The 57,671-nt window shown below is 57.0% G+C and carries 45 protein-coding genes (1 of these 45 running past the window's edge); 30 read left to right on the plus strand and 15 right to left on the minus strand.

The window, feature by feature from the left end; all coding sequences use genetic code 11:
- The first annotated feature begins 133 nt into the window (after positions 1-133).
- Both V6942_RS15710 and V6942_RS15715 read left to right on the plus strand, forming a co-directional pair.
- Positions 134-1,051, plus strand: coding sequence for a hypothetical protein (locus tag V6942_RS15710; RefSeq protein WP_333501452.1), 918 nt, complete (start codon positions 134-136; stop codon positions 1,049-1,051).
- Entirely contained in the window at positions 1,048-1,452 is a 405-nt protein-coding gene (locus V6942_RS15715; RefSeq protein ID WP_333501453.1) for a hypothetical protein, read from the plus strand. The genes V6942_RS15710 and V6942_RS15715 overlap by 4 nt, the downstream gene beginning before the upstream one ends.
- Here the strand turns inward: V6942_RS15715 and V6942_RS15720 are convergent.
- Positions 1,449-1,796, minus strand: coding sequence for a tail fiber assembly protein (locus V6942_RS15720; protein ID WP_333501454.1), 348 nt, complete (start codon positions 1,794-1,796; stop codon positions 1,449-1,451). The genes V6942_RS15715 and V6942_RS15720 overlap by 4 nt on opposite strands.
- A complete protein-coding gene (locus V6942_RS15725) occupies positions 1,793-2,200 on the minus strand; it encodes a hypothetical protein (protein WP_333501455.1) in 408 nt (135 codons plus the stop codon). The genes V6942_RS15720 and V6942_RS15725 overlap by 4 nt, the downstream gene beginning before the upstream one ends.
- Before the next feature lie 61 nt (positions 2,201-2,261).
- Here V6942_RS15725 and V6942_RS15730 point away from each other — a divergent pair, with 61 nt between their 5' ends.
- Positions 2,262-2,831: a recombinase family protein gene (locus tag V6942_RS15730; RefSeq protein ID WP_333501456.1), complete on the plus strand. Its 570-nt coding sequence runs from the start codon at positions 2,262-2,264 to the stop codon at positions 2,829-2,831.
- A gap of 71 nt (positions 2,832-2,902) precedes the next feature.
- On the opposite strand, the gene V6942_RS15735 is transcribed toward V6942_RS15730, so the two are convergent.
- Entirely contained in the window at positions 2,903-3,841 is a 939-nt protein-coding gene (locus V6942_RS15735; protein WP_333501457.1) for a zinc-binding dehydrogenase, read from the minus strand.
- Between the two features lie 132 nt (positions 3,842-3,973).
- On the opposite strand from V6942_RS15735, the gene V6942_RS15740 reads away from it, so the two are divergent.
- From V6942_RS15740 to V6942_RS15765, 6 genes are all read left to right on the plus strand, one after another.
- Positions 3,974-4,276, plus strand: a complete 303-nt coding sequence (locus V6942_RS15740; RefSeq protein WP_333501458.1) for a LysR family transcriptional regulator — start codon at positions 3,974-3,976, stop codon at positions 4,274-4,276.
- A complete protein-coding gene (locus V6942_RS15745; protein ID WP_333501459.1) occupies positions 4,273-4,845 on the plus strand; it encodes a substrate binding domain-containing protein in 573 nt (190 codons plus the stop codon). The genes V6942_RS15740 and V6942_RS15745 overlap by 4 nt, the downstream gene beginning before the upstream one ends.
- A gap of 158 nt (positions 4,846-5,003) precedes the next feature.
- Complete coding sequence (locus V6942_RS15750; protein WP_333501460.1) at positions 5,004-6,002, plus strand: ABC transporter substrate-binding protein; 999 nt, start codon at positions 5,004-5,006, stop codon at positions 6,000-6,002.
- The gene (locus V6942_RS15755; RefSeq protein WP_106924324.1) at positions 6,002-7,039 is read left to right on the plus strand and encodes a FecCD family ABC transporter permease; all 1,038 of its coding nucleotides are present in this window, start codon (positions 6,002-6,004) and stop codon (positions 7,037-7,039) included. Before V6942_RS15750 ends, V6942_RS15755 begins: the two co-directional genes overlap by 1 nt.
- Positions 7,039-7,800 carry an ABC transporter ATP-binding protein gene (locus V6942_RS15760; RefSeq protein ID WP_106924325.1) on the plus strand — a complete coding sequence of 254 codons (762 nt, stop codon included), beginning with the start codon at positions 7,039-7,041 and terminating at the stop codon, positions 7,798-7,800. Before V6942_RS15755 ends, V6942_RS15760 begins: the two co-directional genes overlap by 1 nt.
- Positions 7,801-7,815: 15 nt before the next feature.
- A complete protein-coding gene (locus V6942_RS15765) occupies positions 7,816-9,048 on the plus strand; it encodes an MFS transporter (protein WP_333501461.1) in 1,233 nt (410 codons plus the stop codon).
- Between the two features lie 52 nt (positions 9,049-9,100).
- Here V6942_RS15765 and V6942_RS15770 read toward each other — a convergent pair whose 3' ends face one another.
- A complete protein-coding gene (locus tag V6942_RS15770; protein WP_106924327.1) occupies positions 9,101-9,850 on the minus strand; it encodes an SDR family NAD(P)-dependent oxidoreductase in 750 nt (249 codons plus the stop codon).
- A gap of 174 nt (positions 9,851-10,024) precedes the next feature.
- Between V6942_RS15770 and V6942_RS15775 the strand changes: the two genes are divergently transcribed.
- The 6 genes from V6942_RS15775 (at position 10,025) to V6942_RS15800 (ending at position 22,709) form a co-directional block, all read left to right on the plus strand.
- Positions 10,025-10,930, plus strand: a complete 906-nt coding sequence (locus tag V6942_RS15775; RefSeq protein ID WP_182930278.1) for a LysR family transcriptional regulator — start codon at positions 10,025-10,027, stop codon at positions 10,928-10,930.
- A gap of 111 nt (positions 10,931-11,041) precedes the next feature.
- The gene (locus V6942_RS15780) at positions 11,042-11,890 is read left to right on the plus strand and encodes a fumarylacetoacetate hydrolase family protein (protein WP_333501462.1); all 849 of its coding nucleotides are present in this window, start codon (positions 11,042-11,044) and stop codon (positions 11,888-11,890) included.
- A gap of 637 nt (positions 11,891-12,527) precedes the next feature.
- Positions 12,528-17,960, plus strand: a complete 5,433-nt coding sequence (locus tag V6942_RS15785; RefSeq protein WP_182967436.1) for a peroxidase family protein — start codon at positions 12,528-12,530, stop codon at positions 17,958-17,960.
- A 54-nt stretch (positions 17,961-18,014) separates the two neighbouring features.
- Complete coding sequence (locus V6942_RS15790) at positions 18,015-19,787, plus strand: type I secretion system permease/ATPase (RefSeq protein WP_106924331.1); 1,773 nt, start codon at positions 18,015-18,017, stop codon at positions 19,785-19,787.
- On the plus strand, positions 19,784-21,118 hold the full coding sequence (locus tag V6942_RS15795; protein ID WP_106924332.1) for an HlyD family type I secretion periplasmic adaptor subunit: 1,335 nt from the start codon (positions 19,784-19,786) through the stop codon (positions 21,116-21,118). Before V6942_RS15790 ends, V6942_RS15795 begins: the two co-directional genes overlap by 4 nt.
- Positions 21,119-21,266: 148 nt before the next feature.
- A complete protein-coding gene (locus V6942_RS15800) occupies positions 21,267-22,709 on the plus strand; it encodes an alpha/beta hydrolase (RefSeq protein ID WP_420107851.1) in 1,443 nt (480 codons plus the stop codon).
- A 20-nt stretch (positions 22,710-22,729) separates the two neighbouring features.
- Here V6942_RS15800 and V6942_RS15805 read toward each other — a convergent pair whose 3' ends face one another.
- Positions 22,730-23,722, minus strand: a complete 993-nt coding sequence (locus V6942_RS15805; protein WP_106924334.1) for a chemotaxis protein — start codon at positions 23,720-23,722, stop codon at positions 22,730-22,732.
- Between the two features lie 63 nt (positions 23,723-23,785).
- Positions 23,786-24,706, minus strand: a complete 921-nt coding sequence (gene rbn, locus V6942_RS15810; RefSeq protein ID WP_106924335.1) for a ribonuclease BN — start codon at positions 24,704-24,706, stop codon at positions 23,786-23,788.
- Positions 24,707-24,750: 44 nt separating this feature from the next.
- Here rbn and V6942_RS15815 point away from each other — a divergent pair, with 44 nt between their 5' ends.
- The 9 genes from V6942_RS15815 (at position 24,751) to V6942_RS15855 (ending at position 34,435) form a co-directional block, all read left to right on the plus strand.
- The gene (locus V6942_RS15815; RefSeq protein WP_182930280.1) at positions 24,751-25,212 is read left to right on the plus strand and encodes a GNAT family N-acetyltransferase; all 462 of its coding nucleotides are present in this window, start codon (positions 24,751-24,753) and stop codon (positions 25,210-25,212) included.
- A gap of 147 nt (positions 25,213-25,359) precedes the next feature.
- Positions 25,360-26,652, plus strand: coding sequence for an isochorismate synthase MenF (gene menF, locus V6942_RS15820; protein ID WP_106924337.1), 1,293 nt, complete (start codon positions 25,360-25,362; stop codon positions 26,650-26,652).
- Between the two features lie 79 nt (positions 26,653-26,731).
- Positions 26,732-28,402 carry a 2-succinyl-5-enolpyruvyl-6-hydroxy-3-cyclohexene-1-carboxylic-acid synthase gene (menD, locus tag V6942_RS15825; protein WP_333501464.1) on the plus strand — a complete coding sequence of 557 codons (1,671 nt, stop codon included), beginning with the start codon at positions 26,732-26,734 and terminating at the stop codon, positions 28,400-28,402.
- On the plus strand, positions 28,399-29,166 hold the full coding sequence (menH, locus tag V6942_RS15830) for a 2-succinyl-6-hydroxy-2,4-cyclohexadiene-1-carboxylate synthase (RefSeq protein WP_333501465.1): 768 nt from the start codon (positions 28,399-28,401) through the stop codon (positions 29,164-29,166). Before menD ends, menH begins: the two co-directional genes overlap by 4 nt.
- Positions 29,167-29,174: 8 nt before the next feature.
- Positions 29,175-30,032, plus strand: coding sequence for a 1,4-dihydroxy-2-naphthoyl-CoA synthase (gene menB / locus V6942_RS15835; RefSeq protein WP_106924340.1), 858 nt, complete (start codon positions 29,175-29,177; stop codon positions 30,030-30,032).
- Positions 30,032-30,997: an o-succinylbenzoate synthase gene (gene menC / locus V6942_RS15840; protein WP_106924341.1), complete on the plus strand. Its 966-nt coding sequence runs from the start codon at positions 30,032-30,034 to the stop codon at positions 30,995-30,997. The genes menB and menC overlap by 1 nt, the downstream gene beginning before the upstream one ends.
- Complete coding sequence (menE, locus tag V6942_RS15845) at positions 30,994-32,355, plus strand: o-succinylbenzoate--CoA ligase (protein ID WP_182967446.1); 1,362 nt, start codon at positions 30,994-30,996, stop codon at positions 32,353-32,355. Before menC ends, menE begins: the two co-directional genes overlap by 4 nt.
- Before the next feature lie 174 nt (positions 32,356-32,529).
- Positions 32,530-33,072, plus strand: coding sequence for a YfaZ family outer membrane protein (locus tag V6942_RS15850; RefSeq protein ID WP_333501466.1), 543 nt, complete (start codon positions 32,530-32,532; stop codon positions 33,070-33,072).
- A gap of 166 nt (positions 33,073-33,238) precedes the next feature.
- A complete protein-coding gene (locus tag V6942_RS15855) occupies positions 33,239-34,435 on the plus strand; it encodes a nicotinamide mononucleotide deamidase-related protein YfaY (RefSeq protein ID WP_106924344.1) in 1,197 nt (398 codons plus the stop codon).
- A 64-nt stretch (positions 34,436-34,499) separates the two neighbouring features.
- On the opposite strand, the gene glpC is transcribed toward V6942_RS15855, so the two are convergent.
- The 7 genes from glpC to ubiG all read right to left on the minus strand — a co-directional run bounded on the left by glpC (position 34,500) and on the right by ubiG (position 43,809).
- Positions 34,500-35,696, minus strand: coding sequence for an anaerobic glycerol-3-phosphate dehydrogenase subunit GlpC (gene glpC, locus V6942_RS15860; RefSeq protein WP_182930283.1), 1,197 nt, complete (start codon positions 35,694-35,696; stop codon positions 34,500-34,502).
- Positions 35,693-36,952 (minus strand): glycerol-3-phosphate dehydrogenase subunit GlpB, encoded by a 1,260-nt coding sequence (gene glpB, locus V6942_RS15865; protein ID WP_333501467.1) that lies wholly within the window; start codon positions 36,950-36,952, stop codon positions 35,693-35,695. Before glpB ends, glpC begins: the two co-directional genes overlap by 4 nt.
- The gene (glpA, locus tag V6942_RS15870) at positions 36,942-38,570 is read right to left on the minus strand and encodes an anaerobic glycerol-3-phosphate dehydrogenase subunit A (RefSeq protein WP_333501468.1); all 1,629 of its coding nucleotides are present in this window, start codon (positions 38,568-38,570) and stop codon (positions 36,942-36,944) included. The genes glpB and glpA overlap by 11 nt, the downstream gene beginning before the upstream one ends.
- 218 nt (positions 38,571-38,788) lie before the next feature.
- Positions 38,789-39,043, minus strand: coding sequence for a class I ribonucleotide reductase maintenance protein YfaE (gene yfaE / locus V6942_RS15875; RefSeq protein ID WP_106924348.1), 255 nt, complete (start codon positions 39,041-39,043; stop codon positions 38,789-38,791).
- Position 39,044: 1 nt separating this feature from the next.
- Complete coding sequence (gene nrdB, locus V6942_RS15880) at positions 39,045-40,175, minus strand: class Ia ribonucleoside-diphosphate reductase subunit beta (protein WP_106924349.1); 1,131 nt, start codon at positions 40,173-40,175, stop codon at positions 39,045-39,047.
- A 149-nt stretch (positions 40,176-40,324) separates the two neighbouring features.
- A complete protein-coding gene (gene nrdA, locus V6942_RS15885; protein WP_106924350.1) occupies positions 40,325-42,610 on the minus strand; it encodes a class 1a ribonucleoside-diphosphate reductase subunit alpha in 2,286 nt (761 codons plus the stop codon).
- A gap of 470 nt (positions 42,611-43,080) precedes the next feature.
- Positions 43,081-43,809 (minus strand): bifunctional 2-polyprenyl-6-hydroxyphenol methylase/3-demethylubiquinol 3-O-methyltransferase UbiG, encoded by a 729-nt coding sequence (ubiG, locus tag V6942_RS15890; RefSeq protein ID WP_106924351.1) that lies wholly within the window; start codon positions 43,807-43,809, stop codon positions 43,081-43,083.
- A 161-nt stretch (positions 43,810-43,970) separates the two neighbouring features.
- On the opposite strand from ubiG, the gene gyrA reads away from it, so the two are divergent.
- The gene (gyrA, locus tag V6942_RS15895; RefSeq protein WP_182934423.1) at positions 43,971-46,607 is read left to right on the plus strand and encodes a DNA topoisomerase (ATP-hydrolyzing) subunit A; all 2,637 of its coding nucleotides are present in this window, start codon (positions 43,971-43,973) and stop codon (positions 46,605-46,607) included.
- A gap of 125 nt (positions 46,608-46,732) precedes the next feature.
- On the plus strand, positions 46,733-49,579 hold the full coding sequence (rcsC, locus tag V6942_RS15900; protein WP_106924353.1) for a two-component system sensor histidine kinase RcsC: 2,847 nt from the start codon (positions 46,733-46,735) through the stop codon (positions 49,577-49,579).
- Between the two features lie 101 nt (positions 49,580-49,680).
- Here rcsC and rcsB read toward each other — a convergent pair whose 3' ends face one another.
- Positions 49,681-50,331, minus strand: a complete 651-nt coding sequence (gene rcsB / locus V6942_RS15905; protein ID WP_064544005.1) for a response regulator transcription factor RcsB — start codon at positions 50,329-50,331, stop codon at positions 49,681-49,683.
- 15 nt (positions 50,332-50,346) lie between these two features.
- On the minus strand, positions 50,347-53,022 hold the full coding sequence (rcsD, locus tag V6942_RS15910; protein ID WP_106924354.1) for a phosphotransferase RcsD: 2,676 nt from the start codon (positions 53,020-53,022) through the stop codon (positions 50,347-50,349).
- A gap of 835 nt (positions 53,023-53,857) precedes the next feature.
- On the opposite strand from rcsD, the gene V6942_RS15915 reads away from it, so the two are divergent.
- The 4 genes from V6942_RS15915 to alkB form a co-directional block, all read left to right on the plus strand.
- A complete protein-coding gene (locus tag V6942_RS15915) occupies positions 53,858-55,027 on the plus strand; it encodes a porin OmpC (protein WP_106924357.1) in 1,170 nt (389 codons plus the stop codon).
- A gap of 102 nt (positions 55,028-55,129) precedes the next feature.
- Entirely contained in the window at positions 55,130-56,182 is a 1,053-nt protein-coding gene (gene apbE, locus V6942_RS15920; protein WP_182930287.1) for an FAD:protein FMN transferase ApbE, read from the plus strand.
- A gap of 73 nt (positions 56,183-56,255) precedes the next feature.
- Positions 56,256-57,323 carry a bifunctional DNA-binding transcriptional regulator/O6-methylguanine-DNA methyltransferase Ada gene (gene ada / locus V6942_RS15925; RefSeq protein ID WP_106924359.1) on the plus strand — a complete coding sequence of 356 codons (1,068 nt, stop codon included), beginning with the start codon at positions 56,256-56,258 and terminating at the stop codon, positions 57,321-57,323.
- Positions 57,317-57,671, plus strand: the 5' portion of a protein-coding gene (gene alkB, locus V6942_RS15930) for a DNA oxidative demethylase AlkB (RefSeq protein ID WP_106924360.1). The gene runs 287 nt beyond the window's last position; the window shows 355 of its 642 coding nt (coding positions 1-355); the start codon lies at positions 57,317-57,319; the stop codon falls past the right edge of the window. Before ada ends, alkB begins: the two co-directional genes overlap by 7 nt.

Genomic DNA, 57,671 nt, shown 5'->3' on the forward strand with positions numbered 1-57,671 from the left:
CGCTCCGGATGAATATGATGATCTCATATCAGGAACTTGTTCGCACCTTCCCTAGTGCTCTTGAATGCGTTCTTTCTAAATATCGGCTCGGCGGTACGGGCTATGAATATATTTATTCCTGAGGAGTTCAACGATGTATTTTGTTGATAATAATTCAGCCGTTCCGGTTATGCCGGCCGTGAAGCCGGTTGTTAGTTCCACACCACTTTTTTTTACCGAGGGTGGCAATGGTGTCCCTCCAACCTGGCCCGGCCCTGACTGGTTCAACATTATCCAGTCGGAGTTTCTTAATGTGCTTAAAGAGGCTGGGATAGACCCCGATAAAGCGAATCATGCCCAACTCCTTGCGGCGATGAAAAAGTTGTTCCTGACTCGTAGCAATCCATTTGCTGACATTAAAGCTGATGGTGCAGCTGCGGTAGCGACAGCTCTCTCAAATCTTGGTTTGGTAGGAGGGCTGGGAACTAGCACTGTAGGTCGTCTTATTGGGACAAAAGCTTTCACAACGGCAGGGGTAACGAACTGGACCTTCCCAGATGATGCAAAATTCTTTGAGGTCGTGGTTACCGGGGCGGGTGGTTCAGGTCTTGGTGGTCCCGACTCTTCTAAATGCGGGCCAGGCGGTGGCGCAGGAGGAACAGCAATAAAGCTGGTTGACCGATCAACTATCACCGGCTCAACAATCGCCGTAACGGTAGGGGCTGGCGTCGCCAACTCAAACGGCCAGACATCATCCTTTGGTTCGATAGTCTCTGCTACTGGTGGTGAGAAAGGCTCGTCATCCAATGCGGGCGGCATTGGTGGTGATGGTGTTGGTGGGGACGTCAATATCAAAGGTGGCTTCGGTAATAATGGTCCCGCATTAACTGCTGCGCCTGGTGATGGTCATGGCGGTGACTCATATTGGGGTGGCGGCAACCGCGGTGTAAATAACACATCAAACACCGTATCTTGCGCTCCGGGCGGTGGTGGTGGTGGTAGCCTGGCGACGAGTGGTGCTCAGACAATGCCTGGTGCCGATGGGATCGTATACGTGAGGATTTACGCATGAAATATGCACGAATTGAAAGTGGTATCGTTGCTGAGCTCGTTGATGTTCCAGGGGGCGTTGATATTAGCGAGTTGTATCATCATGATCTTCGATTTGTTGATGTATCAGGCGCAGACCCTCAGCCTGATGACGGATGGACATATGCGGATGGGGTATTTGCTGCGCCTGTGTATGTGCCAACTCCGGAAGATAATCTGATTACAGCTCAAGTTGGCTATGACCGTGCGACTGCTGTTATCACCGAACTGAACGAGCAGATCGAAGATGCAGACTATGCGGGAACGACGGAAGAAGATGTGAAGGCGGAACTGGCCGCGTGGACCAATTATCGGAAAGCACTTCGCGCATATATCAAAGCAGGTGACGGCAGCCAGACGCTGCCGCCATCACTAACGATTTAAACAGGAAGCGCTGGCCATTCAATATTGGGGGCTTTTGAAGTATCAATGCGCATCAGTCGCACTCGATACAGACTCCATTCATCCAAGGCGGCAGACTCTTCGTTTGTCGCAATTCCTTTGCTAACCGCGTACTGTCGCCACTCTATTTCAGCATCTGCCGTAGCTTTTAACGCTGCTTTCTGCTGCTCAGCCTGCGCAATCAGTTGCTCAGGTGTTGGCGGCGGATTGAGCAGCGCGTCAACTTGCTCTACGGTCAACGGTGTTTTATCCCCAATAAGCTCATCCTGGCTACCATCATCTTCGTACGCGTAAATGGTACCGGCTTCGTCTTTGAAGTATTTCATCGTAATTCACTCCAGTTTGACAATGAGTAACCGCCATCTACACGGTATGTAGCTCCGGCAGGGACAATTGTCACCAGAACGCCGCGCATAATGAAGTTGGTCGGCCATGACGATCCCGCCGCTATAGACACCGAAACATTGTTAACGCTAAGTATTGATGATGGAGATGTCGCGTTTACTGTGACAGACACAAACACCATGATGGGCTTTCCGGTGCTATTTGTGTAAGTGACAGAAAGCGCCCTGTTGCCAGTAACGTCCTGCCATGTCTGACCAACGCCAATCATCAAACCAAAACGTGAATCATCACCAGCGGCTACCGTTCCTGCGGCAGTTCCGACATCACATTTTGCAGCTCCTTTCAAACCAACCTTTAGTGGGACACCTGCGAATTTCTTCGTCAAAAGAGAAAACCTGGTAACCTGGTTCTACTGACGAATTGTGAGATGAACAGGAGACCGCTTTATGATTATTGGGTATGCACGAGTATCAAGTAACCATCAGGACACCGAGCTTCAGATGCAGGCGCTCAGAGCTGCTGGCTGTAAGTTAATTTTTGAAGAGAAGGCCTCTGGCCGTAAGACGAATCGACCAATATTGAAGAAAGTAGTTGAGATGCTAGAGCCTGGCGATGAGCTGGTCATCTGGAAACTGGATCGTATTGGACGCAATGTGCTCCATGCTCTGTTGACGTTTCAGAGTCTGGCTGAGCGCAATGTTAACATCCGTTCTATTACGGATGGCGTTGACTTGAGCACCGCCAGTGGGCGGTATAACTTCCGCAATATTCTCTCAGCTGCGCAATATGAGTCCGATCTCAATAGTGAACGAACTCTGGCGGGACTTGCCGTTGCTCGGTCTAGAGGGCGTGTGGGTGGCCGTAGGCCTAAGTTTACGGATGACGATTGGAATAGATGCGAGTCAGCTCTGAAGTCTGGTAAAACTCACAAGGAAGTTTCTGTGCAATATGGAATAGGTATATCCACTCTTTACAAAAAATTCCCCAGTAGTATGTCTGTCTCTCCCAGTTTGTGACCAATTTCATGTAGCCGCTTTACCAGCGGCAACATGACTAACATCCATAATCGCTTCAATGTCACTTAAAGTTAGAACGTCTGCGGCGATCCAATTTTAGCTGTCAAAGTTTCGCAATTTATGCGCCGCGCTACATTGGCAATATCGCCTGCAATCCGCGCCAGAGGGGAGGCGGTAAGGGGCAGGGCTGGCGTACCAAAGAGCTGGCTCGGGAAGAAGTTTACGCTGACCGCCGGTGGCAAATCGCTCATCAAATTAAACTGGTTGAGTATCGGCGCGCCACCCAGCAGGCCGATGGTGGTCAGATGCCCGAAGGGGCGCAGCGCGCTGGCGGTGTCAGGTAACGTCGACGCGCCAACAATTTCCAGCGCGGCGTCAATCCCCTGGCCGTAGCGTGATTTCAGCTGAGCGCCGATGTTGCCGTCATCAATCACCACTTCGCTCGCCCCGGCCTGCCGTAAAGCGGCGGTATGTTCTGTGCGACGCGTCGTCGCAATCACCGTCAGCCCCGCGTGCTGCGCATAGCTGGTTGCGGCCAGGCCCACCGTGGAGGTTGCACCACGAATAAGCAGCGTCTGCCCAGCCTGGATGTGAAGGCTGTGATCCAGCGCGCCCCATGCGGTTAAAAACGCCTGCGGTAAGGCTGCCAGCTCCGCCCAGCTTAGCGGCGCATCGTCGAGGTCAATAACGTTGCTGCGCAGTACCGTCACTTCTTCGGCATAGCTGCCGTGACGATCGAACTGCATTCCGCCCATCAGCGTGGCGACGCGCTGGCCCGGATGGAAAACGCCGGCCGGGTCTTCAATTACCTCACCAACGGCTTCGATGCCGGGTACGCGAGGGGCATCAATCGGCCCCATTTTCCCGGTGCGCAGGTAGGCTTCCGCTTTGTTGAGGCCAAAAGCGCGTACCCGGATGCGAACCTCATTGGCCTGCGGCTTTACGCTGTCAATGTCGCGTAGCGTTAATACTTCTGGCCCGCCGGTACGTTCAATAACATATGCTTTCATGATGTGCTCCAGTTCGGTGAGTCGGTGAGTCGGAACGGTTATTAACCGTCTGCACAAACAATAGCCTTTCATTAACGATTGCAATATGGCGTTATATGAGAACAAATCTTCCATTAATGAGAGGTTGCGAATATGGATTTGAACGCCGTGGAGATGTTTGTGTACGTGGTGCGCGCAGGCAGCCTGAGTAAAGCGGCACAGCAGTCGGGGATCCCGCTGCCCACCTTAAGCCGGCGGGTACGCGCGCTGGAGGATTCACTTAATCTCCAGCTTATCGAGCGCTCCGTACGCGGCGTTAAGCTCACGGTGGCGGGGATGCATTTTTATCAGCAGGCCAGCGCCGGGGTCGATATCCTCAAGGGCGCACAGCTGGCAAGCCAGCATGATGAGCGGCAGATTAGCGGCTATTTACGCTTATCAATCCCCCGGCAATGACAGTCTGGTGGGAGCTGCTGGCGCAGTTCCAGCAGCGCTATCCGGGGATTCGGCTATTTGTGCAAACCACCGAACGCCGTGTCGATCTCGTTGCCGACGGCATTGATGTGGCGCTAAGGGTCGGGGCGATTGAACACGAAACGATGGTCGCCAAACGGGTTATTTCCTGGCGGCATCAGCTGGTCGCGGCACCTTCGTTAGTTGAGCGATACGGGCGGCCGCAGTCACCCGCTGATTTGAGCCGCTATCCCTGCGCGGTGTGGAATGCCAGCGCCTGGCGGCCAAGCGTCTGGTCCCTCGGTGGTGAAACCGTTCATCCTGCGGCGATACTGATGACCAATGACTACGCGCATCTCTACCAGCGCGTGTTGAGCGGGGATGTTATCAGCGAACTGCCGCCGTTTATGGTGAATGAGGATATCGCGCAGGGGCGGTTGGTCGGCCTTCTTGAGGACTATCCCTTACCCGAGCAGCACATTCATCTGGTTTATCCCCCCCAGCATTATCCGGCTCCGGCCATACGCGCCTATCTCGATTTTTGCAGCCGCTTTACGGCGAATCTGAGCTAACTCGCGCGCTCGTCTGGCGGGCGTTTCGTCCGCCACCATATCTCATTGACACGTTATATCGGTCATTGTATAAAACTCGGCCTCAGTAATGAGTTTCATTTACATTAAAAGATCGCCTGCAATATTTCCCACAATAATTTTAATGAAGGATAGCGTTAATGAAAAAGACCCTCTGCGCGTTAGGCATGGTGCTGGCGTCAATCAGTTCTGCTCTGGCCACGACCTATCCTTTGACCATCGAAAACTGCGGGTATAAAGAGACGTTTACCCAGGCGCCACAGCGCGTGGTGGCGCTGGGGCAAAATACCGTGGAAATTCTGCTGCTGCTGGGGCTGCAAAAAAATGTCGTCGCCAGCGCATTCTGGCCAACCCGGGTACTGCCATCGCTGGCGGAGCAGAATGAAAAAATTAAGCTGCTGACGGTGGAAATTCCGACGCTGGAATCCGTCCTGGCGCAAAATCCGGACTTTGTTGCCGCGCAGCTGCCGCTGTTATTGGGCCCGGAAAGCAAGGTCGCTAAACGCGAAGATTTTGCGACCGTGGGCGTAAACAGCTATTTGTCCCCCGGAATGTGTGCGACTAAAAAGGCCGCCGGCGACATGTACGGTAGCCGTCAGAAACTGTGGGATATGACCTATCTCTATAAAGAGATTGAAGATTTTTCCACGATATTTAATGTCCAGGAGAAGGGTGCTGCGGTTGTTGCCGATTTCAAAAAACGTGAAAACGACCTGCGCGCAGAGTTCGGCAAGCATAAAAAAGATCTCTCCTTCGTCTTCTGGTTCTCTAGCGCATCGCCTTCTGCCGATGCCTACGTCGGTGGTAAAAATAGCGCCTCCGGCTTTATTGCTAACGTGCTGGGCGGGCATAACGCCATTACCTCTGAAACCGAATGGCCGACGGTGAGCTGGGAAAGCATTATCGCGGCAAATCCGGATGTGATCGTGGTTTCCAGCCTTGACCGCAACCGCTGGGCGCTGGATAACGCGGAGGAGAAAATTAAATTCCTCAAAAGTGACCCGGCCGTCAGCCAGCTGGACGCGGTGAAAAAAGGCCATATCGTGGTGATGGACGGCCAGGCGATGAACCCGACCATCAGAACCCTCTACGGCGCTGAACAGGTGGGTGAACAGCTGAGAAAGCTGGGGCTGAATTAATGACCGCAACCGTGCTGCAATCGCGCCAGGGGTTGTTTTTGACCTCCTCGTGCCTGCTTTCTTTGTGCCTGCTTTTGCTGGTCATTGCCGTTGGCGTTAGCGTCGGCGAGCTGTCGATCCCGCTGGAAAGCGTTTTTTACGCGATTGGCAATAAGCTCGGGCTGACCGATGTCCCGCTCAACCGCATCTATGAAAGCGTGATTTGGGACTTCCGTCTCAGCCGTGCGCTGGTGGCGGCCTGCTGTGGCGCTGGGCTGGCGATTTGCGGCGCGGTGCTGCAAAGCTTGCTGAAGAATGCGCTGGCGGAGCCTTACGTACTGGGCGTTTCCGCCGGCGCGTCAACGGGGGCGGTGTCGGTCGTGGTACTGGGCGTCGGGACCGGTGCGGTTTCCCTGTCGGCTGGTGCCTTTGCCGGTGCGTTTGCCGCCTTTGCCTTCGTGGCCTTTTTAACCAACGGCGCGCGCGGCGGTAACGAACGGACTATTCTGGCCGGCGTTGCGGCCTCTCAACTGTTTAATGCCATCACCGCCTACACCATCAGCACGTCGGCCAGCGCGCAGCAGGCCCGCGATGTCATGTTCTGGCTGCTGGGCAGTTTTAGCGGCGTGCGCTGGCCGGAGTTTCAACTGGTGCTGGTCGTGGTGCTGGTCGGGCTGGCCGTCTGCCTTTACTACTCCCGCGCGCTGGATGCTTTTACCTTTGGTGATGATGCCGCCGCCTCGCTGGGGATTGCCGTGCCCTGGGTGCGGCTGATCCTGTTTACCACCACCGCGCTGATTACCGCGACGATCGTCAGTATGGCCGGTTCGATAGGCTTTGTCGGGCTGGTGGTGCCACACGTGATGCGCTTCTTTTTTGGCCCGCTGCACCGCACGCTGCTGATTGCCTGCGCGCTGGCCGGGGCGATTCTGATGGTGCTGGCGGATATCGCCTCGCGCCTGCTGATTGCGCCACAAAGCCTGCCGGTGGGCGTAGTCACGGCGCTGGTCGGCGTGCCTTTCTTTGCCGTGATTATCTACCGTTCAAGGACTAAGTGATGAGCATCTCTGCGGACAATATCACCTGGAAGGTGGGTAAAAAGGTTATCGTGAATGGGGTGTCGTTAAGCGCCGTTCGCGGCGAAACCGTTGGCCTGCTTGGCCCTAACGGCTGCGGTAAATCCTCGTTGCTGCGCATCCTTGCGGGCCTGCGTCGCCCGGATGCGGGTAGCGTGACGCTGGACGGGAAAGATATGGCGCGGATCGGCAAAAAGCAGCTTGCTCGCCGGGTAGCCTTTGTTGAACAACACGGCATGACCGATGCCAATATGCGCGTGCGCGACGTGGTCAAGCTGGGGCGAATTCCGCACCATTCTCCGTTTTCGAACTGGAGTACCCACGACGACGAAACCGTCACCGCAGCGCTGCAGCGGGTTGATATGCTGGAAAAAAGCGATCAGGGTTGGCTGAGCCTGTCCGGGGGGGAGCGCCAGCGGGTGCATATTGCCCGCGCGCTGGCGCAGACGCCGACGGAAATCCTGCTGGATGAACCGACTAACCACCTCGATATTCATCACCAGATGCAGCTAATGCAGTTGATTAGCGAGCTGCCGGTCACCAGCATTGTCGCCATCCACGATCTCAATCACGCCGCCATGTTCTGTGACTCACTGATCGTGATGCAGAAAGGGCAAATTGTGGCGACCGGTACGCCGCAGGATATTCTCACTGAAACGCTGCTGTGGGACGTTTTCCGGGTGAAAACGAAAATTGAGATCTCCCGGTTCCATGGCAAAAAACACATTCACTTTATCGTTTAACGCCGGGCGATTGTGATGCGGTCATTTTCCCTGCGCCCTGCGGTTAAGCTCTGGCCGCCCGTGTTACTGGGCAGCCAGTTCATTTTCAATATTGGCTTTTACGCGGTCGTCCCGTTTCTGGCGATATTCCTTCGCGACGATATGCTGCTCTCCGGCGGCCTTATCGGGCTGATTCTGGGGCTGCGTACGTTCTCGCAGCAGGGCATGTTTATTGTCGGCGGTGCGCTCTCCGATCGCTTCGGCGCGCGCGCGGTCATCCTCTGCGGCTGCGTGATTCGCGTGGTGGGCTATCTGCTGTTGGCCTTTGGCGAATCGCTGTGGCCCATTATTGTGGGGGCATGTCTCACCGGCGTCGGCGGCGCGCTGTTCTCACCGTCGATTGAAGCGCTGCTGGCCAGGGCGGGGACCCAGAGCGAGGCGAGCGGCAAACGCAGCCGCGCCGAGTGGTTCGCGCTGTTCGCCGTATGCGGTGAACTGGGTGCGGTGCTGGGGCCCGCAGCGGGCGCGCTGCTGACGGGGCTGGGATTCCGCCAGGTGGCGCTGATGGGGGCCGGGGTCTTTGTCGTCGCGCTGGTGGTGCTCTTTTTTTGTCTGCCGTTGGCGCAGCAGGAAAGGCGGCCGCTCAACGTGCTGCCGTGGTGGACCACGTTTCGTCAGCCGCGTTTTGTCGCCTTTATTATTGCCTACAGTTCGTGGCTGCTGAGCTATAACCAGCTCTACCTGGCGCTGCCGGTAGAGATTCAACGCGCGGGCGGCAGTGAGAAAGATCTCGGGCCGCTGTTTATGCTCGCCTCGGTGCTGATTATTGCCTTTCAGCTGCCGCTGGCGCGTTTCGCGCGCAGGGTTGGGGCGGTTCGCATTCTGCCGGTGGGGTTTTTACTGTTGTCTGCCGCCTTTGCCAGCGTGGCGATGTTTGCCGCCAGCATGCCGCCGGAAGGGTGGCTGCGTTTTGTGCCCGCCATCTGTCTGGTCACGCTGCTGACGTTGGGGCAAATGCTGCTGGTGCCGGCGGCCAAGGATTTGATCCCGTGTTTTGCCGACGATTCGACGCTGGGCGCACACTATGGCGCGCTCGCGACGGCCGGTGGCGTGGCGGTGCTGGTGGGGAATTTAGCCTTTGGTCACCTGCTGGATGCGGCGCTGGTCCCGTCGGTGCAGGCGATTTATCCGTGGCTGCTGCTGGCGCTGTTTCCGCTCTGCAGCGCGCTGGCCATGGTGCTGATTTGCCGCCCGCTGCCCAATCGCTGAAGGCCCGGCGTTAAGGACGGGCCTGCAGTCAAAATGGCGACGAGAAAGGGGCTTAGATTTGCGCTAATCCGCCGTCGACGTAAATTTCCGCCGCGTTAATAAAGCTCGCGTCATCCGAAGCGAGGAAGACGACGGTTTTGGCGACTTCCTCCGGCTCGCCCAGACGGCCAAGCGGCACCTCGGCGGCCAGCGCATCGAACAGCCCCTGGCGATGTTCATCGGGCACCAGCCCGCCGAGCCCTGGGGTGCGAATGGGCCCTGGGCTGACCACATTGATACGCACGCCGCGATCCTTCAGATCCATTGCCCAGGAGCGCACCAGGCTGCGCACTGCGGCTTTACTGGCGCTGTAGACGCTGAAATTGGCGGTACCTTTTACCGCTGCCGTCGAACCGGTCAGAATCACCGACGCGCCGTTGCTTAACAGCGGCAAGGCTTTCTGCACGGTAAACAGCACGCCGCGCACGTTAGTGCCAAAAATACGATCAAAATGCTCTTCGGTGATGGCACCCAGCGGCATCATGTCGCCGCCGCCGGCGTTGGCGAACAGAATGTCCAGACGACCTGATTCGCTGGCAATGGTGGAAAAGACGGTATCCAGGTCGCTCAGCGCCGATGCATCGGCGCGAATGCCGGTTGCTGCGGTGCCAATTTCAGCGACCGCCGCGTCCAGCTCTTCCCGACGGCGGCCGGTGATATAAACGCGTGCGCCCTGTTCCGCCAGCGCTTTCGCCGCTGCCAGACCAATCCCGGTACTGCCGCCGGTGACTAACGCTATCTTTCCAGAAAGTTTTTTACTCATGACGCATTTCCTTAACTAAAGTATAAATATGCCAATTGAGTCATCGACTTACAGCGATAACCAGGCTGCTCACTACGGGGGCTACTCTACCGCCATCGCCGGGGGGAGAAAAATGTGCGAAAGTGAAAAACACTGTTTACGTGAGTGAATAATCGCTGGTGATAAAGGGGCATAATGGATCGATTTTTAGCGCTTAAAGTGTTTACCCGGGTCGTTGAAGCCAACAGTTTTACGCGTGCCGCGGATTCGCTGAACATGCCCAATGCCACCATCAGCAAAACGATCCAGCAGCTGGAATCGCATCTTGGCGCGCGCCTGCTACAACGCACTACGCGGCGCATAACCGTTACGCCGGAAGGGCAGGAATACTACGAGAAAGCGTTGAGCGTGCTGCGGGATCTGGATGAGATTGACGCGTCGTTTAAGACCGCGCCGGCAACCATCAAGGGCCATCTGCGCATCGCGATTGGCGGCTCGACCGCGCGCGATGTTCTCGTTCCGTTGCTGGCCGATTTTATGTCGCGCTACCCGGATATTCGTCTCGATCTGGCGGTGGCTGACCGTCCGGCGGACCTGATCGGCGGTAATCTTGATTGCGCTATCCGCGGCGGGCCGATGGACGACTCGACGCTTATCGCCCGAAAAATCGGCGCGTCGCCGTTAATCACCTGCGCCACGCCGGGCTATCTCAAGCGCTACGGTGTACCGGCCTCTCCCGATGAGCTCAAGAACGGGCATCGTCTCGTCAGCTATCTGTCGCCCGCCAGCGGCAGAGCGTTTCCATTCCGCTTTCTACGTAACGGTGTTGTCACCGAGATTAAAACGGAGCATCACCTCGGGATTAACGAGAGCAATGCGCATATTGCCGCCGCCGAAGCCGGGTTAGGCATTGTGCAGACCTTTACATACTCTTTGCGACACGCGCTGGCCAGCGGAACGCTGGTGGAGATACTCAGCCCATGGCGTCCGGCGCCGTATCCGTTCCACGTCGTCTATGCGCATAACCGGCATCTGCCTTCGCGCCTGCGGGTGTTTATTGAATGGCTTAGCGATGTTTTTCCTGCGGCGTTGAAGGGATAGCAAAGGTATAATAATTAAATATAATGGTTATCAGCAAAGATAATGAGCAAATGAATATCAAGATATTATAATGAGGACAGTTTAAAACAGGCGAAATGAGCAGAGGTAAATATGAAACTTTGTCGTTATGGTGAAGTGGGTAAAGAAAAGCCGGGGCTGATAGATAACAACGGAAATATCCGCGATCTGTCTTTTTTGATGGGTGATATTGACCACCAAACGCTTGATCGAAAATGTCTTGATGCTATTCGCCAACTGGATCCGGAAAATCTGGAATTAATCGATAAATCAGTACGAATTGGCGCGCCAATTGCCACACCTTCGAAATTTATCGCTATAGGATTAAATTACCGGGATCATGCTCAAGAAGCCGGTATGCCCATTCCGCAGGAGCCGGTAGTATTCTTTAAATCACCAGGTTCAATCTGTGGGCCACATGACGATATATTAATTCCTCCCCATTCCAGTCAACTCGACTGGGAGGCTGAATTGGGTATTATTATTGGTAAACAAGCAAAATTTATCCCTCAGGAGCAAGCGTTTGATTATATAGCGGGTTACTGTGTGGTAAATGATATTTCCGAGCGTACTTTCCAGTTTCAGTCTTCACAGTGGGATAAGGGTAAGAGCTTTGATACCTTCGGCCCATTAGGCCCTTACCTGGTCACCGCGGATGAAATCACCGACCCGCAAAATCTGCGTATCTGGCTTGAGGTCAACGGTCAGATCCGCCAGGACAGTCATACTCGGCAGATGATTTTCCCTGTTGCAGAAATTGTCGCGTATTTAAGCCGTTATATGACGCTGAATCCCGGAGATATTATTGCGACGGGGACACCTCCGGGGGTTGCGATGGGGATGAAACCGGCGCCAGTGTGGCTAAAAGAGGGAGACGTGCTGTCTACTCACATAGAAGGCATTGGCGAGCTGAAGCAGCGCTTAGTCAAATACCCTGGATAATGTTGCCGGCGGTTCAGACGGTGTGGGGAGGAAAAGGCTAGCCGTTGGAGCGCAGACTGCTGACGGCCGTTTTTACCTTCTCCGCATCGGTTTTATGACTGAGGAAGAAAGTTGTGTGTCGGTTTACCCGCACCAGATATTTTCGTCATCTACAACCTATTGTTATCAATACGCTCAATATTAAAGCCAGCGCTTACGCCTTGTTTAAATTGCTGTTTTTACAGTGGCAAATTTAAATGAAAATCAATCTAAAGTATTATTGAAAGCGACTTTCAGCATGCCATAGTTTTATCATGACAAAATCGTTACATTCACTAACATATTTAAATAATCATTAAGATTTTCTAACGATTGTCATCGCCCCCATTTTATTTTTTTAGCATCCCCCTATGCATTCTCGGCGTAGCGGTATTCGGCTGTCATTTTATTATTTCCTCCAGCATCGTGATTAACCTTTATCGCCAGCGCGGCCCCGCGTCTGTCATTCGGGGACGTGCGTGTCATCAACAACGTTGCCCGGAGGATATCTATGCAACCGCCATTCGATAGCTAATTCAGTAAGATGGAATGTAATTGCCCGAACGTTCGTTAATAAAAAACGAATGTTAATCGCGATTCAATTTTGAGGTAATGACGTATGGCCGCACAATATGATTTTACGGTTACGCTACATGACCTGGCGTTTATTCTCAAGCAGATCAAACTCTCCGAATCGGCTAACAATGCGGATGGCAGTATCGACGGCGATAAGCTCACCGCGCTTGTCGGCGATCCGCTGCTCCCGTATGGAATACGCACCGTTGATGGGTCATGGAATAATCTGTTACCCGGTCAGGAGCTGTTTGGCTCTGCCGACCAGACGATGCCAAGACTCGTTCCGCTGGATCTGGAGGCTATCCGCAACGATCCCACCTTAGCGCAATACCTGCTGGCATCGGGCCCGAACGCCGTGGTGAACGATGCTGACCCGCGTATGATTAGCAATATTATCTCCGATCAGAGTACGAACAACCCTGCTGCGGTCGAAGCGGCCGCGGGTCTTGCGGATGCTCCCGGCGGCGGCGGGAGCGTGAACGGCAGTTTGTCGATTCCGAATCTCTCGCCGGACATTGGTTTATCTCCGGCCTTTAACGGCTGGATGACCTTCTTTGGGCAGTTCTTTGACCACGGTCTGGATCTGATTCCGAAAGCCGGAAATGGGATCGTGTTTATCCCGTTGATGCCCGATGACCCGCTCTATAGCACGGCCCCGGGCGCGGCAAATTTCATGATCCTCACCCGGGCGAAAGTCGACGCAACGCTGAATACGGTCAATACCACCACGCCGTGGATCGACCAAAACCAGACCTATACCTCTCATCCATCGCATCAGATATTCCTGCGGGAATACACTTTTATTGACGGTAAGCCGGAGCCTACGGGCCAACTGCTGGACGGTGCTCATGGGATTGCGACCTGGGGCGAAGTGAAGGCGCATGCGCTGCAGTACCTCGGTATCCAGCTGACGGATGCGGATATTTCCAACGTGCCGCTGCTGGCAACCGACCGTTACGGAAACCTGATATTGAGCGATGGCGGAAAAGTCCAGATTGTTACCCTGCATGGTCTGGTTGAAGCCAACGGAGGACTGTTGCCTGCGGACACGTTGCGCACCGGCCATGCCTTCCTTGACGATATTGCGCACACTGCGGTGCCTAAATTTGTCACGGTTGATGGCGTTAAGATACTGGCGCCGGATGCGGATAATGTCATTAATGGCACGACGGAAGCGGGAACCTACGATAACGAACTGCTCGATCGTCACTTCATTACCGGCGATGGGCGTGGCAATGAAAACATTGGCTTAACTGCGGTGCACTCGGTTTTCCATGATGAACATAACCGCCTGGTTGAGCAGTACAAAACCACGCTGCTGGCGTCAGGTGATGTAGGGCTGGTTAACCAATGGCTGATGCCAGGACATGAAATCACCGCCATTCCGGCGGATACCAGCACGCTGGTCTGGAACGGGGAATATTTGTTCCAGGCGGGACGATTCACCACCGAGATGCAGTATCAGCACCTCGTCTTTGAAGAGTTTGCGCGTGCCGTACAGCCTGCGGTTGACCCCTTCGTCTTCTCGAACACGGCCGATATTAACCCGGCTATTTTTGCTGAGTTTGCCCACGTCGTTTACCGCTTTGGTCACTCGATGCTGACGGAGACCGTCGACAGAACGGGCATCGATATGCAAAGTGACAATCTGGGGCTTATTCAGGCGTTTCTTAATCCACTGGCGTTCGATAACAATGGTTCCATGGATAATAATGCGGCCATCGGGGCCATTGTCCGTGGTATGACCCGCCAGGTGGGAAACGAAATTGATGAGTTTCTCACCGGCGCGCTGCGTAATAATCTGGTTGGTTTGCCGCTCGATCTCGGCGCACTCAATATTGCTCGCGGCCGCGACACTTTTATGCCGACGCTCAACCAGGCCCGCGATCAGTTTTATACGCTCACCGGTAATAGCGAATTAAAACCGTATACCAGCTGGGCAGATTTTGCGGCGCATTTAAAAAATACGGCCTCGATCCTCAACTTTATGGCCGCCTATGGTCAGCATGAGTTGATTCTTAACGCCACCACCATCGAGGCAAAACGCGCGGCCGTTGAGTTTCTGCTGTTCGGCCCTGATGCCGACGCTAGCCGTGCTGACGCCTTTGACTTCTTTAACAGTACCGGCGTATGGGCCAACAAAGAGAGCGGGCTGAACAAGGTCGATTTCTGGATCGGCGGCCTGGCGGAACGCAAAATGGAATTCGGCGGCATGTTGGGCTCTACGTTCAACTTTGTCTTTGAAACCCAAATGGAAATGCTACAGGACGGCGACCGTTTCTATTACCTGAGTCGAACTCAGGGGCTAAACATGCTTAACCAACTGGAGGCCAACTCGTTCGCCGCCCTGGTCATGCGTAACAGCGATCTGGGTGATGAAGGTTCCTCTCACGTCCATGCAAAACTGTTTATGACCCCCGATCACACGCTGGAAGTGAACAAGGCGGTGCAGGTCGGCGCGGACCCTCTCTGGGGAGATCGCTTAAAAGACCTTCTGACGCCATTAGTCGTCCGTAAAGCGGCCGGTGCGGATGTTGACGGTGACGGCAAAGCGGATGGTGCCTACCTCAAATACTCCGGCGATGGCCATGTGGTGCTGGGCGGATCTGCGGGCAACGACACCCTGATAGGCGGTAAAGGTATCGACAGCCTGTGGGGAGACGCAGGGAATGACCGGCTGGATGGCGGCGATGAGGCGGATACCGTCCACGGCGGCGATGGGGATGACATTATTACCGACACCGGTACCCCGGTTGGCGGCGCGGACTTCCTTCACGGCGATGCGGGCAACGACGTTATCTTCAGCGGTAACGGCAACGACCTGAGCTTCGGCGGCAGCGGTAAGGATTTTATCGTGGTGGGCGAAGATGCGCAGGAGGTGTTCGGCGGCCTGGATGATGACTTTATCCTCGGTGGCTCCGGCGGCGATATGCTGATGGGCAACGAAGGCGATGACTGGATCGAAGGCGGGGATGGCTTCGATACCCTGGCCGGTGAAAATTCCGAGCTGTTCTTTAACAGCACCATCGTGGGCCATGATGTGCTGAATGGCCAGGGGAATGATACCGACTACGACGGCGAGGCCGGCGACGATATCATGGTCCAGGGCGCAGGGATCCAGCGTAACAACGGGATGGCGGGCTTCGACTGGGCGATTCATAAAGGTGACCCGAACGCGGCGAATTCCGACCTGGGTATTCCGATCTTCGTCAATCAGCAGGAGTTTATTCTGCGCGATCGCTTCGACCTGGTCGAAGGGTTATCAGGCTGGAAATTTAACGATCTGTTAATTGGTACCGATGCGCCCATCGGCACGGCGCCGGTACAGGGGACGCCGCTGTCCAACAACCTTACCCTCGACGGCGTTGCGCGGATAAACGGTCTGGACAAAGTGGTCGGCAGCAATCTCATCAACAATGCGGTCAATGGCGTGGTGCTTAACCCGGATAATGGCGCCGATATTCTGCTCGGCGGCGGCGGCAGTGACCGCATTATGGGGAAAGCGGGGGATGACATTATCGATGGTGATGCCTGGTTGAATGTGCGCATTGAGGTCAGAGATAAACTGGGGGCGGTGATTAAAAGCGTCGACAGTATGAATGACATCAAGGCTGAACTGCTTAACGGCACATTGAACCCCGGTCAGCTCCATACTGTGCGTGAAATCCTCAACGACGGTAATAAAGGGGAAATTGACCTTGCGCTCTACCGCGACGTTAACGGCAACTACCTGTTTACCCGTAATCCGGATGGCAGCCTGACGGTCAATCATGCCACGGTATCGGCTAATTTACCTGACGGTGACGGCGTCGACCGCCTGCTTAATATCGAGAAGCTGGAGTTCGGTGATGGCACACAGCTGTGGGTGACGGCGCAAAAAGCCACGGGCAACGTCGATATTAACAACAAGGCACCTGCGGCAGGCGATCTGCTGCGCGTGAGTGCTTCCGATGTGCAGGATGGTAACGGTCTGGTGAGTAATTTACCGATCGTTTATACCTGGCAGGCGCTGATCGGCGGGCAGTGGCGAGACCAGGCGACGGGGACCGAATTCCGGGTGGGCAATAATTTGTCAGGCGCCCAGCTGCGGGTGGTTGCCAGCTTTACCGACCGGATGGGCGATGCCGAAACGCTGATCTCGGCGGCCACCAGCGCCGTTGGGCCACGCGATCTTCCGACCCGTGGTCTGCCGGTGATAAGCGATCTGACTCCAACCAGGAACATGACGCTGACGGCCGATGTTTCGGGGATCACCGATGGCGATGGCCTGACCAACGGCAACAACTTCCGCTACCAATGGCAAATGAGCACGCTGTTCGGCTTTATCAATATTGTGGGGGCTACGGCCGCCACCTATACCCCAACGTTACTGACGGTGGACCGTAATCTGCGGGTTGTGGTGACCGTGACCGATGACGAAGGAAACCCTTCCGTTGTACTGACCTCTGCGTCGACCCAGACTGTCGGCAATATGCTGGTGGGCGGTAACGGCGCAACGACGCTCGTCGGTACCAACGGCAGTGATTATCTCGACGGAGGCAACGGTAACGATACCCTGTCCGGCCTGGCTGGTGATGATATTTTGCTCGGCGGAGCCGGCAATGACACCCTCAACGGCGGCGCGGGTGCCGACCAGATGACCGGCGGTACCGGTAACGATAGCTACACCGTTGATAACCTGGGGGATGTGGTGGTTGAGGGCGTGAATGGCGGAACGGACACCGTCTCGGTTTCTCTCAACAGCTACGTGATGGCCGATAACGTTGAAAACCTGATCTTTACCGGCTCGGGGAACTTTAACGGCGTCGGGAACGCGTTGGCAAACACCATGACCGGCGGCAGCGGCAACGACACGCTGAACGGGATGGACGGTGACGATACCCTGTCGGGTCTGGCGGGTAACGATACGCTGCTGGGCGGCAATGGCAACGATAGTCTGAACGGTGGCGTGGGTGCTGATACCCTGACGGGTGGGGCCGGTAATGATATTTATATTGTTGATAATGTAGGGGATAGGGTGATAGAGGCGGTGAATGGCGGCAATGATACCGTCAGAACCAGCCTGAATACCTACACGCTGAGCGACAATGTTGAAGTGCTGGCATTCACCGGGACCGGCGGCTTTACCGGTACGGGTAACGCACTGAACAACATCATTACGGGCGGCAACGGCGTTGACCGTCTGAACGGCGGCAGCGGCAATGATACCCTCTCCGGGGGCGGGGGGAATGACTTCTTTATTTTCGGCCTTAACTTTGGCCAGGACATCATTACCGACTTCGACAGCAACCCGAACCAGGGGCAGGATCTGATCAGCCTGCAGGGTCGGGGGCTGACGGCGGCGAACTTTGCCAGCAACGTCAGTATTGCGGCGAGCGGAACGTCAACGGTCCTGAGCTTCACTAACGGAGACAAAATCACGTTGTTGAATACTGCGGTTAATTCGATCCAGCTGAATGATTTCCAGCTGGGTTAATTCATCAACGCCGTAATAACAGCACAACCTTATTGGTTTAATAAGGAGTAAACTATGCCGCGCCAGTATAAGTCCACAGAATTGAAAAATGCTCTGAAAGGAACCCGACCTGCATTTATTGTGCTGCTGTTTTTTGGCAGTGTCATCAATATGCTTATGCTGGCGCCGGCAATTTATATGCTACAAGTGTACGATCGTGTTCTGGCCAGCCAGAACACCACAACATTATTCATGCTAACGTTGTTAATCATTGGGTTATACTGCGTCATTGGGATGATCGAATTCGCGCGTTCCAGCGTCATGACCCGGCTCGGTAACCGCCTGGATGTAAAGCTGAATCAGTTGGTCTTTAACGCCACGTTTAAGCGTAAAATTGCGACCGGTGATAACAATCCGGCGCAGGCGCTAAACGATCTGGCTCAAATTCGCCAGGTGCTGGCAGGCAATAGCTTATTTGCCTTACTGGATATCCCCTGGACACCTTTTTATTTACTGGTCGCTTTTCTGGTTCACCCCATATTAGGTTATCTGTCGCTTGCGGGGATTATTATTTTATTTTTCCTGACGTTATTAACCGAATTGTCGACGAAAAATCCGATTCAACAGGCGAATATGCTCAGCGTGAATAACAGCAGCAGGCTTAATAAGCAGTTACAAAATGCCGATGCTATTGAAGCCATGGGAATGCTGGCTTCCCTGAAGCAGCATTGGCTAGAAGGCCACAGTAAGGTGATGATTTTACAAACCTACATTGCCGATAGATCGGCGGTATACAGCAGCCTGAGCCGTTTTGTCCGCGTACTTTTGCAATCTATATCGTTGGGCGTTGGCGCGTTGTTGGTGATCGCCGGGGAGATCACCCCGGGGCTGATGATTGCCGCATCGATCATCCTGGGGCGTGTGCTGAGCCCGGTGGAACAGGTTATCAGCAGTTGGAAGCAGTTTGTGCAGTTCCGCAGCGCCTGGAAGCAGTTAACCGCATTATTGCGCGATTATCCGGCCCCGCCAGAGAAAATGAACCTTCCCACCCCGAAAGGCACGATTAGCGTTGAAGGGGTCTTCGCCGCGCCTCCAGGGCAAAAAATCGCCACGCTGCGCAACATTTCTTTCCAACTCGAACAAGGTGAGGTGCTGGGGATTATCGGGCCTTCCGCTTCCGGAAAGAGTTCGCTGGCTAAGCTCATGGTTGGCGTATGGCAGCCGCTGAGTGGAAAAGTACGGATTGACGGGGCGGACATTTGCCAGTGGGACAAAATATTGCTTGGCCCCTCTATCGGCTACCTGCCGCAGGATGTTGAATTGTTCGAAGGGACGATTGCCGAAAATATCGCCCGCTTTAGCCATACCGACAGCCCGCCGATCGTTGCCGCAGCCATGCTCGCTGGCGTCCATGACATGATTTTACGCCTGCCTCAGGGCTACGACACCCCTCTGGGCGCTAATGGTTACCAGCTGTCCGGCGGTCAGCGCCAGCGTATCGGTCTGGCGCGAGCGGTGTTTAATAATCCGGCTTTTATTGTTCTTGATGAACCCAATGCCAACCTTGATGATGCCGGTGAGATGGCGTTAATCAAGGCGATTATCGCGCTGCGCGAGCACGGGCAAACGGTCGCGCTGATCTCTCATCGCCCAACTCTGCTTGGCGTTGTGAACAAAGTGCTGCTAATTAACGAGGGGACGATGCAGGCATTCGGTCCGCGTGAGCAGGTATTCGCCAATTTACGTCAGGCCAATATTCTGAAATCCGTCTCCGCTACCGAAGCCGCGACGGCAGACAATCCCGTTGTGCAGACCCTCAATGACGCCCCTCGCGAGGCCTTATCATGAAAAGTAAACCGAAAGCGTCTGCCATGCCGGAAACCGACACTATCGATACCAATATCTGGCCGCCGCTCATTAAAGGTCTGGTCGTTATCGTGATTGCGGTAGGCGGTTTTTTATTATGGGCCGTCAAAGCGCCTTTAGATGCCGGGGTGGTGGCTGATGGTACCGTCACGGTGTCGAATAATCGCAAAACTATCCAGCATCTCAGCGGAGGGCGGGTAACGGATATCTACATGAAAGAAGGCGATGTGGTGAAAAAAAATCAGGTCCTGATGCGCCTGGATACGTTGCAGCTGGACATGCGCTACAGCGCCTTAAGCGCGCAGTATATTTCGGCGAAAACCAGCGAGGATCGTTTACTGGCGGAAAGGACGGGGGCGGATCACATCACGTTCAGTCCGTCGCTGCTCAAGCATTTTGCTGGCAATAAACGCCTGCTGGAAAGTCAGCAGCTGCAGGCGAAGCTCTTTTTAACTCGCCGGAAAAATGTGCAGGATGAGATATCAATGATTGAGGAGACGCTGGATGGCCTGGCCGGGCAGACGGAGAACCTCAATAAAATAAAAGGCTATCGCGAACGTCAGTTCACGCTAATCAATAAAGAATTGGGCGCCGTTCGGGCGCTCAGTGAGAAAAATTACTACCCCAAAGCACAGCTCATGGTACTGGAACGTGAGGCCGCAGAAATATCCAGTACCGTATCAGAGGATATTCTCAATATCGCCAAGTTAAAGTCGCAGCAAAATGAGATGAGAATCAAGGCCTATCAGGTGCAACATCAGTATTTGCGGGAAGTGGAGTCGGAATTAATGCTTAAGCAAAAAGAGGTTGCGATGCTGGAAGATGAGCTGCAGTCAACCCGGCATGAACGGGATAACACGGTGATTCGTTCTCCTATTGACGGTATTGTGCTGGATGTGAAGGTCAGCACCGTTGGCGGGGTGATTCAGCCGGGGGAACGTTTAATGGACATTGTCGCCGCCGGTCAGCCGTTGCAAATTGATGCCAAAATCCCGGTGCATGCGATTGATAAACTGGCGCCGGGGCTCACTGTCGATGTGCTATTCCCCGCGCTAAACCATGCGTTGCTGCCTTCTGTACCGGCTCGGGTATTGACGGTTTCCGCCGATCGCCTGACCGACAAAGTAACGCAACAACCTTATTACCTGGCTGAAGTTCAGGTGTTACCTGAGGGGGTGCGTTTGCTGCGTGACCATAAAATTAAGGCCGGGATGCCGGCCAGCGTCACCATCAAAACGGGCGAAAGGACATTCCTGAGCTATCTGTTTAAACCGCTAATGGCCCGGCTTGAGATGGCGTTTAAAGAGATCTGAGCGCGGTTGCTGTCTGGCATTCCTCAGAAGGTTGGCGAATTTTTCAGGCCGACCTTCTTGGTTTGTAATACCCTATTACCCACTGACTCAAGCTGGCCTCTGTTGGCCAGCCAGAATACTCGATACCCTAAGGAGCTGCGTCAACGTCATGCTGGTGAAATGGACTAAGCGCATGGTTTTATTTGTTGTTTTTGTGCTGCTCGGCGTGCTGGGGACGCGGATTTACGACATTCAAAGCAAACCGCCTCTCCAGCTGTGGCATACCTTTGTGCCGCACGACATGCAGGCTCCGGCCATCGATAATACAACCTGGGACGGCTACATCCGCGCGGAAAATCGGCTTTTCGCTGACGTTCGCGCCAACGTAACCGACAAATTGCCCGCCAGCCAGCAGGCGTCGTTTAACCGCTATTTTGCGCAAAGCCCGCTTTATCCCGGTCATTTTTCCATGGACTGGAACCGTTCTGTCGTTCTGAAGCCGCAGGGGCAGCCAAAAGGTGCGGTGGTCTTGCTGCATGGGCTAACCGATACGCCCTACAGCATGCGGCATATTGCGATGCACTATCAGCAACTGGGCTACGTGGCCGTGGCCATTCGTCTGCCCGCGCACGGCACGGTACCCGGGGCGTTAACGGATGTGGCGTGGCAGGACTGGCTGGCCGCTACGCGGCTGGCGGTAAGAGAAGCGAAGGCGCTGAGCGGTAAGGATCGCCCGCTGCATCTGGTGGGTTACTCCAACGGCGGGGCGCTGGCGATGAAATATGCGCTGGATGCGTTGGATGACCCGACGCTGGACAGGCCGCAGCAGGTGGTCCTGATTTCGCCGATGATCGGCATTACGTCGTTCGCCCGTTTTGCCGGCGTTGCCGGTTGGCCGGCGGTCTTCCCGGCGTTTGCAAAAGCGGCGTGGCTCGGCATTGTCCCGGAGTATAACCCGTTCAAATATAATTCGTTCCCGGTCAACGCCGCACGTCAGTCGTATGCGCTCACTCAGGCGTTGCAAAAGCAAATAGCGGCAGGGGCGCGACAGCATAAGCTGAGCGCGCTGCCGCCGATTTTGACCTTCCAGTCGGTGATGGATTCGACGGTCAGCAGTGACGCGGTGCTGACCGGCTTATACGAGCGGCTTACTGCCAACGGCAGCGAGCTGGTGCTGTTTGACCTTAACCAGGCCGCCACCGTGACGCCGCTGCTGCGCGCGTCATCCAGTGCGGCGCTTTCACGGCTGCTGCCCGCGCCGCCGCGTCAATACGGCGTGACCGTTGTGGCGAACGTTGAGCCTACCACCACCCAAACCGAGGCCCGCACCACCGAGGCCGGGCAGATGAATGCGCGCGTGGCGCCGCTGGGCATTGATTATCCGCGCGATGTTTACTCGCTTTCGCATATTGCGCTGCCGTTCCCGGTGACGGATTCCCTGTACGGTCGCGAGCCTCAGCCGCGCAATCAGTACGGTATTAGCCTGGGGACCGTGGCCGCGCGCGGCGAACGCGGGGCGATGGTGGTTGAACTGGATGCCCTGATGCGCATGTCGTCCAACCCCTTCTTCCCGTACATGATAAGCCGTATCGATCGGACCATTGCCCGTTAAGCGGCCTGCGGCACGGGGGATTACACCGCGTGCAGCGCGCCGTCGGTTTTACCGCCCGGTGCCTTTAGCACCTGCTCAATCACCGAGGCCAGCTCGTTAATCTCAAATTTTGCAACGTAGCCGTCGGCGTTCACCTTGCGGATATGGTCCTCATTGGCATTCCCCGACAGCGACGAGTGGATCACCACCGGAATATTGCGCAGACGCGGGTCGGTTTTAATCTTGCGGGTCAGGGTAAAGCCGTCCATTTCCGGCATTTCAAGGTCGGTCAGCACGAGGGCGATTTTGTCGCTTACCGGCACACCTTCTTGCGCCGCCTGCTGGGCGATATGCTCAATTTTCTCCCACGCTTCTTTACCGGTGACGTGCAGCTGCGCCGGGATATCCATGGCCTTCAGCCCTTTTTCGAGCATCGCGCGCGCCACTTTGGAATCTTCAGCCACAATGGCGGTTGCGCCCGGCTTAATATTGAATTTGCGCGGATTGAGCTCTTTCGCGTGCAGATCGTGATTTGACGGGGTGATGTCGTAAAGAATCTGCTCCACGTCGATAACCATCGCGAGGTTGTTGCTCTCCTGGTGATCGTCCAGGCAGGCGATGCTGGTAATGTACTTGCCGTTTACCGCTTTTTCGGCGGTGTGAATCTGCGTCCAGTCGAGGCGGGTGATATTCTCTACCGACTCGACGGCGAAGGCCTGCACGCTGCGGGCATATTCGGTGATCAGCAAGATATTCAGCCCGTTGCTGGGGGTGCAGCCGGCGACGGCGGCGAGATCGATAACCGGGATAATCTGATCGCGAATGTTCACCATCCCCATCAGCGGCGGCTTGATGCCTGCGGGGCGGGTGAAGCTCGGCATCGGGACGATTTCGCGCAGCTTAAACACGTTGATACCGTACAGCTCCGAGGCGTCGCTCTGTGAGGCTTTGCCCAGGCGGAACAGCAGCAGCTCAAAACGGTTGGACAGGGTCAGATTAGCCCTGTCGTCGATCTCTTTCTGGAAATTATCCATGGTGCCCTCAGCGTATAAAGCGTGAACTCAATAACGCAGTTATCGGCACCGTGAGACAAAACGTTATGCCAGCGTGAAGGTGGCGAAATCGTCGGCCAGCTCGCAGTCCGGGAAAATATGTCGGCACTCGGCCAGCAGGCGGCGGCAGCCTTCGGCATCGTATCGCGAGCTGACGTGAGTGACGATCAGCCGTTTGGCGTTAGCCGCTCGCGCCAGCTGTGCGGTTTGTTCACTCGACGAATGGCCGCGACTATTGGCTTTTTCCGCCATCGCGGCCTCCAGCGTGGCTTCATGAACCATCAGATCGACGTCACGGGCCAGTGCCAGCGCCGCATCGCAGGGGGCGGTATCGCCAAAAATAGCGATTTTCTTGCCGGGTGTTGCCGGCGCAAGATAATGGGCGCCGTCGATAATCCGGCCGTCTGCCAGCGTGACGCGTTCGCCCGCTTTAAGCTTCTGGAACAGCGGGCCGGAGGGCACGCCGTCGGCAATCAGCCGCCTGGCGTCCAGCGCGCCGGGCTTGTCGTGCTCTTCCACGCGAAAGCCGTAGCACTCGACCGGATGATTGAGCGGGTAGGCGGTCACTTTGCGCAGACCATCGTCCAGAATCTCACCGGCGCTGATTTCCACCACGTCCAACGGGAAATCGGTCCATGAGCCGCTTAGCCGCAGCGTAGCGTCGACAAACTCAGCGAGCCCTTTCGGGCCATATAGCGTCAGCGGCTGGGCGCTACCGGCCATCGAGCGGCTGCAAATCAGCCCTGGCAGGCCGAAAAGATGATCGCCGTGCAGGTGGCTGATAAAAATCCGCTCAATTTTTCCCGGGTTGAACGCCGTATGCAGCAACTGGTGCTGGGTTCCTTCGCCGCAGTCGAAAAGCCACAGTCCCGGCTGCGTGGGGTGTTGCAGATTCAGCAGCATTGCTGTTACGTTGCGAGTACGCGTTGGCACACCCGCGGAAGTGCCTAAAAAAGTCAATTGCATAGCGCCGCGCCCCTGGCGGTAAAAAAAGGTCTAAGGAGCCTACCATGATTTGCTGGCAAGATTTGCACCATTCTGAATTAACCGTCCCGGCGCTGTATGCGCTGCTAAAGCTGCGTTGTGAAGTGTTTGTGGTGGAGCAAACCTGCCCGTATCTTGATGTCGACGGCGACGATCTGGTCGGCGAGAACCGCCATCTGCTGGGCTGGAAGGACGACAGGCTGGTGGCCTACGCGCGCATTCTGGTGAGTGAAGAAACGCTCGAACCGGTGACTGTCGGCCGGGTGATCGTCAGTGCTGACGTTCGCGGCGAGCGGCTGGGGCATCAGCTGATGGCCCGCGCCGTCGACACTTGCCTGCAACGCTGGCCGCAGCGCGCGCTGTATCTCGGTGCCCAGGCACACCTGCGTGACTTTTACGCTCAGTTTGGTTTTGTCGCCGTCACCGATGTGTATGACGAAGACGGCATTCCGCACGTCGGTATGGCGCGTGAGGTGACCCGCGCATAGCCGCCAATTCCCGCTATAGTAAAAGGCAAAGTCCGTTGCTTTTCAGTGCGATATTGCCTTGATACCCGCCCGCTCCCTAATCGTGGGTACTGCAATTTATGGGTAGTACCCCTTATACTATGTGGTTTTTATGATAGGGAGGTTTGCGTGCTGTCAATCTTAGCGGCGCTACAAAGCCTGTCAGCGCGTCTGGCAGACGATTTTCCCGCGTTGCCCGGCACGCGAATCCTTGAAGTCGCTTTCCCCCTGAACGATGCCTTCGATCCGCTCGCCTGGCTCAATGGTCAGGCGGTCTGGCCGCAGTTTTACTGGCAGCAGCGCAGCGGCAAAGAAGAGATCGCCGCGCTGGGCGCGGTACGCGTCTTCTCCTCGCTGACTCAGGCCAATGATTTTCTGGCGATGCAGGCGCGTGACGATGTGCGCGTTTGCGGCATTAACGCCTTCACGCCGACCGAGGGCTCGCTGTTTTTACCCCGCCTGGAGTGGCGGCGCGAAGCGGGACGGGCGGTGCTGCGACTGAATGTGTGCAGCGACGTCTCGCTGGCGCAGGATGCGGCGCTGGCGCGGGCGTGCCTGGCATTGCTCACGGACCACCACGCGAGCGCGGCCTTAACCCTGCGTCAGGAGAGCGAAACCCATCGCCCGGGTAAAGAGGGCTGGTGCCGGCTGATTTCGCAGGCGACCGAGGCGATTCGTCACGGCGAGTTTACCAAAGTGGTACTGGCCCGGGCCACGGATCTCACCTTCACCCATGCGCCGGACGCGGGGGCGCTGATGGCGGCAAGTCGCCGGGTCAATTTCTCTTGCTATCATTTCTTTATGGCGTTTGATGCGCGGCGGGCGTTTCTCGGCTCGTCGCCGGAGCGCCTGTTCCGTCGGCGCGGCGTTGATCTGCTGACCGAGGCGCTGGCCGGTACCGTGGCGGCGCACGACGACCCGACGGTGGCGCAGCGGCTCGGCGACTGGCTGATGCGCGACGATAAAAATCAGCGCGAAAACGGCCTGGTCGTTGACGATATCTGCCAGCGTTTGCAGGACGTAACGCAAGCGCTGGACGTGTTGCCTGCCGAAATTGTACGCCTGCGCAAGGTGCAGCATTTACGTCGCCGCATCCAGGCGACGCTCACGCGGCCGGACGACGCGCTGTGTTTGCTGCAGCTCCAGCCAACGGCGGCGGTTGCCGGGCTGCCGCGCGCGGCAGCGCTGGCGTTTATTGAGCGCTTTGAGCCGTTTACCCGTGAAGCGTACGCGGGCTCCGCGGGCTATCTTTCTCGTCAGCAGAGCGAATTTTGCGTCACGCTGCGATCGGCGAAAGTTGAAGACCGAACGGTACGCCTGTACGCAGGTGCCGGGATTGTCGACGGTTCCGACCCGGAGCAGGAGTGGCAGGAAATCGAAAATAAAGCGGCAGGGCTGCGCTCATTGTTGTTCTCTGAATAGAACATTACCGACTCATATCAAAATCCTACGTTGTCGTAGTATTTATACTGAGCCGCAATCTTTGATACCGGACAATTTCATGTCAGTAAGCGCATTTAACCGACGCTGGGCGGCGGTGATTCTGGAAGCATTAACCCGTCACGGCGTGCGGCACGTTTGCATCGCGCCCGGGTCACGTTCAACACCGCTCACCCTGGCGGCGGCGGAAAACCGCGCCTTTATCCATCATACCCATTTCGATGAACGCGGCCTTGGGCACCTGGCGCTGGGGCTGGCGAAGGTGAGCCGAGCGCCGGTCGCGGTGATCGTCACCTCGGGGACTGCCGTGGCGAACCTCTATCCGGCGCTGATTGAAGCGGGCCTGACCGGTGAAAAAATTATTCTGCTGACCGCCGACCGCCCGCCGGAGCTGATTGACTGCGGCGCAAATCAGGCTATTCGCCAGCCGGGGATGTTTGCCTCACACCCGTCGCATACCGTTTCGCTGCCGCGCCCGAGTCAGGACATCCCGGCTCGCTGGCTGGTATCGGTGGTTGACGATGCGCTGGGAGCGCTACACGCCGGCGGCGTGCATATTAACTGCCCGTTTGCCGAGCCGCTGTACGGCGACATGGATGAAACCGGCCTTGCCTGGCAGCAGGCGCTGGGAAACTGGTGGCAGGGGGAAAAACCCTGGCTGCGCGAGGCGCTGCATCAGGAAAGCGCGGCCCAGCGCGACTGGTTCTTCTGGCGACAGAAGCGCGGTGTGGTGGTGGCCGGGCGCATGAGCGCCGAAGAAGGCAAGCAGGTGGCCGAGTGGGCGAAAACCCTGGGCTGGCCGCTGATTGGCGACGTGCTGTCGCAAACCGGGCAGCCGCTGCCCTGCGCCGATCTCTGGCTGGGCAACCCGGCGGCGGTGAACGAGCTGCGTCAGGCGCAGATCGTGGTGCAAATCGGCAGCAGCCTGACCGGTAAACGCGTACTGCAATGGCAGCTTGCCTGCGAGCCGGACGAGTACTGGCTGGTGGACTCGCTTACGGGCCGTCTGGATCCGGCGCACCATCGCGGGCGTCGTCTGGTATGCAACATTGCGCGCTGGCTGGAACAGCATCCGGCGGAAAAACGCGCGCCGTGGGCCACCGTGATTCCTGCTATCTCCGCGCAGGCCTGGCAGACGGTTGCCGCGCACGGCGACCGCTTCGGCGAGGCGCAGCTGGCGCACCGTATTCATCGTTATCTTCCGCAACAGGGGCAGCTGTTTGTCGGCAACAGTCTCGTGGTGCGCCTGATTGACGCTTTAGGCCAGCTGCCCGCGGGATACCCGGTCTACAGCAATCGCGGCGCCAGCGGTATCGATGGGCTGATTTCCACGGCTGCGGGCGTGCAGCGAGCCAGCGCGCGGCCAACGCTGGCGATCGTCGGCGATCTTTCCGCGTTGTACGATCTTAACGGTCTGGCGCTGCTGCGCCAGGTCTCGGCGCCGATGGTACTGATTGTGGTGAACAACAACGGCGGGCAGATTTTCTCCCTGCTCCCCACGCCAGTGGAAGAGCGCGAGCGCTTTTACGCTATGCCGCAGAACGTTCATTTTGAACACGCGGCGAAAATGTTTGGTCTGAACTACCATCAGCCGCAGAGCTGGAGTGAGCTGGAGTCGGCGCTCGGCGCGGCCTGGCGCGCACCGGCGACGACGGTGATTGAACTGGTGGTGAACGACACCGACGGGGCACAAACGCTACAGCAGCTGCTGGCGCAGGTGAGCCAACTATGATCCTCCATGCCGTCGCCGAGCGTGGCAACCCCGCGCAGCCGTGGCTGGTCTTTTTGCACGGTTTTTCTGGCGATCGCCACGAATGGCGTCCCGTGGGTGAGCGCTTCAGCGCGCTAAACCGCCTGTATATTGACCTTCCCGGACACGGCGGCTCGGACAATGTGCAGATAGGCGGTTTCGCTGACATGGACAAATGGCTCACGGCAACGCTGCTGAGTTACAACATACTCAACTACTGGCTGGTAGGGTACTCGCTGGGCGGCCGGGTGGCGATGCACTATGCCTGCTGTTCGCAGCCGACAGGACTGGCAGGCGTCATCGTCGAAGGCGGTCATCCCGGGCTCGCCGATGATGCCGAGCGCGCCGAACGCTGGAAAAACGACCAGCGGTGGGCGAAACGCTTTGCCCAGCAGCCGCTGGCGACGGTGTTTAACGCCTGGTATCAGCAGCCGGTGTTTGCCAGCCTGACCGCCGTACAGCGCGACGCTCTGGTGGCGCTGCGACAAGAAAACAACGGCGTGGCGCTGGCGGCAATGCTGCTGGCCACCTCGCTGGCGGTGCAGGACGATTTGCGGCCTGCGCTGCAAACCTGCGCTTTCCCATTCCACTTTCTTTGTGGCGAACGCGATCGTAAGTTTCGTGCTATTGCCGAATCGCTTGCGCGGCCTTGCCATATTATTCGTGATGCCGGACACAACGCACACCGGGAAAATCCCGCGGACGTGGCGGCGTGTCTGGCGCAGATTTTGCCTGCTAACTTATAGGACTCGCTATGATTTATCCTGATGAAGCTATGCTGTACGCCCCGGCCGAATGGCACGACTGTTCCGAAGGTTTTACCGACATTCGCTATCAAAAATCCGCTGACGGCATTGCCAAAATCACCATTAACCGCCCGCAGGTACGCAACGCGTTTCGCCCGCTGACGGTGAAAGAGATGATCCAGGCGCTGGCCGATGCGCGCTATGACGACAATATTGGCGTGATTATCTTAACCGGCGAAGGCGATAAAGCTTTCTGTGCCGGCGGTGACCAGAAGGTGCGCGGCGACTACGGCGGCTACCAGGACGACAGCGGCGTACATCACCTGAACGTGCTCGACTTCCAGCGCCAGATCCGCACCTGCCCGAAACCGGTTGTGGCGATGGTGGCGGGTTACTCCATCGGCGGCGGCCATGTGCTGCACATGATGTGCGACCTGACCATTGCGGCCGATAACGCCATCTTCGGCCAAACCGGCCCGAAAGTCGGTTCCTTTGACGGCGGCTGGGGCGCTTCTTACATGGCGCGCATCGTGGGTCAGAAAAAAGCGCGTGAAATCTGGTTCCTGTGCCGCCAGTACGACGCCAAAGCGGCGCTGGATATGGGCCTGGTGAACACCGTGGTACCGCTGGCGGATCTGGAAAAAGAGACCGTTCGCTGGTGTCGCGAAATGCTGCAAAACAGCCCGATGGCGCTGCGCTGCCTGAAAGCCGCGTTGAATGCCGACTGTGACGGTCAGGCGGGTCTGCAGGAGCTGGCGGGCAACGCCACTATGCTGTTCTATATGACCGAAGAAGGTCAGGAAGGTCGTAACGCCTTCAACCAGAAACGCCAGCCAGACTTCAGCAAATTTAAACGGAACCCGTAATGCGTCGCGCCCAGGTTTACCGCTGGCAGATCCCGATGGACGCGGGCGTGGTTCTGCGCGAGCGGCGGCTGAAAACCCGCGACGGGCTGTTCGTCTACCTGCGTGACGGCGAGCGTGACGGCTGGGGCGAAGTGTCCCCGCTGCCGGGCTTCAGCCACGAAACGCTGGACGACGCACAGTCGGCGCTGCTGGCCTGGACAAACGCGTGGCGTCAGGATGACGCCGCGCCGTTGCCTGAGATGCCCTCCGTGGCGTTTGGTATCAGTTGCGCACTGGCCGAAATCAACGATGAACTGCCGCAGGAAGCGGATTTTCGCGCCGCGCCGCTGTGTACCGGCGACCCTGATGAACTGGTGCTCAAGCTTGCTGAGATGCCTGGTGAGAAAGTCGCCAAAGTGAAAGTGGGTCTGTACGAAGCGGTTCGCGATGGCATGGTGGTGAATCTGCTGCTGGAAGCCATTCCGGAGCTGACGCTACGTCTTGACGCCAATCGCGCCTGGACGCCGCTGAAGGCGCAGCAGTTCGCTAAATACGTTGACCCGGCGCATCGCGCGCGCATCGCTTTTCTTGAAGAGCCGTGTAAAACCCGCGAGGATTCGCGCGCCTTTGCGCAGGAAACCGGCATCGCCATTGCCTGGGATGAAAGCCTGCGCGAGGCGGATTTTCGCTTTGAAGCCGAGCCGGGGCTACGGGCGGTGGTGATTAAACCGACGCTGACCGGCAGCCTGGCGCGGGTGAAAGCGCAGGTGGCGGCCGCCCATGCGCTGGGCCTGACGGCGGTTATCAGCTCTTCGCTGGAGTCCAGCCTTGGCCTCACGCAGCTGGCGCGTATCGCGGCCTGGCTGACGCCGCAGACCGTACCGGGTCTCGATACGCTGGATTTGATGCAGACCCAGCTGATTCGCTGCTGGCCGCACAGCGCGCTGCCGTGCGGTGCGATTGAGGATATGGAGCCGCTGCTGTGACCTTCACAAACTGGCCGTGGCGTCACTGGTGCGCGCAGCGCGGCGCGGCGGCGGCGCTGCGTTTTGATGACGAGACGCTGAGCTGGTCCACGCTGTGCCAGCGCGTTGACTCGCTGGCCGCCGGTTTGCAGGCACAGGGTGTCAGGGCAGGGGACGGCGTGGCGCTGTGCGCCCGCAACCATCCTCAGGCGGTGCTGGCCTGGCTGGCGCTGCTCCAGTGCGGCGCCCGCATTTTACCGCTCAACCCGCGTCTGCCCGCGTCTCTGGTCAGTGAACTGCTGCCGGGGCTGACCCTCAGCCATGTGCTTAATCTCGACGGCGAGGCGCACTACGATTTGCCTGTGCTGCGGCTGCGTAGCGCGCGCCAGTACCACGATGTCGGCTGGCAGGCTGAACGGCTGGCCTCCATGACGCTGACCTCCGGCTCGACCGGGCTGCCAAAAGCGGCGGTTCACCGCTGCGCCGCGCATCTGGCGAGTGCGGAAGGCGTGCTGAGCCTGATGCCGTTTAGCGAAGGCGATTGCTGGCTGCTGTCGTTGCCGTTGTTCCACGTGTCCGGGCAGGGGATCTTCTGGCGCTGGCTGTTTGCCGGTGCGCAGATGGCGGTGAGTGAACGCCCGCTGGCCGATGCGCTGTCAGGCTGCACGCATGCTTCTCTGGTGCCTACGCAGCTGTGGCGGCTGTTTAACGACCGGCAGCCGCTCTCGCTCAAGGCGGTGTTATTAGGCGGCGCGGCGATTCCTGCGGCGTTGACGGAACAGGCAGCCGCCCGGGGGATCCGCACCTTCTGCGGCTACGGCCTGACCGAGTTTGCGTCGACCGTTTGTGCCCGCGAGGCCAACGGCGGCGATGACGTGGGTACGCCGCTGCCCGGCCGCGAGATGCGGCTGGTTGAGGGCGAAATCTGGCTCCGTGCGACCAGCATGGCGGCGGGCTACTGGCGTGACGGTGCACTCGTGCCGCTGGTTAATGCCGAGGGGTGGTTCGCGACTCGCGACCGCGGTGAGCTGCATGATGGCCGCCTGCGGGTAATAGGACGGCTGGATAACCTGTTTTTCAGCGGCGGTGAAGGTGTTCAGCCTGAAGCGGTTGAGCGCGTTATTGCCCAGCACCCTGCGGTCAATCAGGTGTTTATCGTGCCAGTGGACGACGCCGAGTTTGGCCAGCGTCCGGTGGCGGTAGTGGACGGTGAAGCCGCGCTGGACTTGCCTGCGCTGGCCGTATGGGCCAAAGATAAACTGGCCGGTTTTCAGCAGCCCTGCCGCTGGCTACGGCTGCCCGAAACGATGAAAGGGAGCGGGATAAAAGTTTCTCGTCATCAGCTCGGTCTCTGGGTTGCCGCGCAGTTTGCCGCATAAATCATATCCTGTGGTTATTTTGTTAATTTAATTCATTATTTTTGCAGATGTATGAGTCGTAATTCGTTACAATCGCGGCGATTATTGCCTATTTCGTAGATTGAAACCGCGGTTTAACGCAGTACAATTCAGCGGTTTGTGGGATTTATTTTTGCTTTGCGTGAAAGGATGAAGATGAAAAAGAGCGTGTTATTGAGTCTGGCGGGGCTGATGTTTGCCTCTGCGTCAGCGAGTGCTATCAGTATTAGCGGCCAGGCGGGTAAAGAATATACCAACCTGGGTTTTGGCATGGGCACCGAAACGTCGGGCCTGGCGTTAACCGGTAACTGGACGCACAACGATGACGACGGTGATGTCGCCGGTTTGGGCCTGGGGCTGAATATCCCGCTGGGTCCGTTCCTGGCAACCGTGGGCGGTAAAGGTATTTACACCGATCCGAAAGCGGGCGATTCCGGCTATGCGGCAGCGGTGGGCGGCGGCCTGCAGTGGAAAATCGGCGACAGCCTGCGTCTGTTCGGCGAGTACTATTATTCTCCGGACTCGCTGTCCAGCGGTATCGACAGCTATACCGAAGCGAACGCCGGCGCGCGATACACCCTGATGCGCCCGATCAGCATCGAAGCAGGCTATCGCTACCTGAACCTTGCCGGCAAAGACGGCAACCGCGACAACGCCGTAGCCGATGGCCCGTACGTCGGCGTAAGCGCAGCGTTCTGATCCTCCCCGGCGCGGCGGCTACCGCTGCGCCCCTTTTTTCCCTCTTAAATCCTCCGTTTGCGTGATTCACTTCTCCCCCCTTCAGGTCAAAACGCAGGCGCGTTTTGTGATGTAACTCGAATGATTTTGTGTATAGTTAATCGTCCTCTTTTTAATGGAGAAAGTGATGATAACGGTTGAGATGCTGTCCACCGGTGACGAAGTCTTATCGGGACAGATCGTCGATACGAATGCGGCCTGGCTGGCTGATTTTTGTTTCCAGCAGGGTATTCCGCTGTCCCGCCGCAATACCGTAGGCGATAACCTGGATGATCTGGTGGCGATTCTGCGCGAACGCAGCACGCAGGCCGATATTCTCATCGTGAACGGTGGTCTGGGGCCGACCAGCGACGATCTCAGCGCGCTGGCGGCGGCGACCGCCAAAGGGGAATCGCTGGTTATGCATGAAGAGTGGCTGGCGTTTATGGAGCGATTTTTCAGCGAGCGCGGCCGCGTGATGGCACCCAGCAACCGCAAGCAGGCGGAAATCCCGGCCAGCGCGGAGCTGATTGATAACCCGGTGGGCACCGCCTGCGGCTTCGCCGTGAAGCTCAACCGCTGTCTTATGTTCTTCACGCCGGGCGTGCCGTCGGAATTTAAAGTCATGGTGGAACGTGAAATTCTGCCGCGCATCCGCCAGCGTTACCCGGTTGGTGAGCCGCCGGTGTGTCTACGACTCACCACCTTTGGCCGCTCGGAAAGCGACCTCGCCCAAAGTTTGCAGCATCTTGATTTGCCGCCGGGCGTGACGATGGGCTACCGCTCTTCCATGCCGATTATTGAACTGAAGCTGACCGGCCCGTCGGAGCATCGCGAGGCGATGCTGGCACTGTGGCCAGAGGTACAGAAAGTGGCCGGGGAAAGCCTGATTTTTGAAGGTACCGAGGGGCTGCCCGCGCAGTTGGCCCGCGTGCTGAAAGAAAAACAGCTGAGCCTGACGCTGAGCGAGCAGTTCACCAGCGGGCTGATTGCGCTACAGCTCTCCCGCGCCGATGCGCCGCTGCTGGCCAGTGAAGTGGTGCCGCCGCAGGATGAAACCCTGGCGCAGACCGCGCGCTGGGCCGCCGAGCGCCGCGTTAATCACTTTGCCGGGCTGGCTCTGGCGGTCAGCGGACTGGAGAGCGAGCACATTAATTTTGCGCTCTCGACGGCGGAAGGCACCCACGCGCTGCAGGTGAAGTTCAGCAATACGCGACACGGTTTAGCGATACGCCAGGAAGTGTGCGCCATGATGGCGCTGAACATGCTGCGCCGCTGGCTGCACGGCAAACCGGTTGCCAGCGAGCACGGCTGGATTAACGTCGTCGATTCGCTGGTACTCTAGACGTCGGATGCGGAATGCAGGCCGGGTAAGCGCAGCGCCACCCGGCACATCGCGGGCACCAGGCTCAATCACGCGAAATCGCCTGCGCCAGCAGGGTGATGGGATGTTCACAGCGCTTGCTGGTGGACATCTCAATCTGCCATTTGCAGGTTTCGCAATCCGTCACCACCAGATCGGCGCCGCTGGCTTCAATTTGTGCGAACAGCGGCGCGCCTATCGCCTGTGAGGTAGGGTAGTTCTCACTTTTGAAGCCGTAGGTTCCGGCGATGCCGCAGCATTGCGATTCGAGAACCTGCAGCTCCAGACCCGGGATACGGCGCAGCAGTTCCAGCGTATACAGCGACCAGCCCATTTTCTCCATGTGGCACGGCGTGTGATACACCACCTTAAGCGGCAGCGGCTTTAATGCCAGCGCGGCGCCCTCGTCCAATTTTCGCCATAGCCAGCGCGTTGCGAGCTCAATGCTCTCACGGAGCCCGTGGTTATCGACATTTAACAGATGCGGATACTCATCGCGCAGCGTAAAGGTGCAGGTCGACGAGGTCGCTAACACCGGCAGTTGCTTGTCTTCAATGGCTTCGCGTAGCGACGCCACGTTGCTTTGCGCCTGTTGCCGCGCTTTGTCGAAGAAGCCGTTGGCAATCAGCGGCACCCCGCAGCATTTCTCTTTGCTTAATAGCTGCACGCCTACGCCCATGGCGTTGAGAACGGTAATCAGATCGAGCCCCAGCTGCGGGTGGTTGTAGTTAACGTAGCAGCCGTGAAAAAATGCCACCTGCTCGGCGAACTGCGTCTGTCGTTCGGCAATGTGCCGGTAGCGACGGCGAAAGGTGCCGAAGGCGTATTTTGGCAGGCTGCGGCGGTGGTCGATTTTCAGCGCGGTGTCCAGCAGCTGACGTACCGGTTTGAGGCCGGTGGCGGCGTTAACCAGCGGCGCAAACGGCGTGGACAGGCTGCCCATCAGATCGGTATGGCTGAGGATTGCGTCACGCACTCCCGGCTTTTGCTGACCGTAGTCGGCGCGGGCGCGCTGAATAATATCGCCGATTTTCACGTCGGAAGGGCAGGCCACTTCACAGCGCTTGCAGTTAATACAGTATTTCAGCGCGTCGTCGTAGAGGCGGCTGTCTTTGCGCCGCAGCCGTTCGCCGTCCGGCCCGGCCTGTTTTGGCCCGGGGTAGCGTGGGTTGACGCGGCTCACCGGGCAGACGGTGGTGCAGACGGTACATTTGATGCAGTTTTCAAAGCTGTTCTGGCTCATGGTTGGCCTCCCACCGCCGCGATAATCCGCTCCGCAGCGTGCAGGGCGGTGGCCGCGCAGACGCCGCCGCCGCACCCTTGGGCAATAGGATCATAGCCGCCCAGAACGGAACCGATGGCAAACAGATTAGTAAAGGTGACGCCACGTTGCGCCGGGCGCAGGGCGTCATCCACGATGACGCCGGACTGTTGCCACGGCTGCGGAGCGAAGAAATTATCGTGATACCACGCCGCGCGCGGCGTGGGTTGCTGGATATCCAGCCCCAAAATCGATTCGCGGATACCCTCGCGCCCGGCGATCAGCCCGTTGCTGAAAAAGCTGCCGCTGGCCAGTACGGCGTAGCGTGGGCGCAGCGGAATATCGCCGTGGTTACGCGTCCAGACGGCGTCAACGTTACCGTCAGCGTGGCTGACGCGCACGACTTCATCCCCCGCCATCCAGATACCGCCAAGGCTGACGAACTGCCGCTGTAGTGCGGCGTGCAAACGCATACCGGGCACCGAAGGCGGCAGCGTAGGCAGTAAAAATAGCGGGCAGGGCAGGCTGGCGTTAAGCCAGTCGAATAGCGCGGTATCGCGCAGGCCAAAAACGGCGGGAAGCAGCAAGGCATCGTGCCCCTCGCACAGCGGCAGCAGCGCCTGATACAGCGTCTGCCAGTATGCTTTTTCGTCCAGCACCCTGGCGATATTGGCGGCGCGAAACTCGGTTGGGTTATCGCGCAGCACGTCCAGCTCGGGGAGATCGATTTCGGCGGTATCAGCCGTCAGCCCCTGTTGCTGCAAAGAGGCCGCCGCGAGGTGCGGCTGGAAATCGAGAAAACCGCTGATGCCGACCACGCGAATGGCGCCGGTAGGCAGCGGTGTGACGGGAATATCCGGCGGGCTGAGCCAGGCATCACGCAGGGTGCCAAGCGGCGTTACGCGCTGGTGCGTTTGCGTGCTGGAGCCCTGCATGTTCAGACCACAGGAAGCCAGCAGCGTTTGCGCATGTTGCGCATAGCGCAGCACGTTATCGGCACCGAGAAGCGCATAAGGGTGTTGCGGTGATGCCTCGGCGAGCGCGATAAGGCCGCTGACGGGATCGTCTACGCGCTGGCCATCGGGCAGGGCGCCGAGCAGATCCAGCGACCCGGAGGAGAAATGCAGCGCGCTCTGGCCGCGGCTGACAATGACACAGCGTAGCCCTGCTTGCTGTAGCCGTAGCCCGCACAGCAGTCCGGCGAGCCCGCCGCCGATGATAACGCTATCAAATCTCATGGTTGCCCTCCTTGTCCAGGCCACACAGACCCTGGTACACCCAGCGCGTGAGTTCACTTTCGCGCAGCGCATCGCCCCAGGCAATCGGCTGGACGCCTTTCCAGCGCTCGTTAAGAAAGTCAGAAAGCTGCGCCAGCGACTGGGCGGCGGTGGTCACCTGATAACGGTGCAGCAGGCCGCTCGCCCGACAGGCGCACAGTTCTCCCTGGCAGGTCCCCATGCCGACGCGCGTACGGCGACGCAGATCCAGCAGATTATTAACCGCCAGATTTTCCACCGCGTACTGCACTTCACCGGCGGTGACGGCTTCGCATTCGCACACCACGCTGCGGTGCAGGCGGCTGTTGCCGAGCCACTCCGGGGTCCGGTCGCCGTGCCGATAGACCGCAGAACCGCGGAGCGGCGCGGGCAGGGAGATCATGCGCTGCAGCGTTTTCTCGGCGGTCTCCTGAGAACCGGGCAGCGGCGTGTCGGCGGTTGAGCAGGGGCGGCTGTGGCGCAATTTTCGGCAGACGGCGTCGGTGGCCCACTCCGCCATCAGGCGATAGGTCATCAGCTTGCCGCCGGTAATGGTGATAAAGCCTTCCAGCCCATCGCGCTCAGCGTGGTCCAGCAGGACAATGCCGCGGCTGACGTTGCGCCCGCTGGGATCGTTGTCGCTCGCCACCAGCGGCCGTACGCCGCAGTAGGCGCGGAGAATGCGCGTATGTGCCATACGGGGCGCCAGCTTCTCGCCTTCTCGCAGCAGAATGTCAACCTCATCAGGTGTGACCCGGCAGCGATCGATATCACGATAGTCAATGTGTGTGGAGGTCGTGCCAATCAGTGAGATGGTATCGCCGGGCACCAGAATATCGGCGTCGGCGGGAGGGCGGCAGCGGTTGATAACGTGCTGGTTGAGGCGGTTTTCGAAAATCAGCAGCGAGCCTTTGGCTGGAAACATGCGGATGCGTAAATCGGCATATTCGGCGATGCGCTGGCCCCAGATCCCGGCGGCGTTGACCACCACGGGCGCGCGCAGCTCACGTTGTTCGGCGGTGGTGCGATCGACCAGCTTGACGCCCTCTACCCGGTCGCCGCGACGGATAAGCCCCGTGACTTCGTGAGCGGTCAGGATGGTTGCGCCGTGTTCACGCGCATCAAGCATGTTGGCGGCGGTGAGGCGGAACGGATCGACGGTGCCGTCCGGCACGCGCACCGCCCCGGTCAGCGCCGGGTTAACCGAGGGTTCCATGCGCCTGGCGAGCTGCGGGTCGATGGCTTCAGCCTGAATACCGGCGGCCAGACAGGCCTCGATAAAGGGACGTTGATAGTGCAGATCGTCTTCCGGCAGCGTGATGAACAGGCCGCTGGTGGGCTCAATGCAGTGGCGGGCAATCCGGCGCAGGATCTGGTTTTCGCTGATGCATTCGCGCGCCGACTCGCCGTCGGTCACCGCGTAGCGCGCGCCGCTGTGCAGCAGACCGTGATTGCGTCCAGTGGCGCCGGTGGCGATATCAAAACGCTCTACCAGCGCCGCCTTCAGCCCGCGCAGGGCACAGTCGCGGGCGATCCCGGCGCCGGTGGCACCGCCGCCGATGATAATAACGTCGAATTCAGATACAGAGGCGCTGTCCATAGTGTGTCCTCAATGTTCGTTTTCATCACATTAAGTCACATCATTATGGAAAATTGTTTGATATCGAACATATTCGCGCGTTAATCGAAAGCGGAATCGCGCATTTTGCGGTCTGAGTCGACTTCTGCCGGCTGGGCGCGCGGCGGCGTGTTGGCGCAGAAAAGAAAAAGCGCCGTTTATCGGCGCCATTAGCGAAGAGGTATGTCGTGTACTAACCGTTACATCTCGATTTCAATATCGCCTTTTGCCCGGCAGCAGCAGGGCAAAATTTCATCCGGCTGGATAAAGGCCAGCGGCTCGGTCAGCCAGTCAACCTGGCCCGATACCAGCCGCGTGCGGCAGGAGCCGCAGTAGCCTTCACGGCACTGATATTCCACCTCAACGTTGTGGGACTCCAGCGCCGCCAGTAGGGACGGATGTTCATCCTGGCACAGCAGACGCGTGCCGGTGATGCGCAGAAAAACCCGGCTCATCTTACAGCTGGAAGTTGCTGAGATCGTCGGTATCAACTTCCGAGTCAATCTGACCGACCAGGTATGAGCTGACTTCCACTTCCTGCGGTGCTACCTGTACGTTATCAGAGACCAGCCAGGTGTTGATCCACGGGATCGGGTTGGAGCGGGTCTGGAACGGTAGATCCAGGCCGACCGCCTGCATACGGATGTTGGTAATGTATTCAACGTACTGGCACAGAATGTCTTTGTTCAGGCCAATCATCGAGCCGTCGCGGAACAGGTAGTCTGCCCACTCTTTTTCCTGCTGAGCGGCCTGAACGAACAGGTCATAGCACTCTTGTTTGCACTCTTCGGCGATTTCCGCCATTTCCGGGTCATCGGTGCCGCTGCGCAGCAGGTTCAGCATGTGCTGGGTACCGGTCAGGTGCAGGGCTTCATCGCGCGCGATCAGGCGGATGATTTTGGCGTTGCCTTCCATCAGTTCGCGCTCGGCGAAAGCGAAAGAGCAGGCGAAGCTGACGTAGAAGCGGATGGCTTCAAGCGCGTTCACGCTCATCAGGCAGATGTAGAGTTTCTTTTTCAGCTCGCGCAGGTTCACGGTCACGGTTTTGCCGTTGACGCTGTGGGTGCCTTCGCCCAGCAGATGCCAGTAGCTGGTCATTTCGATCAGCTCGTCATAGTAGCTGGAAATGCCTTCTGCGCGTTTCTGAATCTGTTCGTTGGTGACGATGTCATCAAACACAATCGCCGGATCGTTGACGATGTTGCGGATAATGTGGGTGTAAGATCGCGAGTGGATGGTTTCAGAAAACGCCCACGTTTCCACCCAGGTTTCCAGCTCAGGAATGGAAATCAGCGGCAGCAGCGCCACGTTCGGGCTACGGCCCTGAATGGAGTCCAGCAGGGTCTGATACTTCAGGTTGCTGATGAAAATGTGCTTTTCGTGTTCCGGCAGCGCCTGGTAGTCGATGCGATCGCGGGACACGTCCACTTCTTCCGGACGCCAGAAGAAGGAGAGCTGTTTTTCAATCAGCTTTTCGAAGATGTCATATTTCTGCTGGTCGTAGCGTGCCACGTTGACCGGCTGGCCAAAGAACATCGGCTCTTTGAGCTGATCGTTTTTCGTCTGTGAAAAAGTGGTGTATGCCATTGATGTCAATCCTGTCTGGAGAGTAATGCCGGATGGCGGTTACTTACCTGCTTACAATATCATCGCAAAAAAATCCGTACACCGAATAAGGTTTTCGTCGGTACGGAAATCAAAGGCCGGGTCAGCGTATCGCTGCCCGGCAATCGTTATTAGATCTTACAGGCGCCGCTTTCGCAGCCGTCATCCTGAATGGACGGCACCAGGTCATCCTGAGCATCTTCCGCACCGTCGCGGGTGTTTTGATAGTACAGGGTTTTCACGCCAAACTTATAGGCCGTCAGCAGGTCTTTAAGCAGCTGCTGCATCGGTACTTTGCCTGACGGGAAGCGCGTCGGGTCATAGTTGGTGTTGGCGGAAATGGCCTGGTCGATAAACTTCTGCATAATCCCCACCAGCTGCAGATAGCCGTCGTTGTTCGGCATTTCCCACAGCAGCTCGTAGGCGTTACCCAGATGCTCGTAGTCCGGCACGACCTGGCGCAGAATACCGTCTTTCGACGCTTTGATGCTCACGTAGCCGCGCGGCGGTTCGATGCCGTTGGTGGCGTTGGAGATCTGCGAAGAGGTCTCGGACGGCATCAGTGCAGAGAGCGTAGAGTTACGCAGGCCGTGGGTCGTAATGGACTGACGCAGCGCTTCCCAGTCGAGGTGCAGCGGTTCGTTGGTAATCGCATCCAGGTCTTTCTTATAGGTATCGATCGGCAGAATACCCTGCGCATAGGTGGTTTCGTTGAACCACGGGCAGGCGCCTTGTTCTTTCGCCAGCTCGTTAGAGGCCTTCAGCAGGTAGTACTGAATGGCTTCGAAAGTCTGGTGCGTCAGGTTGTTAGCGCTGCCATCGGAGTAACGTTTACCGTTTTTCGCCAGCCAGTAGGCGTAGTTGATAACGCCAATGCCCAGCGTACGACGACCCATCGCACCGCGCTCTGCGGCTTTGATCGGGTAGTCCTGGTAGTCGAGCAGGGCGTCCAGCGCGCGCACTGCCAGGATTGCCAGCTCTTCCAGCTCGTCGAGGCTGTTGATGGCCCCCAGGTTGAACGCGGACAGCGTACACAGCGCGATTTCGCCGTTTTCGTCGTTCACGTCGTCCAGCGGTTTGGTCGGCAGCGCGATTTCCAGGCACAGGTTAGACTGGCGCACCGGCGCAATAGCCGGATCGAACGGGCTGTGGGTGTTGCAATGGTCAACGTTCTGGATGTAGATACGGCCGGTAGAGGCGCGTTCCTGCATCATCAGCGAGAACAGCTCGACCGCTTTAACGCGCTGTTTGCGGATGCTGTCGTCGTTTTCATATTGTACGTACAGGCGCTCAAACTCGTCCTGGTCGGCAAAGAATGCATCATACAGCCCCGGGACGTCGGATGGGCTGAACAGCGTGATGTCGCCACCTTTCAACAGTCGGGTGTACATCAGTTTGTTGATCTGTACGCCGTAGTCCATGTGACGCACGCGGTTACCTTCGACGCCGCGGTTGTTTTTCAGGACCAGCAGGCTTTCGACTTCCAGGTGCCACATTGGGTAGAACAGGGTGGCCGCACCACCGCGTACGCCGCCCTGAGAGCAGGATTTTACCGCCGTCTGGAAGTGCTTATAGAACGGAATACAGCCGGTGTGGAACGCTTCACCGCCGCGAATCGGGCTACCCAGTGCACGAATGCGACCGGCGTTGATACCGATACCGGCGCGCTGGGAAACGTATTTCACAATCGCGCTGGAGGTGGCGTTAATGGAATCCAGGCTGTCGCCGCACTCGATCAGGACGCAGGAGCTGAACTGACGGGTCGGGGTACGTACGCCGGACATAATCGGCGTAGGCAGAGAAATCTTGAACGTGGAAACCGCATCGTAGAAGCGCTTCACGTAGCTCAGGCGGGTTTCACGCGGGTAGTTGGAGAACAGGCAGGCCGCGACCAGAATATACAGGAACTGCGCGCTCTCGTAGATTTCGCCGGTCACACGGTTCTGTACCAGGTATTTACCTTCAAGCTGCTTAACTGCCGCGTAGGAGAAGGTCATGTCACGGTCGTGAACGATAAACGAGTCCATCTGCTTGAACTCTTCTTCCGTATAGTCTTCCAGCAGATGATTGTCGTATTTACCCAGATTGACCATGTGTTTGACGTGGTCGAACAGCGCCGGCGGCTCGAACTGGCCGTAGGCTTTTTTACGCAGGTGGAATACCGCCAGGCGTGCGGCCAGGTACTGGTAGTCTGGTGCTTCGCGGGAGATCAGATCTGCGGCTGCTTTGATAATCGTTTCATGAATATCAGATGTTTTAATTCCGTCGTAGAACTGGATGTGTGAACGCAGCTCGACCTGAGAAATCGAGACGTTATGCAGCCCTTCCGCTGCCCAATCCAGCACGCGATGAATTTTGTCGAGGTTAATGCGCTCTGTGCGGCCGTCACGCTTCGTCACCAGCAGACTCTGATTCATGTGATTGTTACCTGTCCGTGAAAAGGAAAATATCCCCTGATTTATCCACAATGCCGGTTGTAGTAAAACCTGTGGATAAATACTACATGTAGGGGGTCGTTGATTAATTAAACGCTATATGGTGAGTATTCTAGTCTGGATTCTTTTGAGTACAAGGGTTGATTTTGACGTTAAATTGAGGTTGATAAAGGGTGAAAAACGCGAAGTCCACGGCGCATAAGGGCTGGCGGGGATGTCAATAATGCGCAAAAAAAAATGAAAATTTGATCGAGTGCTGATTTCTTCGGCGAAGGGAAAAATTGCGCTATATGATGCAGCGCAATTTTGCCGCAGTGGCAATACCAATGATTGGTAGGGCCGATAGGTTTGCAGGCCTGATAAGCGAAGCGCCATCAGGCGTTGAACGTCGGCGCAGCGCCGGATGGCGGCGCTGCGCCTTATCCGGCCTGCGGGCCAGCGTCATCAGCGGCTTACTCGCTTTTGGCGGTAGTGTGCAGCATATAGTTAACATCAACGCCCGGTGCCAGCTTGAAGCTATTGGTTATCGGGTTGTAGTGCAGGCCAATCATATGGCGCTCTTTGAGCACGGTCCGATCAACCCAACTGAGCAGTTCGGCAGGCTTGATGAATTTTTTCACGTCGTGCGTACCTTTGGGCACCATGCGCAGAATGTATTCCGCGCCGACCACCGCCATCAGCCAGGATTTACCGTTGCGGTTGAGCGTGGAGAAGAAGACCTGGCCGCCGGGTTTGACCAACCGGGCGCAGGCTTTTACCACCGACTGTGGGTCCGGGACGTGTTCCAGCATTTCCATGCAGGTGACGACGTCATATTGCCCGGCGTGCTTCGCCGCGTGTTCTTCTACTGTCTCCTGTACGTATTCGACCTGAATACCGGTTTCCAGCGCGTGGAGTTTCGCCACCTGTAACGGCTCAAAGCCCATATCCAGGCCGGTCACCGTGGCACCTTCGCGGGCCATGCTTTCTGCCAGGATGCCGCCGCCGCAGCCAACGTCCAGCACTTTCTTACCGAACAGGCCGCCGGAACGTTCGGCGATGTAGCCTAAGCGCAGCGGGTTAATGCGGTGCAGGGGCTTAAATTCCCCTTCCAGATCCCACCAGCGTGATGCGACGGCCTCGAATTTGGCGATTTCTTCGTGGTCAACGTTATGCGCTACCGCAGCTTTTTCGGCATTCATGGGTGTTCCTGCTCCTTATTTCATTATTGCCTGCGAGTATATCAGTACCGACGCGCGAATAAAGCGTCCGGCAGGTGCTAATGGGTTTACCTGTCTTTACGCTAATGTGTTATAATTTGCGACCTTTGAATCCGGGAATACAGTAGAGGGATAGCGGTTAGATGAGCGACCTTGCGAGAGAAATTACACCGGTCAACATTGAGGAAGAGCTTAAAAACTCTTATCTGGATTACGCGATGTCGGTCATTGTTGGCCGTGCGCTGCCGGATGTCCGAGATGGCCTGAAGCCGGTACACCGTCGCGTACTTTACGCCATGAACGTATTGGGCAATGACTGGAACAAAGCCTATAAAAAATCAGCCCGTGTCGTGGGTGACGTGATCGGTAAATACCACCCGCACGGCGACTCTGCGGTATATGACACCATTGTTCGTATGGCCCAGCCGTTCTCGCTGCGCTACATGCTGGTGGACGGCCAGGGGAACTTCGGTTCCATCGACGGCGACTCCGCGGCGGCAATGCGTTACACGGAAATCCGTCTGGCGAAAATCGCTCATGAGCTGATGGCCGATCTCGAAAAAGAGACGGTAGACTTTGTGGACAACTATGACGGTACGGAAAAAATTCCAGACGTCATGCCGACCAAAATTCCTAACCTGCTGGTCAACGGTTCTTCCGGTATTGCCGTAGGTATGGCAACCAACATTCCGCCGCATAACCTGACGGAAGTGATCAACGGCTGTCTGGCGTATGTCGACAACGAAGACATCACCATCGAAGGCCTGATGGAACACATTCCTGGCCCGGATTTCCCGACTGCCGCCATCATCAACGGCCGCCGCGGGATTGAAGAAGCCTATCGCACTGGCCGCGGTAAAGTGTATATCCGCGCGCGCGCGGAAGTGGAAGCCGACGCCAAAACCGGTCGTGAAACCATCATCGTGCACGAAATTCCGTATCAGGTGAACAAAGCGCGCCTGATCGAGAAAATCGCCGAGCTGGTCAAAGACAAACGCGTTGAAGGCATCAGCGCGCTGCGCGACGAGTCTGATAAAGACGGGATGCGCATCGTGATTGAAGTGAAACGCGACGCGGTGGGCGAAGTGGTTCTCAACAACCTCTACTCCCAGACTCAGCTGCAGGTTTCCTTCGGTATCAACATGGTCGCGCTGCACCATGGTCAGCCGAAGATCATGAACCTGAAAGATATTATTGCCGCGTTCGTGCGTCACCGTCGTGAAGTGGTGACTCGCCGTACCATTTTCGAACTGCGTAAAGCGCGCGATCGTGCGCACATTCTGGAAGCGCTGGCGGTTGCGCTGGCGAATATCGACCCGATCATTGAACTGATCCGTCGTGCTCCGACCCCGGCTGAAGCGAAAGCGGGCCTGGTGGCGCAGCCGTGGGAACTGGGCAACGTCGCGGCGATGCTGGAACGTGCGGGCGACGACGCCGCGCGTCCGGAATGGCTGGAACCTGAGTTTGGCGTTCGCGACGGTAAATACTACCTGACTGAACAGCAGGCGCAGGCGATTCTGGATCTGCGTTTGCAGAAACTGACCGGCCTTGAGCATGAAAAACTGCTCGACGAATACAAAGAGCTGCTGGAACAGATTGCTGAACTGCTGCACATTCTGGGCAGCGCCGAGCGTCTGATGGAAGTGATCCGCGAAGAGCTGGAGCTGATTCGCGAACAGTTCGGCGACGCCCGCCGTACCGAAATCACCGCCAACAGTGCCGACATTAATATCGAAGACCTGATTAGCCAGGAAGATGTTGTTGTGACCTTGTCTCACCAGGGTTACGTCAAATATCAGCCGTTAACCGATTACGAAGCTCAGCGTCGTGGCGGTAAAGGCAAGTCAGCAGCGCGTATTAAAGAAGAAGACTTTATTGACCGTCTGCTGGTGGCCAACACCCATGACACCATCCTGTGCTTCTCCAGCCGGGGCCGTCTGTACTGGATGAAGGTTTATCAGCTGCCGGAAGCCAGCCGTGGCGCGCGTGGCCGTCCGATCGTCAACCTGCTGCCGCTGGAAGCGAACGAACGTATCACCGCCATCCTGCCGGTACGCGAGTACGAAGAGGGCGTGAACGTCTTTATGGCGACCGCCAGCGGTACCGTGAAGAAAACGGCGCTGACCGAGTTCAGCCGTCCGCGTTCCGCCGGTATTATCGCGGTGAACCTGAACGAAGGCGACGAACTGATTGGCGTTGACCTGACCGCAGGTAAAGATGAAGTCATGCTGTTCTCCGCCGCCGGTAAAGTGGTGCGCTTTAAAGAAGATGCCGTTCGCGCCATGGGTCGTACTGCGACCGGCGTACGCGGTATCAAGCTGGCGGAAAACGACAGCGTGGTATCGCTGATTATTCCGCGCGGCGAAGGTGCAATCCTGACCGTCACTCAGAACGGCTACGGTAAACGTACCGCTGCTGAAGAGTATCCGACCAAGTCGCGTGCGACGCAGGGCGTTATCTCTATCAAAGTCACCGAGCGTAACGGCTCCGTGGTGGGCGCGGTACAGGTCGACGACTGTGACCAGATCATGATGATCACCGACGCGGGGACGCTGGTGCGTACCCGCGTGTCGGAAGTCAGCGTGGTCGGGCGTAACACTCAGGGCGTTATCCTCATCCGTACTGCGGAAGATGAAAACGTGGTGGGCCTGCAGCGCGTGGCCGAGCCGGTTGACGACGAAGAGCTGGACGCTATCGACGGTAGCGTGGCGGAAGGTGATGATGAAATCGCGCCGGAAACCGACAGCGAAGATGATGTAGCGGACGACGCTGACGAGTAATCGTCAAATATCGTAGTGAAAGGGCCGGTGAATACCGGCCCTTTTTTCATTAACATTGCGGCAAAGGCCTTTTCCCGCTACCTTAACCACATCCTGTTAGCCATTGACGGCGGAGTTTCGCCAACTTGAAATATCTTGTCTCCTTCCGCACAACGCTGAAAGTCTCACGCTACCTGTTTCGGGCTCTGGCGCTGCTGCTTTGGCTGCTTATCGCGCTGATTTCCGTGTTCTACATCGTGAATGCTCTGCATCAGAAAGAGTCGGAAATTCGTCAGGAATTTAACCTTAACTCCGATCAGGCGCAGCGCTACTTTCAGCGAACCTCCGATGTTATTAAGGAGCTGAAGTACATTGCGGAAAACCGCTTAACCGCCGCCAACGGCGTCATGCCGGCAGGCGCATTAAAAGACACTTCTGACGTACCGGACTTTGAACCGCTGTTCTCCGATTCTGACTGCGGCGCGCTCGACACCACCTGGCGCGGGCCGCTGGAGTCGCTGGCCTGGTTCCTGCGCTACTGGCGCGAAAATTTCTCGGCCGCCTATGATCTTAACCGCGTGTTCCTGGTGGGCAGCGATAATCTTTGCATGGCCAATTTTGGCCTGCGCGAAATGCCGGTTGAGCGCACCGAAGCGCTGAAAGAGCTGCACCAGCGGATTGTTGATTACCGTAATGCGCCGCAGGACGATCGCGGCGGCAACTTGTTTTGGGTGGGACAGGGGCCGCGCCAGAGCGTGGGCTATTTCTATGCGCTGACCCCGGTCTATCTGGCTAATCGTCTGCAGGCGCTGCTGGGCGTGGAACAAACGATTCGCGCGGAAAACTTCTTTACCCCAGGCAGTATGCCGATGGGGGTGTCTATTCTGGATGAAAACGGTAATACGCTGATCTCACTGGCCGGGCCGGACAGCCGTCTGCGCATCAGCGCGCGGGGGATGCAGGAGCGTCTGTGGTTTGGTTACACCGCAGGCTACCGTGAACTGGTGCTGAAAAAGACGCTGGCGCCGTCGTCGCTGAGCATCGTTTATTCGGTGCCGCTGGACGCCGTGCTGGAGCGTATTCGTATTCTGGTGCTCAACGCGCTGTTGCTGAACGTACTCACCGGCATTGCGCTGTTTACCATGGCGCGGATGTACGAGCGGCGTATCTTCTTACCCGCGGAGTCCGACGCGCTGCGCCTGGAAGAGCACGAACAGTTTAACCGCAAGATTGTCGCCTCGGCGCCGGTGGGAATTTGTATTCTTCGCACCCAGGACGGTACGAATATCCTCAGTAATGAGCTGGCGCATAACTATCTGAACATGCTGACCCACGAAGACCGTCAGCGGCTCACGCAGATCATCTGCGGTCAACAGGTCAACTTCGTTGATGTGCTGACCAGCAACAATACCAACCTGCAAATCAGCTTTGTGCATTCGCGCTATCGTAATGAAAACGTGGCGATCTGCGTGCTGGTGGACGTGAGTTCCCGCGTCAAAATGGAAGAGTCGCTGCAGGAGATGGCGCAGGCGGCCGAGCAGGCCAGCCAGTCAAAATCGATGTTCCTGGCGACGGTCAGCCATGAGCTGCGCACGCCGCTGTACGGGATTATCGGTAACCTCGATCTGCTGCAAACCAAAGAGCTGCCGAAGGGGGTCGACCGTCTGGTGACGGCGATGAACAACTCCTCCGGCCTGCTGCTGAAGATCATCAGCGACATTCTCGACTTCTCGAAGATTGAATCCGAACAGCTGAAAATTGAGCCGCGCGAGTTCTCGCCTAAAGAGGTGATGAACCATATTACCGCCAACTACCTACCGCTGGTGGTCAGAAAGCAGCTCGGGATGTACTGCTTTATCGAACCAGACGTGCCGATGAAGCTGATGGGCGATCCGATGCGCCTTCAGCAGGTTATTTCTAACCTGCTCAGCAACGCGATTAAGTTCACCGACATCGGCTGCATCGTATTGCACCTGAAGCGGGAAGGGTACTACCTGAGCATCAGCATTCGGGATACCGGCGTGGGCATTCCGGGTAAAGAGGTGGTGCGCCTGTTTGACCCGTTCTTCCAGGTCGGTACCGGCGTGCAGCGTAATTTCCAGGGCACGGGGCTGGGGCTGGCGATTTGTGAAAAGCTGGTCAATATGATGGATGGCGACATCGCCGTTGATACCGAGCCGGGCATGGGTAGCCAGTTTACGCTGCGCATTCCGCTGTACGGTGAACAGCCGCAGATGCCGCTCGAGATTGACGGGCTGGCGAAGATCCGCTGCTGGCTGGCGGTGCGCAACGCCTCGCTTGCCGACTTTATTCATACGCTGCTCTCTTTCCACGGTATCGACGTGCGCAATTATGGCGGCGAGACGCCGGGGCCGGACGATCTGCTGATCGCCGATGATACCCTGTCGCAGCCTTGGGCTGGCCGGGCGGCGGTCGTCTTCTGCCGCCGGCATATCGGTATTCCGCAGGAATTCGAGCCCGGGCAGTGGGTGCACAGTATTGTGTCGCCGCATGAGTTGATGACCCTGCTGGGCCGTATTTATCGCGTGAAGGTAGAAACCGGCGACGCGGCTGAGCTGCAGGCGGCGCATGAAGCGCCGGCGGACAGCAACGACGATATGATGATCCTGGTCGTCGACGATCATCCGATCAACCGCCGTCTGTTGGCCGATCAGCTGGGATCGTTGGGCTATCAATGCAAAACCGCTAATGATGGCGTCGACGCGCTGAACGTGCTGAGCAAGAACCACATTGATATCGTGCTGAGCGATGTGAACATGCCGAATATGGACGGCTACCGTCTGACGCAGCGCATCCGCCAGCTGGGGCTGACCCTGCCGGTGGTGGGCGTGACGGCGAATGCGCTGGCCGAAGAGAAGCAGCGCTGCCTGGAGTCGGGCATGGACAGCTGTCTGTCGAAGCCGGTTACGCTGGATGTGCTCAAACAGACATTAACGGTTTATGCCGCAAGGGTGCGTAAAGCGCGGGAATAGGCCGGATAAGGCAACGCCGCCATCCGGCGCTGGGTGCAGGTTTGCCCGATGGCGCTGCGCTTATCGGGCCTACGGAATGCAGGCCCGATGTGCAGCAATGCTTAGTCTTTGTCTGACGGCGACAGCGTCACGGAGGAGAGGTAGTTCAGCAGCGCGATGTCGTTTTCCACGCCCAGTTTCATCATCGCCGATTTTTTCTGGCTGCTGATGGTTTTGATGCTGCGGTTCAGCTTCTTGGCAATCTCGGTCACCAGGAAACCTTCAGCGAACAGGCGCAGTACTTCGCTCTCTTTTGGCGACAGACGTTTGTCACCGTAGCCGCCGGCGCTGATTTTCTCCAGCAGGCGAGAGACGCTTTCCGGGGTGAATTTTTTGCCTTTCTGCAGCGCAGCCAGCGCCTTAGGCAGATCGGTCGGCGCGCCCTGTTTCAGCACGATCCCTTCGATATCGAGATCCAGCACGGCGCTGAGAATCGCCGGGTTGTTATTCATGGTCAGTACGATAATCGCCAGCCCTGGGAAATGGCGCTTAATATACTTAATTAACGTAATACCATCGCCGTACTTGTCTCCAGGCATGGAGAGATCGGTAATCAGTACGTGGGCATCAAGTTTGGGTAAATTGTTAATTAGCGCGGTGGAGTCTTCAAATTCACCGACAACATTTACCCATTCAATCTGTTCCAGAGATTTACGAATCCCGAACAGCACAATCGGATGGTCATCGGCAATAATTACGTTCATATTGTTCATGTAAAGGCTACCTTGCTACAGCAAGCTCTTGACGTAGGCGTCAATGTCGCTGATGTATTTTTCTATGCTGGATGCATCTTTCTCTCGAATAAGATGTTCAAGCGTTTCACATAACTGCTTGCCAGGTACCAGATTTAGCATGGCAAACACACCCTTAAGGCGGTGAGCTGTCTGTGCCAGTGCAGCAAAGTCCTTTGCCGCAGATTCAGTATACAGCCTGCTAACATCTTCCGGTACCGTATCAACAAACAGCGCATAATAACCGCTGGCGTGAAGCTCAGCGTTTTCATCGCCCCCCAACGGCGACTCTGTGACTTCTTCCTGCGCCAGCTGTTCTTCAATCAGCTGGAGCACGGCATCCTGCATGGCGTTACTCATATTAAAGTTAACGCGCAGCTGGCCGGGGCCAATTTTACGAACTCCGGCTTCATCATCGCTTAAAAGCAAGCCGGAAGCAGTAAGATTAGACGGATTATCCGTTAAAAACAGATCAAATTCTTGACTTGTTGCACGCTCGTCGGGGCTGATGCAGGTTGCCCCCCAGCTTTCCAACTGGCGAGTCACGATGTTGCGGATTTCATTGGAGGTGATATCAATCATCGCCACAACGTCGTCGAGCAGCTGCTCTTCTGACTCGGCATCTTCTTCGCGTACCGCCATTTTCACGTGCAGCGTGTAGCGGGTGCCCAGCGATTCCCGCGCTTTAATGTTTAAGTGCCCGCCCAGCTTGCGTGCCAGCTGATCGCACAGCCAGAAGGTGAGGGCGTTAGCCTTCCCGTAGCGGTCCGACTGCGTGTCGTTGAGATACGGGAAATGCAGGTTGTCTATTTCGCCGTGCGACACGCCGTTACCGGTGTCGAGGATGCGGAAGGTTAAACGCTCTTCCGCCGACTCATCGGCGCTCACTTCAAGGGTAATTTTGCCGATTTGCGTAGTGGTGACGGCATACTGAATCAGCAGCAGAAGGATGCGGCGCAGCGCGTCGCGGTCGCCGTGGCGCTGTTCTTTGGCCGGGACCTGGTTGTTGATAAGCAGCTGTAGCCCTTTGCGTTTGATCGAGGGCAGCACTTCCGGCACCACTTCATCAATCAGCTCTTGCAGTGAGAACTGCGAGGAGGTGCCTTTCCAGCTGTCGTTTTCCAGCATGTTCGCCAGCTGGATTTCATCCACCAGGCGCACCAGCAGATCGGCATGGTTGGCCAGCTTCTGGCTGTCCGGCGTGTCGATGCGGCTGGCTTCATTGGCCAGCGCCTTAATCGGCTGCTTCAGCGTATCGCTGATGTTCTGCATAAATGCCGCGCGGCCCTGCTGGTTTTTCTCGTACAGGCGCTGCGCCTGCTTGAGTTTTTTATTCACCAGAATTTCACGATCCTGGTCGCGAATGATGAATATTTGAGTGCGCGGCGATACCTGGCTGCGGAACTGGCGAATTTCATACAGTTCGTTGTTGATGGTGGCCTGAATGACGCCTTGATGCTGGTCCGCCATGCTGGTGATGTTCTGCAAGTTGAGGTGCGGCAGCAGGTGGTCGGCAATTTTATTGCTGATTATTGTACGGTTAGACTCCTGGTCGTGCACCAGCAGCCCCAGCGGTAATAGTGAAACAATCTCTTCATTAATGGCCCTGAGCACCCGTAATTCGTTGTTGGTGCCGCTGGAGGGCATGCTGCTGGCGCTGCCGCGCGTCGGCAGGTTACGGAAGGTGGAGTAGCCAAACAACGCCAGCGCCAGCAGGCCGATATTCAGCAGCAGCGGCAGCATGATGTTCTGGAAGGTGTCCAGCAGCAGCGTGCCGAACGGCACCTGCCACACCAGGCGCATGCCGGTGGAGTTCAGCGCTGAGGTGATCTCAATGCGCGAGCTATTAAAGTTGATGGCCACGCTGTCGCTGGGATCTTTATCCTGGCTGCGCTGGGCGTTCTGTGCCGGGTCCGGCTCCAGTCGGAAGCTGTCCAGCGACATGGTTGGCGGCACCAGGTCGTTAATCGGCAGGTCGAAGGCGACGACGGTCGCCAGATGCCCCGGCTGGTTAAAGGTGGTGCGCAGGGTGAAGTAGCGGCCGTTCTGCCATGCCAGTCGGCGCAGGGTTGAGAAAGTCTCTCGTTCGTCCAGCGTGTTGGCCTGCTGGAGCATCTCGGCGCGTCGTGAATCGACGATACTGCCGACGGTCGACTCCTTAAAACCGGAGGAGAGATCTTTGAGTGGCAGCGTTGAAATCAGGATCAGGCTGTTGTCCTGGCCGTTAAGGTAGTACATGGACCACGGTACGTTTTCCGCGCCCCATAGGGTATCCAGATAGGTTGACATGCGCTGGGTGATATCGAGCGTTGCGCTGTCGTGAGAGCCGAAAATCAGCGCCTCGGTTTTACGTCTTGGCTTCTCAAGGTAATAGACGTCCTGCTTGAGGCGGGTCTCCTGTAAACCTTCGGCCGGCGTGGCGCTGGTGCTGGCGGCGGCGATATTGTCGTAGATTTGCCAGGTCGTGTAGCGCCAGGTCTCAATTCGTTTATGGACCGCATGCGTCATATCAACAATCTGATAGCTCTTATCTTTTAGCCACGCGTTGACCGCGCTTTGAATCATCACGCCCATCGTCACCAGCAGGACAATGATCATAAGAAGGAAGAAACGGGTGATGCTCCCTGGGAGCAGGGAAAATTTCGTCGGGCTCATCTTGTCGGACTGACTCATTGGCGTGTGTAACCCATCATAACGGCATCTGAATGAGGATATGCTCAAGCTTATAGCGCATTGAGGCGTGTAAACCCTGCTTTGTTCTGCTGGCAGTATATACAAAAAATCTGCCTGGATGCATCAACGCGGCAAAATCGTCGTGGGGAGAGGGGCCTGGCGCTGAGCCAGAAAAATATCAACGGTATTATTCCGCCGATGGGAAAATTCAATATTGTGCGGAATGTGTACAAATAGGCCGTTATTGTACAATTATTTACCAAACATTAAGAAAAATAGCACTAATTAACAAGATATTAATTTTCGTCGGTAGGCGATATTGTTTTTTTTGATGCGAATCGATTAGTTAATAGTCGTTACAATTTAGGCGAGGTAGCACAGTTTGATTCAGTTTATGTAAAGAAGGGTAAAAAAAACCGGATGCGAAGCATCCGGTTGAAATAGGGGTAAACAGACATTCAGAACTGAATGACGGTAATAAATAAAGTTAATGATGATAGCGCTGACTATTTTAGTTGTGGGTGAAGGTTTTGTTTTACCATTCAGTGCTATAACTTTGATGATTTTCAACTCATTGATTTAATGTATATTTCTGTTTGCTTTTTGATTTTTAGTGCTATTTTTCCTGGCTTTTTGTGCTTGTAAAAGTTCCGTAAGTTTTACATTTTGAAACATCTATATGGATAAATGAAACATTTCAAGGGTTTTCGTATCATATTCTTATTGGATTATTCCTGTTTTTACAGCACAATGGGTCTGCCGACTGATTAATGAGGGTTAATCAGTAAGCAGTGGCATATATAAAGGCATATATATATAACAGAGGGTTAATAACATGAAAGTTAAAGTACTGTCCCTCCTGGTACCGGCTCTGCTGGTAGCGGGCGCAGCAAATGCGGCTGAAATTTATAACAAAGATGGCAACAAATTAGATCTGTACGGTAAAGTCGATGGCCTGCACTACTTCTCCAGCGACAACGGTTCTGACGGCGACCAATCCTACGTTCGTCTGGGCTTCAAAGGCGAAACTCAGGTTAACGACCAACTGACCGGTTACGGCCAGTGGGAATACAACGTTCAGGCGAACAACACTGAAGGTTCTTCTGACCAGGCCTGGACCCGTGTAGGCTTCGCGGGTATCCGTGTTGCTGACGCTGGTTCTTTCGACTACGGTCGTAACTACGGCGTTGTTTACGACGTGACCTCCTGGACCGACGTTCTGCCGGAATTCGGCGGCGACACCTACGGTTCTGACAACTTCATGCAATCCCGTGCGAACGGCGTTGCAACCTACCGTAACACCGACTTCTTCGGTCTGGTTGACGGTCTGAACTTTGCTCTGCAGTATCAGGGTAAAAACGGCAGCGTATCAGGTGAAGGCGCAACGGCTAACGGTCGTCAGGCTCTGAAACAGAACGGCGACGGTTTCGGCGGTTCTATCACTTATGATATCGGTGCAGGCTTCAGCGTTGGTGGTGCAATCTCCTCCTCCAAACGTACTACTGAGCAGAACACCAGCACCTTCAACACCACCGATGCTGCTGGTAACGTGACTAGCACCAGCAAAATCTACGGTAGCGGCGATCGCGCTGAAACCTACTCTGCTGGCCTGAAATATGACGCGAACAACGTCTATCTGGCAACGCAGTACACCCAGACCTACAACGCAACTCGTTTCGGTGGTTCCCCGAACGCTGGCGTTTACGGTTTTGCTGACAAAGCACAGAACTTTGAAGTGGTTGCACAGTACCAGTTCGACTTCGGTCTGCGTCCGTCCATTGCTTACCTGCAGTCTAAAGGTAAAAACATCAATAACGGCGTAGTGAACTACGGTGACCAGGATCTGCTGAAATACATCGACCTGGGCGCGACTTACTACTTCAACAAAAACATGTCCACCTACGTTGACTACAAAATCAACCTGCTGGACAAAAACGACTTCACTCAGTCAGCCGGTATCTCTACCGACAACGTTGTTGCACTGGGTATGGTTTACCAGTTCTAATACTGATAACACCGTTGCATAAGGGGCCTTTGGCCCCTTTTTTTATGCCTGAACACCACAAATTAGTGTACTCTTGCGCCGATTGCAGGAGGGTAATAACGGATGGAAATGACTTTTTTACGCATGGCGCTATTGAGCGTCGCAATAGTACTGACGGGCTGCGATAACGCCAGCGAGCCGGCTGCGCCAAAAGCGACGGCGACCGTACTGGAAGGGAAAACCATGGGCACCTTCTGGCGGGTGAGCGTGGTGGGGATTGATAAAGACCGGGCCGAAGCGCTGCGCAACAAGGTGCAGACGCAGCTGGACGGCGATGACCGTCTGTTGTCGACCTGGAAGAACGACTCGGCGCTGATGCGCTTCAACCACTCGCAGAGCACGACGCCGTGGCCGGTGAGCGAAGCCATGGCCGATATCGTGACGGAATCACTGCGTATCGGGCGTAAAACCGCTGGCGCAATGGATATCACCGTTGGGCCGCTGGTCAACCTCTGGGGCTTTGGTCCGGATAAACAGCCGGTGAGTACGCCGACCCAGGCGCAGATTGACGCCGCTAAAGCGCGCACCGGGCTGGACAAACTGACGGTGATCAACCGCGCGGATCGGCAGTATTTACAAAAATCGATCCCGGATCTGTACGTCGATCTCTCTACCGTAGGCGAGGGTTACGCCGCCGATCATCTGGCGCGCCTGATGGCGGAAGAAGGCATCTCGCGTTATCTGGTCTCCGTTGGTGGGGCGCTGGTGAGCCGTGGGATGAACGGCGACGGTCAGCCGTGGCGCGTGGCTATTCAGAAACCGACCGACCGTGAGAACGCGGTCCAGGCGATCGTCGATATTAACGGCCACGGTATCAGCACCTCCGGAAGCTACCGCAACTATTACGAGCTTGACGGCCAGCGGATCTCACACGTAATCGACCCGCAAACCGGGCGGCCGATTACTCACAAGCTGGTGTCCGTCACCGTGATCGCGCCGACCGCGCTGGAAGCCGATGGCTGGGATACTGGCCTGATGGTGCTGGGTACCGAAAAGGCCCAGCAGGTGGTGCGCGAGCAGGGGCTGGCTGTGTATATGATTATGAAAGAAGGCGACGGTTTCACCACCTGGATGTCACCACAGTTCCGCGCTTTCCTGGTCAGCGGCAAAAATTAAAAAGCAAGATTGCGGGTTTTTTAATGCCTCCTTTCTGGCACGGTGACGATTACACTAAGAGGAGGAGCCCGCAATGACTATTCATTCTCTCTATACCGACGAGGCGCGCTGGCAGGCGGTTCTCGATCGCGATGTTCAGGCCGACGGTCAGTTCGTGTTTGCCGTACTGACCACCGGCATCTTTTGCCGTCCGTCCTGCCGCGCGCGCCATGCGCTGCGCCAGAACGTACGTTTCTATCGCGACGCCAGCGCCGCGCTGGCGGGCGGTTTCCGCCCCTGCAAACGCTGCCAGCCCGACCGCCTTTCTCCTGAACAGCAAAATATAGCCAAAGTGGCCCGCGCCTGTCGGCTGCTGGAGCAGGACAGCCCGGTCACGCTTGAGGCACTGGCACAGGCTGTGGCGGTTAGCCCATACCACTTTCATCGCTTATTTAAGTCCATAACCGGCCTGACGCCAAAAGCCTGGCAGCAGGCCTGGCGGGCGAACCGGCTGCGCGAGGCCCTGCGTGAGGGGGAGCCGGTCACGCAGGCGGTGCTGGCCGCAGGGTTTCCGTCAAGCAGCAGTTACTATCGCCATGCCGATGCACTGCTGGGAATGACGGCGCGCGCGCGACGTCAGGGTGGCAAAGCGGCGCAGATTCACTATACCGTCGGTGAGTGTTCACTGGGGCGCTGCCTGGTCGCGCTGAGCGAGCGCGGCGTGTGCGCCGTACTGCTTGGCGATGATGATGCCGGGCTGCTGGCCGAACTACAGCACAGTTTTCCTGCCGCCGAGCTGCTGGAGGGCGATGCGCTGGTCAGCGAGCAAACCCGTGCCGTGATTGCCAGCCTTGAGCCTCATGCTGCGGCGCTCAACCTGCCGCTGGATATTCGCGGCACCGCGTTTCAGCAGCAGGTCTGGCAGGCGCTGCGCGCGATTCCTGCCGGTGAAACCCGAAGCTACCAGCAGGTAGCGGCCGCTATCGGCAGGCCCAAAGCGGTGCGTGCGGTTGCCAGCGCCTGTGCGGCCAATCGGCTGGCCATTCTGGTGCCCTGTCACCGGGTCGTTCGCGGCGACGGCAGTCTGTCAGGCTACCGCTGGGGGGCGACGCGCAAAGCCCGGCTGTTGCAGCGGGAAAAAGCTGAGGAGGGGGAATGTTAGATTTATTTGCCGAAGAGACGCCGTGGTCAGAGCCGCTGGCACCCGGCGCGATGATTGTGCGTCGGCTGGCGCGCGAGCACAGCACGGTATTGTTAGCGGCGATTGAACAGGTGGCCGCCGTCTCGCCGTTTCGCCATATGGTGACGCCGGGCGGTTACACCATGTCGGTGGCGATGACTAACTGCGGGCCGCTAGGCTGGAGCACCGATCGCCATGGCTACTGTTATGCGTCGGTCGATCCGCTCAGCGGCCGATCCTGGCCGGCGATGCCCGCGTGCTTTCGCCAGCTGGCACAGGCGGCGGCGGAACGCGCCGGTTACCGAGGCTTTGACCCGGACGCTTGCCTGA

The sequence above is a fragment of the Kluyvera genomosp. 2 genome (assembly GCF_036759865.1).
GTDB lineage: Bacteria > Pseudomonadota > Gammaproteobacteria > Enterobacterales > Enterobacteriaceae > Kluyvera > Kluyvera ascorbata_B.

What these genes read in the sequence shown, in the direction of transcription:
- rcsB (WP_064544005.1), bottom strand. Translation starts at nt 50,331, where the DNA reads ATGAACAATATGAACGTAATTATTGCCGATGACCATCCGATTGTGCTG.
- V6942_RS15730 (WP_333501456.1), top strand. Translation starts at nt 2,262, where the DNA reads ATGATTATTGGGTATGCACGAGTATCAAGTAACCATCAGGACACCGAG.
- V6942_RS15800 (WP_420107851.1), top strand. Translation starts at nt 21,267, where the DNA reads ATGCTGGTGAAATGGACTAAGCGCATGGTTTTATTTGTTGTTTTTGTG.
- V6942_RS15755 (WP_106924324.1), top strand. Translation starts at nt 6,002, where the DNA reads ATGACCGCAACCGTGCTGCAATCGCGCCAGGGGTTGTTTTTGACCTCC.
- ada (WP_106924359.1), top strand. Translation starts at nt 56,256, where the DNA reads ATGACTATTCATTCTCTCTATACCGACGAGGCGCGCTGGCAGGCGGTT.
- V6942_RS15790 (WP_106924331.1), top strand. Translation starts at nt 18,015, where the DNA reads ATGCCGCGCCAGTATAAGTCCACAGAATTGAAAAATGCTCTGAAAGGA.
- nrdA (WP_106924350.1), bottom strand. Translation starts at nt 42,610, where the DNA reads ATGAATCAGAGTCTGCTGGTGACGAAGCGTGACGGCCGCACAGAGCGC.
- V6942_RS15770 (WP_106924327.1), bottom strand. Translation starts at nt 9,850, where the DNA reads ATGAGTAAAAAACTTTCTGGAAAGATAGCGTTAGTCACCGGCGGCAGT.
- V6942_RS15720 (WP_333501454.1), bottom strand. Translation starts at nt 1,796, where the DNA reads ATGAAATACTTCAAAGACGAAGCCGGTACCATTTACGCGTACGAAGAT.
- V6942_RS15850 (WP_333501466.1), top strand. Translation starts at nt 32,530, where the DNA reads ATGAAAAAGAGCGTGTTATTGAGTCTGGCGGGGCTGATGTTTGCCTCT.
- V6942_RS15855 (WP_106924344.1), top strand. Translation starts at nt 33,239, where the DNA reads ATGATAACGGTTGAGATGCTGTCCACCGGTGACGAAGTCTTATCGGGA.
- rbn (WP_106924335.1), bottom strand. Translation starts at nt 24,706, where the DNA reads ATGCAATTGACTTTTTTAGGCACTTCCGCGGGTGTGCCAACGCGTACT.
- V6942_RS15710 (WP_333501452.1), top strand. Translation starts at nt 134, where the DNA reads ATGTATTTTGTTGATAATAATTCAGCCGTTCCGGTTATGCCGGCCGTG.
- yfaE (WP_106924348.1), bottom strand. Translation starts at nt 39,043, where the DNA reads ATGAGCCGGGTTTTTCTGCGCATCACCGGCACGCGTCTGCTGTGCCAG.
- nrdB (WP_106924349.1), bottom strand. Translation starts at nt 40,175, where the DNA reads ATGGCATACACCACTTTTTCACAGACGAAAAACGATCAGCTCAAAGAG.
- V6942_RS15760 (WP_106924325.1), top strand. Translation starts at nt 7,039, where the DNA reads ATGAGCATCTCTGCGGACAATATCACCTGGAAGGTGGGTAAAAAGGTT.
- glpB (WP_333501467.1), bottom strand. Translation starts at nt 36,952, where the DNA reads ATGAGATTTGATAGCGTTATCATCGGCGGCGGGCTCGCCGGACTGCTG.
- glpC (WP_182930283.1), bottom strand. Translation starts at nt 35,696, where the DNA reads ATGAGCCAGAACAGCTTTGAAAACTGCATCAAATGTACCGTCTGCACC.
- V6942_RS15775 (WP_182930278.1), top strand. Translation starts at nt 10,025, where the DNA reads ATGGATCGATTTTTAGCGCTTAAAGTGTTTACCCGGGTCGTTGAAGCC.
- V6942_RS15805 (WP_106924334.1), bottom strand. Translation starts at nt 23,722, where the DNA reads ATGGATAATTTCCAGAAAGAGATCGACGACAGGGCTAATCTGACCCTG.
- V6942_RS15795 (WP_106924332.1), top strand. Translation starts at nt 19,784, where the DNA reads ATGAAAAGTAAACCGAAAGCGTCTGCCATGCCGGAAACCGACACTATC.
- V6942_RS15815 (WP_182930280.1), top strand. Translation starts at nt 24,751, where the DNA reads ATGATTTGCTGGCAAGATTTGCACCATTCTGAATTAACCGTCCCGGCG.
- menH (WP_333501465.1), top strand. Translation starts at nt 28,399, where the DNA reads ATGATCCTCCATGCCGTCGCCGAGCGTGGCAACCCCGCGCAGCCGTGG.
- V6942_RS15750 (WP_333501460.1), top strand. Translation starts at nt 5,004, where the DNA reads ATGAAAAAGACCCTCTGCGCGTTAGGCATGGTGCTGGCGTCAATCAGT.
- V6942_RS15740 (WP_333501458.1), top strand. Translation starts at nt 3,974, where the DNA reads ATGGATTTGAACGCCGTGGAGATGTTTGTGTACGTGGTGCGCGCAGGC.
- menC (WP_106924341.1), top strand. Translation starts at nt 30,032, where the DNA reads ATGCGTCGCGCCCAGGTTTACCGCTGGCAGATCCCGATGGACGCGGGC.
- V6942_RS15715 (WP_333501453.1), top strand. Translation starts at nt 1,048, where the DNA reads ATGAAATATGCACGAATTGAAAGTGGTATCGTTGCTGAGCTCGTTGAT.
- V6942_RS15915 (WP_106924357.1), top strand. Translation starts at nt 53,858, where the DNA reads ATGAAAGTTAAAGTACTGTCCCTCCTGGTACCGGCTCTGCTGGTAGCG.
- V6942_RS15765 (WP_333501461.1), top strand. Translation starts at nt 7,816, where the DNA reads ATGCGGTCATTTTCCCTGCGCCCTGCGGTTAAGCTCTGGCCGCCCGTG.
- V6942_RS15735 (WP_333501457.1), bottom strand. Translation starts at nt 3,841, where the DNA reads ATGAAAGCATATGTTATTGAACGTACCGGCGGGCCAGAAGTATTAACG.
- glpA (WP_333501468.1), bottom strand. Translation starts at nt 38,570, where the DNA reads ATGGACAGCGCCTCTGTATCTGAATTCGACGTTATTATCATCGGCGGC.
- rcsD (WP_106924354.1), bottom strand. Translation starts at nt 53,022, where the DNA reads ATGAGTCAGTCCGACAAGATGAGCCCGACGAAATTTTCCCTGCTCCCA.
- V6942_RS15785 (WP_182967436.1), top strand. Translation starts at nt 12,528, where the DNA reads ATGGCCGCACAATATGATTTTACGGTTACGCTACATGACCTGGCGTTT.
- gyrA (WP_182934423.1), top strand. Translation starts at nt 43,971, where the DNA reads ATGAGCGACCTTGCGAGAGAAATTACACCGGTCAACATTGAGGAAGAG.
- apbE (WP_182930287.1), top strand. Translation starts at nt 55,130, where the DNA reads ATGGAAATGACTTTTTTACGCATGGCGCTATTGAGCGTCGCAATAGTA.
- ubiG (WP_106924351.1), bottom strand. Translation starts at nt 43,809, where the DNA reads ATGAATGCCGAAAAAGCTGCGGTAGCGCATAACGTTGACCACGAAGAA.
- menB (WP_106924340.1), top strand. Translation starts at nt 29,175, where the DNA reads ATGATTTATCCTGATGAAGCTATGCTGTACGCCCCGGCCGAATGGCAC.
- V6942_RS15745 (WP_333501459.1), top strand. Translation starts at nt 4,273, where the DNA reads ATGACAGTCTGGTGGGAGCTGCTGGCGCAGTTCCAGCAGCGCTATCCG.
- V6942_RS15780 (WP_333501462.1), top strand. Translation starts at nt 11,042, where the DNA reads ATGAAACTTTGTCGTTATGGTGAAGTGGGTAAAGAAAAGCCGGGGCTG.
- menD (WP_333501464.1), top strand. Translation starts at nt 26,732, where the DNA reads ATGTCAGTAAGCGCATTTAACCGACGCTGGGCGGCGGTGATTCTGGAA.